This window comes from Bacillus sp. AFS023182 (assembly GCF_002560575.1).
In the GTDB taxonomy this organism is placed as follows: domain Bacteria; phylum Bacillota; class Bacilli; order Bacillales; family Bacillaceae_G; genus Bacillus_A; species Bacillus_A arachidis.
Window position 1 is genome coordinate 1 of record NZ_NTRO01000056.1, and the last position, 55953, is coordinate 55953.

The following is a 55953-nucleotide window of genomic DNA, read 5'->3' on the forward strand; positions in this document are numbered from 1 at the left end:
TCGCTCATTTGCGACTTCCTTATGTTAACACTTTCATATTTCAATGTCAACTAAGTTTTTCAATTTCTTTTTTTCGCTTTCTGCGTTTCTCGCATCAGCGACGGTTATTAATTTACCATATATTAAATCATATCGTCAACACTTTTTAATAAAAAATTCTTTTTCTTACATAACGTGTGCACTCTTCCGCATTTGCTACTCTTCGAAACAAACAAAAGATAATTTTATATCTTTCTTCCATTGTTTTTTTTACGACATCATGTATTCTCTCGTCTGCAAAATCAAATAAAAGCTCATCTAGTTCCCTCTTCAATAAATATTCTATTTCTTTCTGTTCTTCTTTTGTAATCATAATCCCAAACAAACTATCACCTCAACAATTACTCATAACCACTAAAATCGAAACTCATACTATATCGTCCATTATATCCATTTCCTATAATGTTAATCTTTCAGTTCTCTTTTCAACTTTTTAAGCATATAAGTAACTGAAAAGGATTGGACAAAGGGGCGGAGTATTATGTTTTTCTTTTTTATAACAAGTAAACGTAAATTTAAGCACATTAGTTTAATTATTGTACTATCCTTATTTACAGCATGGCTTCTCTTTTTAAAGACATATTCTCATCAGTCTGCTTTTTCAACTGCTACTGGTCCAAAAGTCATTTACAAAGGTGATACCGCCAAAAAACAGGTTGCGTTAACATTCGATATTAGTTGGGGAGATAAAAAGGCAATTCCTATTCTTGATACTTTAAAAGAAAGAAACATTAAAAATGCGACTTTCTTCCTCTCTGCAGCATGGGCAGAAAGACATCCCGATATTGTTGAACGAATTATACAGGATGGTCACGAAATTGGAAGTATGGGATATAACTATACCTCTTATACTTCTTTGGAAGCGAACGAGATACGAAGAGATCTTTTACGCTCACAAGGTGTTTTTGCAAAACTTGGAATAAAACAAATCAAGCTCTTGCGTCCTCCTAGCGGGGAATTTAATAAAACAGTTCTCAAAGTAGCAGATTCTCTTGGATATACTGTTGTACACTGGAGTAATAATTCAAACGACTGGAAAAATCCTGGTGTAAATAAAATTGTATCTACGGTTTCTAACAATTTACGAGGTGGAGATATCATTTTATTACATGCTTCGGATTCGGCACTTCAAACAAATAGATCTCTACCGCTGCTCCTGCAGAAATTAAAAAGTGATGGCTATGGGCAAGTATCTGTATCACAACTTATTTCTAACACAAACGCAAAAAGTAAAGACATAAAATAAAATCTCTATCTTCTACTTTCTTTCGTTTCCCTAAATTTCGAATCAGATTCTTATTGCTTACAAATAACGAAATAAACATCCCCCCTATCAAAAATGGTACAACACCTCACTCAAAAGATGTTGTACCATTTTTCACGCTTATCCTCTTAACTAGCTGACTTACTTCTTTGTCCTATTAAACGATGTAATATGAGTAACTGATATGCATTACACAGTAAAAGTGGGATAACCATTAAATATAACCAATCAGTATCATTAATACGAAGCGCCGGTACCCATTCAAGAATTGTTACGACGACCATAAAGAATAAAGCAGGTATAAACGCTTTTTTATTCGTCTCTTTACTCTTTATATAAGCTACAATCGCTCCGAATATAAATAATATTCCAGCTACCAGAATATTATTCCCTAACGAAACATCCCCATTTGCGACGAGTACTGATCTTAAGTACACAAAATCAAACAGTACAAATGCAATAAAAATGAGCTGAACTGCATTCCAAAGAGAAGATGATCGGAACATTCCTAGTCCAAAACGATGAACCGTTAAATACGCAAAAAACCCCATTTGACTAATTACACTAAAAATAAAACCTACACCAAGTAACCAAAAAGAAATCATTAAAATTTCTTTAACGTCAAAATTTTGAAAAAATTTTGCGTACTTGTCCCATCCTAGAATAAAACCAATCAGGATTGTACTGATTCCTCCAAGCAGCAACGTCGTTAAAAATAGTCGTACCCATTTTCGGCTATTCACAACCCATCCCCCATTATTGATATATTTCTACTTAAATTGTATCAATGACAATTTCAAAAAGCTAGCCATGAACATGTATAAATTCCTCTAAGATATTTATATTAAAAAAGAGAACTGTGTTGAAAGGAGCTCCAGCTAATGAAACGGATGCTGCTCGTTTTAGTTTCTTCCCTTCTTTTTACTGTACTTGTTGCATGTGCACAAGGAAAAGAAGCGAAATCTGAATTAGATTACGACCAAACCAAAAAAATGATTGTCGATATTTTAAAAACCGATCAAGGGAAGAAAGCAATTCAAGATGTATTAACAGATGAGAAAATGAAACAAGCACTTATATTAGATGAAACTGTGGTCAAAAAAACGATTGAAGATGCAATGGTATCCGAAAAAGGGCAACAGCTTTGGGAAAAGCTATTTAAAGATCCTGAGTTTTCATCAAAATTTGCTAAAGGCATTGAAAAAGAACAAACAGCCTTAATGAAGACCCTATTAAAAGACCCAGAATACCAAGCAGGCGTTATAGAAATTATGAAAAACCCCGAAGTAGAGAAAATGATGCTACAAACAATGAAAAGCAAAGAGTATCGTCAATATTTGCAACAAGTATTAACAGAAACTGCTGAAAGCCCACTCTTCCAAGCTAAGATGATTGACATCATTAGTAAAGGCATTGAAAAAGCCGAAAAAGGTGGAGGAGCCGAGAAAAAAGAAGGTGGTGGAGAAGGCGGAAAAGGCGGATCAAAAGAACAAAAATAAAACAAATCTCTACACATAATAATTTCCCCACCTCTATATTTGGCGGGGAAATTCTCTACTCGTAGAGGTTTATTTTTGTTTAACTGATGTTCTATCAATAACTTGCTCAGCTATCGTCCGATAGATGACACCTGTTTTATGTGTGTCCTCGTATACAGATGGTGCAAAATCTTCTTTATTCCAATCTGGTTGTTGAAGTGGAATTCGTCCTAATACATCTGTTTGTAATTCTGCGGCTAATTTATCTCCTCCGCCTTTTCCAAACACATACTCTTTCTCACCGGTTGCTTTACTTTCGAAGTAAGCCATATTTTCAACAACCCCAAGAATACTATGTTCCGTACGGAGCGCCATAGCACCTGCACGAGCTGCTACAAAGGCCGCTGTTGGATGAGGCGTTGTTACAATAATTTCTTTACAAGATGGTAGCATTGAATGAACATCTAAAGCTACATCCCCTGTACCTGGTGGCAAATCTAACACTAAATAGTCTAAGTCGCCCCATTCCACCTCTGTGAAAAAATGATTTAACATTTTACCAAGCATTGGTCCTCTCCAAATAACAGGAGCATTGTCTTCTACAAAGAAGCCCATCGAAATTACTTTTACCCCTAAACGCTCCACAGGAATAATTTTATCCCCTCTTACGATTGGACGTTTTTCGATTCCCATCATATCAGGCACACTAAAGCCATATATATCAGCGTCAATAATACCAACTTTCTTTCCTAAACGAGCTAATGAAATGGCCAAGTTTACAGAAACTGTGGATTTACCAACTCCACCTTTTCCACTTGCAACTGCTAAAAATGTCGTTTTAGAATGCGGTGATAATAAAGATTGGCTTTCTTGCTCTTCCACTGGCGGCGCAAACTGTGCCAATTCGTCCTCTGTAAATTCGGCAAAACGTAAGCCAACCGTTGCTGCTCCAAGCTCTTTCACAAGCTTCACAATAGTAGCCTGCAATTGCATTTGTTCAGCAGTTCCTGTTTTTACAATTGCAATTTTAACACTGACATGCTCTTTCTCAGGCTTTACAGTTACCTCTTTAATTGCATTTGTTTCTTTTAACGTTTTATGTAGAAATGGATCCGCAATCCCTTCAAGCGCCTCCACTACCTGCTCTTTCGTTACCATAATCAGCCCAGCCCCCTGTATGAAAAAATAAAGTAATGTTACATAAATTGGGTTTGTTTATTTTCATTTTCAAAATAAATGCGTTTACATTTCCAGTATAACATATTTTCCGAAAACTTCGTTAACAAGAGCGATTCAAAAAATCCTCCTTATTCAGGAGGATTTCCTTTTTCCGTAAAATAACGTAGTATTCCACGGTATATTGCAGCTGCCACTTTTTGCTGATATTTCTCCGAATTCAACATATATCTTTCATTCACATTTGATAAAAATCCAGCCTCAATTAAAGCTCCCGGTGTTTTCGCATACTTAAGCAAATAAACATGAGAAATTGTTTTAGCTGAACGGTTTGTATTTTCTAGACTCGTTCTTAATTCAGCCTGTATAAACTTCGCTGCTCGTTCATTTTCAATTAAAGAGCGATAGTAAAACGTTTGTGCACCTTTTGACCCGCTACTCGGCAAAGCATTTAAATGAACGCTCGCAAAAAAGTCAACATCGGGCTTATTAATAATTTCTACACGTTTTTTGAGATCCTCTGCTTTGCGCCTACTATATGACTTTGTATCTTTGTCAGCTAAATCATAATCTCCCTCTCGCGTTAAAATAACTAATGCACCTTGTTCTTGTAAATAATCTTGTACCATTTTTGTAATTTCAAGCGTAATGTCTTTTTCTACAATATCTTTTCCACCAACCGCCCCTCCATCTGGTCCACCATGCCCGGCATCCAATACAATTACTTTCCCAGATAGGGGTAAGTTCCAAGCTCGCCATGATTTTGTAATTTGAAATTCTTGTTTCACCAAGAAAAACAGTACAACTGCAGCAAGCATAAAAGAGATAATTCGAATTCTCTTCATACCTTTCCTCCTCCAGCTAGTCCCTCTAATTACTTATATGGGACAAGAGGAAAATTTATGCTTCTCTTCTTAATGCAGCTTTAAACGATATCTTCTTTCACCCTTTTCGTAGCCTTCACGCCACCATGAACTAATAAATTGTTCACAGGATTCATACAGCGAATCCTCAGCGTTCGATTCTATCTCCCGCATGGTCATGCTTGTTAAAAATTGAAACAACATTTCCGTTAATTGCTGCTCTTCTTCTAAAGCTCTATATTTCACATCAAAAAAAGATTCACCATAATAGCCAAATTTACTATATCTCGCTCCTAATAAATACGATTCAATTCCAAGTTCAATACAATAATCCTCATACTGCCTGTGCAACTCTTTCATATCGAAGGCATCACGAATATTGGACCTTAGCGTTTTTAATGATAATTCACGAAGCATCTTCCGTTCATATTTCAACTGCTTTTCTTTTTGTTTTTCTTGTAAGCTAACAATGACATTCATAGTACTTATAAACCTCCCTAATACGTATTAGTCTAAACTTCTAAAGATGAAGCATACGTAGGAAGGTAGCACTAAAATATTCCAAGATATAATACATTAAAAAACCGGTATAAAACCTTTCCTTTCAAGTGAGAGAGCGCGTCCAGCTATGCATAGAAGCGATCAGATCCTCCCTCTGCCCCATGCCGAATTAAAACAAAGCGAAAAAACAAGTGCAAGTTATCTTTTGTTCTTCGTAGCAGCGCCTTATATGTTGAAAACTCAAAATGGATTGATATAGCTCCATTAAACATAATAAAAAACCCCAGCCAAAAAGCAGTCTGGTCTATGCTAATGATTTTCCCCCATATCCCCCTCCTTTAACTACTCTTAACTCCTTAATTAATGTCCATTTACTTATTGGACAAACACATATTTTCTTATCTCTTACACGTTTCTAGAATATTTGCCGTTTCAGCTTGATTGCAGAATGAATAAAGTAAATTAGCGATTTTAAATTGCAAAAAATATGAAAGGAATGTTCTGTAATTGGGAAATATTAAATCAAATTCTATTATGGGAAGTAAAGTATACCTCCCCACACCAGGTGTACAATCTTTTTTACCACGGCAGAAAACACCGCCTTTTCCAAAAAAGGTTATACAGAATGACGATGTCACAGCTCCAAGTATCATAAAACAGTTTAAAGGAGTAGATTATAACGGGTGGTTTCCGCCGGATACAATGGGCGCAGTTGGTCTTAATCATGTTGTAAATGTTGTAAATGGAGGAATATCGATCAACCAAAAGGAGGATGGTGCTGTTCTTACCACTACCACTTTAGATGATTTTTGGACCCCAACTGGAGTCATTACAGAAGGTACTTTTGCTTTTGACCCAAAAATCCTTTATGACAATTTATCCAATCGGTTCTTCATCATTTCGCTCGCGGGGGAAAGCTCTCCTAATTCCTGGCTGCTCGTGGGCGTGTCGAATCCTGAAGACCCATTTAACTGGGTATTCCGAGCAATTGATGCAGATATATTTAATAATATGCAGTTAGATACTTGGGCTGACTATCCAAGTTTAGGACTGGACAATACTCATGTCTACGTAACTGCCAACATGTTCAACAATGAGGGAAGTTATCAGGCAACTAAAATCTGGGTGTTCGAGAAGAGTCAGCTGTACTCGATGGATAGCATGACCTGGTATGAGTTCTATGAACCGCCTGGTGCATTTTTTACAACACAGCCTACTCAAGTGTTTGATCCAAATGTTTCAGTTCAGTACTTGATCTCACTAGCCAGTCTGGACAGTTTGCAGCTAAACCAAATAACATTTTCTAACGGGATACCTTTTTGGACACAACTTCAACAAATTACTATCGATTCACTTAGCGGCTCTGTCATACCAGGCGCTCTTCAAAAGGACTCCCCTCAATTGATTGACACAGGAGATACTCGCCTTTTGCAAGCTATTTATCGTAATGAAACAATTTGGACAACCCATACTGTACCTAGCCAAGACGGAAGCAGAGCAGAGGTTTCCTGGTATCAAATTGATCCGGAGATAAGCACCCCAATTCAACAAGGGCGAGTTCAACACAGCACACACGCCTATTATTATCCTTCTCTCGCCGTCAACTCCTCCAACCATATGGTAATCGGTTTTAGCGGATCATCCACGGACCTATTTGCAAGTGCCTTCTTCACAGGAAGACGTGCAAGCGATGCACCTGGCACAACAGAACAAGTTACCTTGCTTCAAGCTGGACAAGCTACCTACTTTTTAACGGATGGCATGGGACGGAACCGATGGGGAGATTACAGCGCAACATGCGTTGACCCTTCCAATGATCAGGAATTTTGGACAGTTCAAGAATATGTGGTTAGTCAAGACTTTTGGGGAACATGGTGGGGAGTCGTTAAGTTCCTTGAGTAGGAAGCAAAGGTCTACAATTAAATTTTTCTCTAAAAAGCTGGCGCAGGTATAAAGGAGGTACAAGAGCGATTGGGTCACTCTGATATACAAATGACGTTGAACATCTATACACATGTAACAGATACCCTAAAGGAGACCACAAAAATTCCAAAAATAATTGAACTATGATTTGTGGTGACCAGGAGTGACCCAAAAATATTTTCGTGATCAAAATGTGACCAAAACCCCTTTTCCACATAAAAAAAGACCCCCAAGCAAAAAGCTTGAGAGCCTTTGAAACGTCGATAATTAACGTTTTGAGAACTGAGGTGCACGACGTGCGCCTTTAAGACCGTATTTTTTACGCTCTTTCATACGTGCGTCACGAGTTAATAGACCTGCACGTTTTAATGTTAGACGGTATTCTGGGTCAGCTTTTAATAAAGCGCGAGAAATACCGTGACGAATAGCACCAGCTTGACCAGTGTATCCACCACCATTTACGTTTACAAGTACATCGTAGTTACCTAAAGTTTCTGTTGCAACTAGAGGTTGTTTCACTACTTCACGTAATGCAGCAAATGGGATATAGTTTTCAAAATCACGACCGTTAATGATAACGCGTCCTTCGCCTGGAACTAGGCGTACGCGCGCTACTGAACTCTTACGACGTCCAGTACCATAGTATTGTACCTGTGCCAAAGTAAGCCCTCCTTTAATTAATTATCCGCGAAGTTCGTAAACTTCTGGTTTTTGTGCTTGGTGTGGATGCTCTGCTCCAGCATACACATTTAATTTTTTAGACACTTGACGTCCTAAACGTCCTTTTGGAAGCATGCCTTTAATTGCAAGCTCTAACATTTGTACAGGGTAGTTTGTACGCATTTCTAGAGCTGTTCTTTGTTTAAGACCACCTGGGTGGTTAGTGTGACGGTAGTAAATTTTATCGTTTAATTTATTACCTGTTAAATGAATTTTCTCAGCGTTAATAATAATTACATGATCACCCGTGTCAACGTGTGGTGTAAATGTTGGTTTGTTTTTACCACGTAAAATGGATGCTACTTCACTAGCAAGGCGACCTAAAGTTTGACCTTCAGCGTCAACCACATACCATTTACGCTCAACTTCGTTAGCTTTTGCCATAAAAGTCGTACGCATGTGTTTCCCTCCTCGTTATCTTTTCCATAGAAAAAATCTATTGTTTATCTTAAACACGATTTCCTTCCGGGGCTAATCGTGGTTTTAGAAACAATACCATATGTTATGATATCCTTTTGAGATTCTAATGTCAAGCAAATGTTACACCAGGATTAGTTGTTATAGTTTACCTGCCATAAATAAAGTCCATGCCCTGGCACCATCTTCCCAGCAAAACGACGATCTTGTTTTTTTAAAATCTCTGGAATGCTGTCAGGATCAAGCTTTCCTTGTCCTACGCTAAGTAGCGTACCAACAATAATTCGCACCATATTATATAAAAATCCATTGCCTACAAAACGAAAAATTAATTCATCATCTTGTTCAATTAAATCTATTTCATAAATTGTTCGCACTTTATCTTTTTTGTCAGTTTTTGCCGAACAAAATGAAGTAAAATCATGCGTTCCAATAAAATAAGGAATTGCCTTCTGAATAAATTCTATCTCTAATGGATATGGATACTGATATACATAATTTCTACGGAATACATCAGCTGTTTTAGATAATAATACCCGGTAACGATATTCTTTTCTTTCCACACCATATCGTGCGTGAAAATCTTCTGTTTTTTTCTCTACCTGCAGGACCACAATATCATCTGGCAACATCGTATTTAAAGCATTGATCCATTGCCATTCTTCAAGGGATAATAATGTATCAAAATGAATCACTTGTCCTCTTGCATGAACAGTAGAATCTGTCCGCCCTGATGCCTGAACACGAACAAGCTCTCCTTTATGCAATTTTTGCAGAGCTTTCTCTATTTCTTGTTGAACAGTACGATGCTGCGGTTGAATTTGATAACCGCAAAAATTGATGCCATCATATGCAACTGTACATTTTATTCTTTCCATTTCTCTATTCTCCATTACGATCGCACCCATGCTAGAATACATGCTAAACAAAGTAAACTTACTATCGTTAACGTATCGCTTGTTTTCCAACGTAGCTGCCTAAATTTAGAACGTCCCTCACCACTTTGATACCCACGCGCTTCCATTGCAATCGCTAAGTCCTCAGCACGCTTAAAAGCACTAATAAAAAGCGGTACAAGCAAAGAAATAACCGCCTTTAATCGATCCTTTATCGGCCCACCAGAAAAATCAATACCACGGGATGCTTGTGCTTTCATAATTTTACTCGTTTCATCCATTAATGTTGGAATAAAACGAAGAGAAATAGACATCATCAATGCGATTTCATGAACAGGAACCTTTATACGCTTTAATGGCTTTAATAACGTCTCCATACCATCAGTAATTTCAATCGGTGTTGTCGTTAACGTCAATAAGGTCGTCATTAAAATAATGACGAAAAAGCGTATGGAAATGTATATCCCTTGTTCCAATCCTTTTTCATGTACCGAAAACCAACCAAGCTGAAGCAGTACATCCCCTTCTTTATTTGTAAAAATATGCAGAAAAAATGTAAAAAGAAAAATCCATAAGATTGGTTTTAAGCCCGAAAGTACATAACGAATCGGCACTTTTGCAAAAAATAAAGCAATGAGTGCATATAAAAATAAAAATCCATATGAAATCGCATTATTTGCTAAAAAGACAACAAATACATATAAAAAGACAATCAACAGCTTCGTACGTGGATCAAGTTGATGAATGAGCGACCTGCCTGGAATATATCTCCCAATAATCAACTGCTGCATGATTCATGACCACCTTTTCGTAACACCTGTACAACTTCATGAGTAAGATCCTCTAAAGATAAGGTAGCCTTTGGAATCGTAATACCAAATTTCTCTTCAATTGCACGTTTATACTTTAAAGACATTGGAAGATCCACACCGATTTGTTCTAATTCATCAGCATGTGAAAATACTTCCTCTGCTGTTCCTTGCAAAAAGACCGTTCCTTTATGCATAACTACAATTTGCTCTGCATACTTAGCGGCATCCTCCATATTATGGGTAACAAGGATTACTGTGAGCCCTTGCTCTTTATGAAGCTTATAAAACATTTCCATCAACTCTTGCTGTCCTTTTGGATCAAGTCCTGCTGTCGGTTCATCTAATACAAGAACTTCCGGTTCCATAGCAAGTACACCTGCTATCGCAACACGTCTCATTTGTCCACCACTTAACTCAAACGGAGAACGAGTTAATAATTCTGGATTCAATCCAACAAGCTCGATCGCATCTCTCGCTCTTTGCTTCGCCTTCTCTTCAGATACACCAAAATTTGAGGGCCCAAAACAAATATCCTTCTCAACTGTTTCTTCAAATAACTGATGCTCTGGAAATTGAAAGACAACCCCTACTTTTTTTCGTAGTGGTTTTAATTTCTTCTCTTTTTTTTGCGAGGAAATTAAATGCTCTCCAATTTGGACTGTACCACTTGTCGGCTGCAATAAACCATTTAAATGTTGAATCATCGTTGATTTGCCCGAACCAGTATGACCGATAATGGCATAATACCCTCCACTTGGAAACGACACGTTTACATCATAAAGCGCGCGTCTTTCAAATGGAGTTTTATATTGATAACGATGCTCTACTGTTTGGAATGTAATCTCCAAAGTTCGTTCACCAAGCTTTCCATTGTAAGATGCGTATTTTGCAGTGGAATTTTATTTCTTTTTAATAATTCTGCTATTTTTACTGAGAATGGTACATCTAGCCCGATTTCTCTAAGCATACGAGAGGATTTAAAGATTTGCTCTGGTGTACCTTCCTCTAATATTTCTCCCTGATTCAAAATGATAATACGGTCTGACTGTGCAGCCTCTTCCAAATCATGGGTAATTGATAGCACGGTAATACCTTTTTCATCAACAAGCTTCCTAACCGTTTCAATTACTTCACGCCGTCCTTGAGGATCTAACATTGATGTCGCTTCATCCAATATTAAAATGGACGGTTGTAATGCTAGCACACCTGCAATCGCCACACGCTGCTTTTGCCCACCGGATAATGAATGAGGTTCTTCGTTCAGAAACTCTTCCATTCGGACCATTTCTAGCGCTTGATTCATCCGTTCTACCATTTGCTCTCGAGGCATTCCGATATTCTCAAGACCAAATACAACATCATCTTGCACTGTTGTTCCAACAAATTGATTGTCTGGATTTTGAAATACCATACCAATTTGTTTTCGAATATCCCATACCGTTTCTTCGGATAAAATCATTGTATCATTTACAACAATCGTTCCTGATTCCGGCAAAAATAATCCATTTAATAATTTTGCAAGTGTAGACTTTCCTGAACCATTTTGTCCAATTACAGAAACCCATTCTCCCTCATATAAAGAGAATGATACGTCTTTTAATGCATAAAAAGTTGCCCCGGGATATTGAAATGATATATTTTGCGTGCGAAGTTTCTCTTTTTTCAATGCAAGGCACCCTCTCTCATTACTTTACCAAGTTAGCCCATTTTCTATATTTAAAAAAAAAGGGCCATGACCAGTTACTTGAAAAGAACTGTCCTGCCCTTTTAATCATCATTATACTAACTCGATAATTACCATTGGTGCTGCGTCTCCGCGACGTGGACCAATTTTTGCAATACGAGTGTATCCGCCTTGACGCTCAGCATAGCGTGGAGCTACATCAGCGAATAATTTTTGAAGTGCATCTTGACCAGTCTCAGCATTAGCAACTTCATTGCGGATGAAAGATGCAGCTTGACGGCGAGCATGAAGATCTCCGCGTTTACCTAAAGTGATCATTTTTTCCACTACAGAACGAAGTTCTTTTGCACGAGTTTCTGTCGTTTGGATGCGCTCGTTGATAATTAAATCAGTAGCTAAGTCACGTAACATAGCTTTACGTTGCGCACTTGTACGGCCTAATTTTCTGTATGCCATTCGTAGTTCCCTCCTTTGTTGATGAGTTTAAATCCTCAGTCGTCTTTACGTAAGCCTAAACCTAATTCCTCAAGCTTATGCTTAACTTCTTCTAAGGATTTACGTCCTAAGTTACGAACTTTCATCATATCTTCTTCTGTTTTGTTCGCAAGCTCTTGTACAGTATTAATTCCTGCACGTTTTAAGCAATTATAAGAACGAACAGAAAGATCAAGTTCTTCAATAGTCATCTCTAGAACTTTTTCTTTTTGATCTTCTTCCTTCTCGACCATAATCTCAGCATTTTGCGCTTCATCAGTTAAACCAACGAAGATGTTTAAATGCTCAGTTAAGATTTTGGCACCTAAAGAGATAGCTTCTTTTGGCCCGATGCTTCCATCCGTCCATACATCAAGCGTAAGCTTATCATAATTTGCCACTTGTCCGACACGTGTCTTTTCCACTTGGTAAGTCACACGTGATACTGGAGTATAAATAGAATCAATAGGAATAACTCCTATTGGTTGATCTTCGCTTTTATTTGCATCAGCTGGCGTATACCCACGGCCACGCTTTGCAGTTAAACGCACGCGGAAATGCGCATCCTTTGCTAACGTCGCAATGTATAAATCTGGATTTAAGATTTCAACATCACTATCGTGAGTAATATCAGCAGCTGTGACAATACCTTCGCCCTGTACATCGATTTCCAACGTCTTCTCTTCTTCAGAGTAGATTTTAAGAGCTAACTTTTTCAAGTTTAAGATGATCGTTGTAACGTCTTCTACTACGCCCTCAACTGTTGAAAATTCGTGTAATACGCCATCAATTTGGATAGCAGTTACAGCGGCACCAGGGAGTGAGGATAAAAGAATACGACGAAGGGAGTTACCCAAAGTAGTACCATATCCACGCTCAAGCGGTTCAATCACGAATTTACCATACTTAGCATCTTCGTTAAGTTCAACCGTTTCGATTTTCGGTTTTTCAATTTCAATCATTAACTAAACCCTCCTTCAAAACGTCGAAACCCCGGCTAAACAAAGGAAAAACCTCTGTCTAACCGAAAGTCCCCCTTAGGCAGTTCCCGATTGTGCACAACAAGCGATGTTTCTGTACGAAATTTCTCGATAATGCATCATATCCATTATAGACAAAAGGGAAAATTCTATACAGAAAAATTAAACACGACGACGTTTTGGCGGACGACATCCATTATGAGGAACTGGAGTAACATCTCTGATTGCTGTTACTTCTAGACCTGCAGCTTGAAGAGCACGAATTGCAGCTTCACGACCAGCACCAGGACCTTTTACAGTAACCTCTAAAGTTTTTAAACCGTGCTCCATTGCAACTTTAGCAGCAGTTTCAGCAGCCATTTGCGCAGCGAATGGAGTAGATTTACGAGATCCACGGAAACCAAGTGCACCAGCACTAGACCAAGAAAGCGCGTTACCGTGAGTATCTGTAAGTGTTACGATTGTGTTGTTGAAAGTAGAACGAATATGAGCTACACCAGCTTCAATATTCTTTTTCACACGTTTTTTACGAGTGTTTGTTTTACGTGCCATTGTTAGTTCAACCTCCTTTACTTATTATTTCTTTTTATTTGCTACTGTACGACGTGGACCTTTACGTGTACGAGCATTGTTTTTAGAGTTTTGACCACGAACTGGTAAACCACGACGGTGACGAAGACCACGGTAAGAACCGATCTCCATTAGACGTTTAATGTTAAGTGATACTTCACGACGAAGGTCTCCCTCAACTTTAATACGATCGATGATATCACGGATACGTCCTAATTCGTCTTCCGTTAAATCACGAACTCGTGTTTCTTCAGAAACACCAGCTTCAGCAAGAATTTTTTCAGCAGTTGTGCGACCAATGCCGAATACGTAAGTTAAAGAAATAACAACGCGTTTGTCACGAGGAATATCTACACCTGCGATACGTGCCATTCCGAATGCACCTCCTTCTGATTAACCTTGTTTTTGTTTATGTTTAGGGTTTTCACAAATAACCATTACTTTTCCACGTCTACGAATAACTTTACATTTTTCGCAGATTGGTTTAACTGACGGTCTTACTTTCATGTCTCGAACCTCCTTAAAGATTACGGAGTGCTATATTATTTAAAACGGTACGTAATACGACCACGATTTAAATCGTACGGAGATAATTCTACCGTAACTTTGTCTCCTGGTAAAATACGAATGAAGTTCATACGGATTTTACCAGAAACGTGAGCCAATACGACATGCCCATTCTCTAATTCTACTTTGAACATAGCATTTGGCAACGTTTCAAGAACGGTACCTTCGACTTCAATTACATCATCTTTAGCCATTCAATAGTTCTCCCTTCTTCAAATCAGTAACATTTTACACTGCTCTGAAATCCCGGAGAGCCAGCTACTTATAAAGTGGTAAGGATTTCGTATCCTGCTTCTGTAAGAGCAATCGTGTGCTCAAAATGGGCACACCATTTACCATCTACCGTTACCACTGTCCAGTCATCAGATAGTGTTTTTACATATCGTCTTCCTTGGTTCACCATCGGCTCAACACAGATGACCATGCCCGGCTTTAATCTAGGACCTTTATTTGGTGGACCATAGTGCGGGATTTGAGGGTCTTCATGTAAGTCTTGCCCGATTCCGTGACCAACATACTCCCTAACGATCGAGAATCCATTATCTTCAACATACGTTTGAATCGCATGTGAGACATTTGATAATCTCTCGCCTGGTTTTATTTGTTCTAGACCAAGATACAACGATTTTTCTGTGACATCAAGTAGCTTTTGAACAGATTCAGAAATGTTTCCTACTGGATACGTCCATGCAGAATCTCCATGGTACCCATTGTATTTCGCACCAATATCGATACTGATGATATCGCCCTCTTGGAGCTTGCGCCTTCCTGGAATCCCATGTACAAGCTCTTCATTTACAGAAGCACAGATGCTTCCCGGAAATCCATTGTATCCTTTAAAAGATGGCGTAGCACCATATTTTCGAATCGTCTTTTCCGCTATTTGATCGAGCTCTTTCGTTGTAATTCCTGGAGTAATATGCTTTTTCAACTCTTGATGAGTTAAAGCAACGATCCTGCCAGCTTCTCGCATGATTTCTATCTCGCGAGGAGTTTTGCAAATGATCATTACGCTAAGCCTCCGATGAGAACATCGATATCAGCAAATACTTTATTGATATCTTGCTCACCATTAATGCTTTGTAAGTAACCAAGCTCTTCATAGAAATCAAGCAAAGGTTGTGTTTGCTTAATATTTACCTCTAAACGATTCGCTACAGTTTCTTCGTTGTCATCAGAGCGTTGATATAATTCGCCACCACATTTATCGCACACATCAGCTTTTGCTGGTGGATTGAATTCTAAGTGGTAAGTCGCACCGCACTCTTTACAAATGCGACGGCCTGTAAGACGTTTTAATAGCAATCCTGAATCCACATTAATGTTTAAAACATAGTCGATTTTTTTGCCAAGATCTTTCATAATCTCTTCAAGAGCAGATGCTTGTGCAACTGTTCGTGGAAAACCGTCTAATAAGAAGCCTTTCACGCAGTCTTCTTGGCTTAAACGTTCACGAACGATTCCAATTGTAACCTCATCTGGTACAAGCGCACCTTTATCAATAAAAGATTTTGCTTGTAAACCAAGTTCAGTTTCAGCTTTCATAGCTGCACGGAACATATCTCCTGTTGAGATGTGAGGGATGTTATACTTGGCAACAATCTGTTCGGCTTGTGTACCTTTACCAGCACCAGGAAGCCCCATTAAAATTAAGTTCATCTTTGTTCCCCCTCATAATGAGCATGTAGGGAAGACACATCTTCCCACTTACTCACTGCTTGATAAACCCTTTGTAATGGCGTTTTACCAGTTGGCTTTCTAGCTGCTTCATTGTTTCTAAAGCAACGCCGACAACGATTAACATACTCGTTCCACCGATCTGTGCAGATGGAGGAAGATTTCCCAGCTTCGTAAAGATAACTGGTAGAATTGCAATCGCTGCTAGGAAAATAGATCCTACAAAGGTCAAACGATACAAGATTTTTGTTAGATATTGCTCTGTATTCTTACCCGGACGAATACCAGGAACATATCCACCTTGTTTGTTTAGATTCTCTGACATTTGTTCTGGATTAACCTGAACAAATGCATAGAAATATGTGAAGGCTACAATGAGCGCAACATATATAATCATTCCCACTGGATGAGAATAGTTAAAGTTTTGGATAATCCACTGCGATATATCATGTTTCGGGAAGAACTGTGCAATAGTTGGAGGTGTAATCAAGAATGAAACAGCAAAAATTACTGGAATAACACCCGCACTATTTACCTTAAGAGGTAAATGTGTGTTTTGTGCTCCAGTATAACTACCATTTCCTCCTGTTACACGCTTCGCATATTGAATTGGAATCTTTCTAACAGCCTGTTGAATGAAGATAACTCCAACAACAACTGCTAGCACAGCTAGTAATATCAATACAACTTTAACGATACTCATGAACAGTTGATCTCCGACATTTTGAAACTGTTGTTGATACACTTGAGATATTACACTTGGGATAGCTGCGGCAATACCAGCAAAGATGAGGATGGAAATACCATTCCCTACACCTTTAGCTGTAATCTGTTCACCTAACCACATTAAAAATGCAGTACCAGCAGTCAGTACCGTAGCAATGTATAAATAAGTGCTCCAACCTGGATTCAAAATTAACTGCCCACCTACCATACCGTTAAAACCGATTGACATACCAAACCCCTGAATAAACGCAAGAACAATTGTAAAGTAACGCGTGAATTGTGTTAATTTACGACGGCCCATTTCGCCTTGCTTCGACCATTCCGAAAATTTAGGAACAACATCCATCTGCAATAATTGCACGATGATGGATGCTGTAATATACGGCATGATTCCCATCGCAAAGATGGAGAAGTTTTTCAAAGCGCCACCGCCAAATGTATTAAGGATTCCTAATGCATTTAACTGATCTTGTGCTTTCAGTACGTCTCCATTTGTAAATGGCACTGGGATAAACGTGCCAATCCTGAATACGATTAACATCGCTAAAGTGAATAATATTTTACGTCTTATCTCAGCAACGCGCATAAAGTTGGAGATTGTACGAAACATTAGATCACCTCAACTGTTCCGCCAGCTGCTTCAATTGCTTCTTTAGCACTTGAAGAGAACTTGTGCGCTTTAACAGTTAGTTTTTTCTCAACTGCTCCGCTTGCAAGAACTTTAACACCGTCGTTTAATTTGCTGATAACGCCAGTTTCCAGCAATAATTCAGGTGTTACTTCTGTACCATCTTCAAAACGATTTAACGTCGCTAAGTTTACGATAGCAAACTCTTTGCGGTTAATGTTTGTGAAGCCGCGTTTTGGTAAACGACGGAATAATGGAGTTTGACCACCTTCAAAGCCAAGACGAACACCGCCGCCAGAACGTGCGTTTTGTCCTTTATGACCTTTACCAGCAGTTTTACCGTTACCAGAACCGATACCGCGACCGACACGGTTACGTACTTTACGAGAACCTTCTGCAGGTTTTAATTCATGAAGTTTCATTCCCAGGCACCTCCTTATATTAATGAGTTATCCTTAAGCTTCTTTTACAGTTACAAGGTGAGAAACTTTGTTGATCATACCAAGAATAGCAGGAGTTTCTTCCTTAACTACAGTTGAATTCAACTTTTTAAGACCTAAAGCTTCTACAGTCGCACGTTGATCTTGCGGACGACCAATTACACTACGAGTGAGGGTAATTTCTAACTTTTTCGCCATTTGTTTTCCCTCCTTCTTAACCTAGTAGCTCTTCTACAGATTTACCGCGTAATTTTGCAACATCTTCAGCACGCTTAAGTTCGCTTAATCCGTTCACAGTAGCGCGAATCATGTTAATTGGTGTGTTAGAACCAAGAGATTTCGAAAGAATATCTTGTACACCAGCTAATTCAAGAACCGCACGAACAGGTCCACCAGCGATTACTCCAGTACCTTCAGCAGCAGGTTTTAGGAATACTTCACCAGCTCCGAAATGTCCGATGATTTCGTGTGGAATTGATGTACCAACTAATGGTACTTCGATTAAGTTTTTCTTAGCATCTTCGATAGCTTTGCGAATAGCATCAGGTACCTCTTGAGCTTTACCAGTACCGAATCCAACATGACCGTTTTTATCACCAACTACAACTAGTGCAGCAAAGCGGAAACGACGACCACCCTTAACAACTTTCGCAACACGGTTTATCGTAACTACACGTTCTTCAAGTTCTAATTTACTTGGGTCAATGCGACGCATCAATTTTCCCTCCTTTGACCATTAAAATTGTAATCCAGCCTCACGAGCAGCTTCAGCTAGAGCTTTAACACGGCCATGGTATAAATAACCACCGCGATCAAATACTACTTCTTTAACACCCTTCTCTACAGCACGCTTAGCAACTAATTCGCCAACTTTCGTAGCAGCTTCAGTGTTGCCTGTACCGTTAAGAGCAAGGTCTTTATCAAGAGTAGATGCACTTACTAATGTTACACCATTCACATCATCAATAACTTGAGCGTAAATGTGTTGATTAGAACGGAATACGTTTAAACGTGGACGTTCTGCAGTACCAGTAAGTTTAGCACGTACACGTGCATGTCTTTTCTTACGAGTCGCATTTTTATCAGCTTTAGTGATCATTCTTGTCACTCCTTTCTTTCACCTAACGGGCTTACTTAGCAGTTTTACCTTCTTTACGACGAACAACTTCGCCTTCGTAACGAATTCCTTTACCTTTGTAAGGTTCTGGAGCACGTACAGCACGAACGTTAGCAGCGAATTCGCCAACACGTTGCTTGTCGATACCTTTAATCACGATCTTAGTTGGAGCAGGAACTTCAACTTCAAGACCCGCTTCAGGAGTCATTTCAACTGGATGAGAGTAACCTACGCTTAATACAAGTTTGTTACCTTGTTTTTGAGCACGGTAACCAACCCCGATTAATTCAAGTCCACGAGTGAAACCTGTAGTTACACCTTCAACCATGTTTCCTAGTAAAGCACGAGTTGTACCATGTAATGCACGGTGTTCCTTCTGTTCAGATGGACGCTCTACTGTTAGGATGTTTTCTTCAATTTTGATAGACATATCAGCATTGAATGTACGAGTTAATTCACCTTTAGGTCCTTTTACTGTTACAGTATTGTTTTCTGTTACTGTGATAGTAACACCTGCAGGGATTTCAAGAATCTTTTTACCAATACGAGACATGTTGTCACACCTCCGTTCGTTTCAATATTAATTACCAAACGTATGCTACTACTTCTCCACCTGTTTGTAACTGACGAGCGTCTTTGTCCGTCATTACTCCCTTAGATGTAGAAACAAGAGCGATACCTAATCCGTTAAGTACACGTGGTACTTCGTCAGCTTTAGCGTAAACGCGTAAGCCAGGCTTACTGATACGTTTTAATCCAGTGATTACACGTTCATTGTTTGCACCATATTTCAGGAAAATACGAAGGATACCTTGTTTGTTATCCTCGATGTATTCTACATCACGAATGAAACCTTCACGTTTTAAAAGTTCAGCGATCTCTTTTTTGATTTTAGAAGCAGGAACCTCTAATTTCTCATGACGTACCATGTTCGCATTACGGATGCGAGTAAGCATATCTGCAATTGGATCTGTCATCACCATGTGTTTTACCTCCTTCCCATTTGTGGGTTTTACCAACTAGCTTTTTTAACACCAGGAATTTGACCTTTATATGCAAGTTCACGGAAACAAATACGGCAAAGTTTAAATTTGCGGTATACAGAATGCGGACGACCGCAGCGCTCGCAACGTGTATACTCTTGTACTTTAAACTTAGGAGTACGCTTTTGTTTCGCAATCATAGATTTTTTAGCCACGTTTTCGCCTCCTCTACTTAGCGTTGGCTTCCATTATTTTTGGAATGGCATACCGAATTGTGTTAAAAGTTCACGAGCTTCTTCGTCAGTGTTCGCTGTAGTAACGATTACGATGTCCATACCGCGGACTTTGCTTACTTTATCATAATCGATCTCAGGGAAAATAAGTTGCTCTTTAACACCTAATGTATAGTTACCACGACCATCGAAAGATTTCTTAGATACACCACGGAAATCACGTACACGTGGTAAAGAAACAGATACTAATTTGTCGAAGAACTCATACATTTGCTCACCGCGTAAAGTAACTTTCGCTCCGATTGGCATACCTTCACGTAGACGGAAACCAGCGATAGATTTCTTAGCACGAGTGATTACAGGCTTTTGACCTGCGATTTGAGTTAATTCTTCTACAGCATTGTCTAATGCTTTAGAGTTTGCTACCGCATCACCAACACCAGTGTTGATAACGATCTTTTCGATCTTCGGTACTTGCATTACAGATTTATAGTTAAACTTGCTCATTAGAGCAGGAGTAATTTCCTTTTGGAACTTCTCTTTAAGGCGATTCAATGAAGTGACCTCCTTTCTTAAGAAAATTATTTATCTAATAATTCACCAGATTTTTTTGCAATACGAACTTTTTTACCATCTTCCACTTTGTAACCTACACGAGTAGGTTCACCTGTTTTCGGATCTAATGGCATAACATTAGACACGTGAATAGGTGCTTCTTTCGTGATGATTCCACCTTGTGGATTTAATTGAGATGGCTTAGAGTGCTTCTTAACGATGTTAACACCCTCAACGATAACACGGTTTTGCTTTGGGAAAGCAACAAGGATAACACCTTGTTTTCCTTTGTCTTTACCAGTGATTACCTGTACTTTATCACCTTTTTTTACATGCATCTTAATTCTGCACCTCCTTAGCAAGGCAATACCTCAAATTATAGAACTTCTGGAGCTAAAGAAACGATCTTCATGAAGTTGCTATCACGTAGTTCACGAGCTACTGGTCCGAAGATACGAGTACCGCGTGGGCTCTTGTCATCTTTAATGATAACAGCTGCGTTTTCATCAAAACGGATGTAAGAACCATCTGGACGACGAGCACCGCTCTTCGTACGTACTACTACTGCTTTAACAACGTCACCTTTTTTAACAACGCCACCTGGTGTTGCTTGTTTTACCGTAGCAACGATAATATCACCGATGTTAGCATATTTACGACCAGAGCCGCCTAATACCTTAATTGTTAAAAGTTCACGTGCACCAGAGTTGTCAGCAACTTTCAAACGAGATTCTTGTTGGATCATGTTATGAAACCTCCCTTCGGACTTAAAATTCCGATTCGTCTATTTAGATAATAACCGCTTCTTCAACGATTTCAACTAAACGGAAACGCTTAGTAGCAGAAAGCGGGCGAGTTTCCATGATTTTAACGATATCGCCAACTTTTGCTTGGTTTTGCTCATCATGGGCTTTGTACTTCTTAGAATACTTAACGCGCTTTCCGTACAAGGAATGAGTTTTGTAAGTTTCAACTAAAACTGTAATCGTTTTGTCCATTTTGTCAGATACAACACGACCAGTATAAACTTTGCGTTGGTTACGTTCGCTCACTTTGCAAACCTCCCCTCAATTTATCGATTAATTCCGATCTCTCTTTCACGAACTACAGTTTTCATACGAGCGATCGCTTTACGCACTTCACGGATGCGTGTTGGATTCTCTAATTGTCCTGTAGCAAGTTGGAAGCGAAGGTTAAACAACTCTTCCTTTAACGCTTTAACTTTTGTTTCGATTTCGGCAGTGGTTAATTCACGAATATCATTAGTTTTCATTAGATTCACCACCATTTTCTTCACGTTTTACGAATTTACATTTCACTGGTAATTTGTGAGCTGCAAGACGTAATGCTTCGCGTGCTACCTCTTCAGATACACCCGCGATTTCAAACATAATTTTCCCAGGTTTTACTACTGCTACCCAGCCTTCTGGTGCCCCTTTACCGGAACCCATACGTACTTCAAGAGGTTTTGCAGTGTAAGGTTTAGAAGGGAAAATTTTAATCCAAACTTTACCGCCACGTTTCATGTAACGAGTCATTGCACGACGAGCAGCTTCGATTTGACGGTTAGTGATCCATGAAGCATCTTGTGCTTGAAGACCGAACTCACCAAATGCGATTTCTGTACCACCTTTAGCACGACCACGCATTTTACCACGATGCTCTCTACGATATTTTACGCGTTTTGGCATTAACATATTATTTTCCTCCTTCCTCAGAAGCTTTCTTTTTTGTAGGAAGGACTTCTCCACGGTAGATCCATACTTTTACGCCTAATTTACCGTATGTTGTATCAGCTTCAGCTGTTGCATAGTCAATATCAGCGCGAAGTGTATGAAGTGGAACAGTTCCTTCACTGTAAGATTCTGCACGAGCGATATCTGCTCCGCCAAGACGACCAGAAACCTGTGTTTTAATACCTTTAGCACCTGCGCGCATAGCACGTTGAATAACTTGCTTTTGTGCACGACGGAAAGATACACGGTTTTCTAATTGACGAGCGATATTTTCCGCTACTAATTTAGCGTCAAGATCAGCTCTCTTAACTTCTAAGATGTTGATGTGTACACGCTTGCCTGTTAATTGGTTAAGAGCTTTACGAAGTGCTTCAACTTCAGTACCACCTTTACCAATTACCATACCAGGTTTTGCAGTGTGAATTGTAACATTTACACGATTTGCTGCACGCTCGATTTCTACTTTAGAAACAGAAGAATCTTTTAAACGAGCTGCGATGTATTCACGAATTTTGATGTCTTCATGAAGAAGTGTAGCGTAATCTTTCTCAGCGAACCAGCGAGATTCCCAATCACGAATAACACCGACACGAAGACCGACTGGATTAACCTTTTGACCCATCGATTATCCCTCCTTCTTTTCTGATACCACAACTGTGATGTGGCTTGTGCGTTTGTTAATTTGGCTTGCACGACCCATTGCACGTGGACGGAAACGTTTTAACGTTGGACCTTCGTCAACGAAAACTTTTTCAACAACTAAGTTGTTTACATCCATTTCGTAGTTATGCTCTGCGTTTGCGATTGCAGATTTTAAAACTTTCTCTACAACTGGAGAAGCAGTTTTTGGTGTGTGGTTAAGGATAGCGATCGCTTCACCCACTTGCTTGCCTCGGATTAAGTCTACTACTAAACGAACTTTACGAGGAGCAATACGAACTGTTCTCGCTACTGCTTTAGCTTGCATTGAAGTGCCTCCTCTCATTATCTTCTAGTTTTCTTATCGTCAGCATCATGACCTTTGTACGTACGAGTTGGTGCGAATTCACCTAACTTGTGGCCAACCATGTCCTCAGTGATGTATACAGGTACGTGTTTGCGACCGTCATATACAGCGATTGTGTGACCAATGAACTGAGGGAAGATTGTTGAACGACGAGACCAAGTTTTAACAACTTGCTTTTGCTCAGTTTCGTTTAACTTTGCAACTTTATTCATTAAGTGATCATCAACAAATGGTCCTTTTTTTAAGCTACGAGCCATTGTGGTGCCTCCCTTCGTGATTGCCGTACGGTTCCAAAAGTGAACCGTACTACAACCCCATTATTTTTTACGACGACGAACGATGAATTTATCAGACGCTTTATTTTTCTTACGAGTCTTGAATCCAAGAGTTGGTTTACCCCATGGAGACATTGGAGACTTACGTCCGATTGGAGAGCGACCTTCACCACCACCGTGTGGGTGATCAACTGGGTTCATTACAGAACCACGAACAGTTGGGCGCTTACCTAACCAGCGAGAGCGACCTGCTTTACCGATTTTGATAAGTTCATGTGATTCGTTACCTACTTGACCTACAGTAGCACGACAAGCAGATAATACTAGGCGTACTTCACCAGAAGTTAAACGTACAAGAACGTATTTACCTTCTTTACCAAGTACTTGTGCAGATGTACCAGCAGAACGAACTAATTGTCCACCACGGCCTGGTTTAAGCTCGATGTTATGAACAACAGTACCTACTGGAATGTTGATTAATGGTAATGCGTTACCGATTTTAATGTCAGCATCAGCGCCAGACATAATTTCCATACCTACTTCTAAGTTTTTAGGAGCAAGAATGTAACGTTTTTCACCGTCAACGTAGTTAATTAATGCGATATTCGCAGAGCGGTTTGGATCGTATTCGATCGTAGCAACGCGTCCTGGAATTCCATCTTTGTTACGCTTAAAGTCGATGATACGGTATTGACGCTTATGTCCGCCACCTTGGTGACGTACAGTAATTTTACCTTGGTTATTACGACCAGCCTTTTTGCTTAAAGGAGCAAGTAAAGACTTTTCCGGTCTGTCAGTCGTGATTTCTGCGAAATCATTCGTAGTCATGTTACGACGACCGTTAGTAGTTGGATTATACTTTTTAATTGCCATCTCAATTTCCCTCCTTCTTTAGTAAGAATTAAACACCTTGGAAGATTTCGATTTCTTTGCTGTCAGCAGTTAGCTTAACGATTGCTTTACGACGACGGCTAGTAAAACCAGCGTGACGACCAACGCGTTTTGCTTTCGGCTTGTAGTTCATGATGTTCACTTTTTCTACTTTAACACCAAAGATCGCTTCTACAGCATCTTTAACTTCTGTTTTATTAGATTTAACGTCCACATCGAACGTGTATTTTTTTTCAGCCATCATTTCCATAGAACGTTCAGTGATAACTGGGCGCTTAATGATATCACGAGGATCTCTCATTATGCAAGCACCTCCTCTACTTTTTCCACTGCCGCTTTTGTCATGATTAGCTTATCATGATGAAGCACGTCTAAAACGTTTACGCCATCAGCAGTGATTACTGTTACTCCAGGAATGTTGCGAGCAGATAACTCTACAGCTTCGTTTGCATCAGCAGTTACGATAAGAGCTTTCTTCTCTACAGCTAATCCTTTAAGTACTGCTACCATGTCTTTTGTTTTCGGTGCATTTAACACTAGGTCTTCAAGAACTACAATGTTGTTCTCAACTACTTTAGTAGCTAATGCAGATTTGATTGCTAAGCGACGAACTTTCTTAGGAAGTTTGTAAGCATAGCTTCTTGGTGTAGGTCCGAATACCGTACCACCACCGCGCCATTGAGGAGAGCGGATAGAACCTTGACGAGCACGTCCAGTTCCTTTTTGACGCCATGGTTTACGACCACCACCACGTACTTCAGAGCGAGTTTTTACTTTGTGTGTACCTTGACGTAAAGATGCACGTTGCATCATTACAGCTTCGAAAAGTACAGCTTCATTTGGTTCGATACCGAAAATAGCTTCTGCTAATTCGATTTCACCAACCTGTGAACCAGTTTGGTTATATACAGTAACTTTTGGCATTGGAATTCCTCCTTCCTATTGTGAATTATTTACTAGCCTTCACAGCGCCTTGAACAACTACAAGAGATTTCTTAGCACCTGGAACGTTACCTTTAACTAATAATAAGTTGCGTTCAACGTCAACTTGAACGATTTCTAAGTTTTGAACCGTAACTTGGTCTCCACCCATACGTCCAGCAAGTTTTTTGCCTTTGAATACACGGTTCGGAGCAACTGGGCCCATTGAACCTGGACGACGGTGATAACGAGAACCGTGAGACATTGGTCCGCGAGATTGTCCGTGGCGTTTAATAGCACCTTGGAAACCTTTACCTTTAGAAATTCCTGTTACGTCTACGATTTCACCTGTAGTGAAAACTTCAACTTTTACCTCTTGACCAACCTCTAATCCGTCCACGTCTGCATCGCGGATTTCGCGAATGAAGCGCTTAGGAGCAGTAGATGCTTTAGCAACGTGACCTTGTTCAGGTTTGTTAGCTAATTTTTCACGTTTGTCGTCGAATCCTAACTGAATTGCGTTATAGCCATCAGTTTCAGTTGTTTTCTTTTGAAGAACAACGTTTGGAGTCGCAGCGATTACTGTTACAGGAATTAGCTCACCGTTTTCAGCAAATACTTGAGTCATACCGATCTTTCTTCCTAAGATTCCTTTGGTCATGAGTTACACCTCCTACATTTTTAAGTTATATAAATTATAGTTTGATTTCGATATCTACACCAGATGGTAAGTCTAAACGCATTAATGAGTCTACTGTTTGTGGAGTAGGGCTCACGATGTCAATTAGACGTTTGTGCGTGCGCATTTCGAATTGCTCACGAGAATCTTTGTACTTATGAACAGCACGAAGAATTGTGTAAACAGTTTTTTCAGTTGGTAATGGGATCGGACCAGAAACTGTTGCCCCAGAACGTTTAGCTGTTTCTACAATTTTCTCAGCTGACTGATCAAGAATACGGTGATCGTAAGCTTTTAAACGGATACGAATTTTTTCTTTTGCCATTATTTTCCCTCCTTCGTTCGCCTATTTCTAAAATAGACCTTCTCCATGGAAATTTCCTCACACCATGCCATGGCAAAGCGGCCGGGTGTGTCAGCAACCTTCCACTTCATCGCAGTCAAAGACCAACATTGTCTATTATACAATGTTATTCGTCTAGATGCAAGCATATTTTTGTTTGCATCTGCTTTTCTCTACTTTTGCTATTATACATGGCACTTTAAAGAATTTCAAGTTTTCATCTGCGGTAAATACTTTTACAGTTTTTGGATTCTTTATTTTCTAATTTATATACTATAGAAGAAACTCGTCAAAAACTAGAAAACACTCTTTCTTCTATTATAAATAATATAAAAAAAACCCAAGGGAGAATCCCTCGGGTTTTTTCGAATCTATTTAAAGATTACTCAGCGATGATTGTAGCAACTACACCAGCACCTACAGTACGTCCGCCTTCACGGATAGAGAACTTAGTTCCCTCTTCAACTGCGATTGGAGCGATAAGTTCAACAGTCATTTCGATGTTGTCGCCAGGCATTACCATTTCAGTACCTTCTGGTAATTGGATGATTCCAGTTACGTCAGTTGTACGGAAGTAGAATTGTGGACGGTAGTTAGCGAAGAATGGAGTGTGACGTCCACCTTCTTCTTTAGATAAAACGTAAACTTCAGCTTTGAATTTAGCGTGAGCTTTTACAGAGCCAGTTTTAGCAAGAACTTGTCCACGTTGGATTTCTTCACGAGCAACCCCACGAAGTAGAGCACCGATGTTGTCACCAGCTTGAGCTTGGTCAAGAAGCTTACGGAACATTTCAACACCAGTTACAGTTGTAGAAGCGTTCTCTTCAGCAAGACCGATGATTTCTACTACGTCACCAACTTTAACTACTCCACGCTCTACACGACCAGTAGCAACTGTACCACGACCTGTGATAGAGAATACGTCCTCGATAGGCATTAAGAATGGTTTGTCAGTGTCACGTTCTGGAGTTGGGATGTAAGCATCAACTTCAGCCATTAACTCAACGATTTTAGCTTCCCACTCAGCTTCTCCTTCAAGAGCTTTAAGAGCAGAACCTTTAACTACAGGGATATCATCGCCTGGGAAGTCGTATTCAGATAATAGATCGCGAACTTCCATTTCTACTAATTCTAATAATTCTTCGTCGTCTACCATGTCGCATTTGTTTAAGAATACAACGATGTAAGGTACACCTACTTGACGAGAAAGAAGGATGTGCTCACGAGTTTGTGGCATTGGACCATCAGCAGCAGATACTACTAAGATACCGCCGTCCATTTGAGCAGCACCAGTGATCATGTTTTTAACATAGTCAGCGTGACCTGGGCAGTCAACGTGTGCATAGTGACGAGTTTCAGTTTCGTACTCAACGTGTGCAGTTGAGATTGTGATACCGCGCTCTCTTTCTTCTGGAGCAGCATCGATTTGATCGTATCCGCGTGCTTCAGCACCACCAGCTTTTGCAAGAACTGTAGTGATTGCAGCAGTTAATGTAGTTTTACCATGGTCAACGTGGCCGATTGTACCGATGTTAACATGGGGTTTAGAACGTTCGAATTTAGCTTTAGCCATTCTAAATTCCTCCTTAGTTTATATAGGTTATTTTATATTTAGACTAGAAAGTGAAACTTACGTCCCACTTTCTAAGCTTACATAAGTAGTTATACTTGAACAATCGATAAAAATCAATTATTCACCTTTATTTTTTTTGATAATTTCTTCTGAAACAGACTTTGGCACTTCTTCATAATGGTCAAATACCATTGAGAATGTTCCACGTCCTTGAGTGTTAGAACGTAATGACGTTGCATAACCGAACATTTCAGAAAGTGGAACCATAGCGCGAACAACTTGTGCGTTACCGCGAGCTTCCATACCTTCTACACGTCCACGACGAGATGTTACGTCACCCATGATGTCTCCCATGTACTCTTCAGGAATTACAACTTCAACTTTCATCATTGGCTCAAGAATTACTGGGCTACATTTAGAAACCGCAGCTTTAAGTGCCATAGATGCAGCGATTTTGAACGCCATCTCAGAGGAGTCAACATCATGGTAAGATCCGTCAACTAATGCAGCTTTAATGTCTACTAGTGGATATCCAGCAAGTACACCATTTTTAAGTGCATCTTCAAGACCTGCTCCTACAGCTGGGATGTATTCACGTGGAACAACACCACCGACGATCTTGTTTTCGAATTCGAATCCTTTACCTTCTTCGTTAGGTTCAAACTCAATCCAAACGTGACCGAATTGTCCACGACCACCAGATTGACGAGCGAACTTACCTTCAACTTTCGCAGCAGCGCGGAAAGTTTCACGGTATGCTACCTGAGGAGCACCAACGTTTGCTTCAACTTTGAATTCACGGCGCATACGGTCAACGATGATATCAAGGTGAAGTTCACCCATACCAGCGATGATTGTTTGGCCAGTTTCTTGGTCAGTGTGAGCACGGAATGTTGGATCTTCTTCAGAAAGCTTAGCTAATGCTGTACCCATTTTATCTTGGTCAGCTTTAGATTTTGGTTCGATAGCTACAGAGATAACTGGCTCTGGGAATTCCATAGACTCAAGGATAACAAGGCTCTTCTCGTCACAAAGAGTATCACCAGTAGTAGTATCTTTTAAACCTACAGCAGCAGCGATGTCACCAGCGTAAACTGTTGAGATCTCTTCACGGCTGTTAGCGTGCATTTGTAGGATACGACCTACACGCTCACGCTTACCTTTAGTTGAGTTTTTCACGTATGATCCAGAGTTTAACACACCAGAGTACACACGGAAGAACGTTAACTTACCAACATAAGGGTCAGTCATGATTTTGAATGCTAGAGCTGCGAATGGTTCTTCATCGCTAGACTTACGTTCTACTTCTTCATCTGTATCCGGAAGAATACCTTTAATAGCAGGTACATCTAATGGAGATGGTAAGTAGTCAATAACTGCGTCTAACAGAATTTGAACACCTTTGTTTTTGAATGCAGAACCACAGATTACTGGGAAGAATTCTACAGAAGTTGTAGCCTTACGGATACCAGCTTTAAGCTCTTCTACAGTGATTTCTTCACCTTCTAGGTACTTCATCATCATTTCTTCATCAAGCTCAGCTACCGCTTCAATAAGTCTTCCGCGGTATTCTTCAGCTAATTCTTTGTGCTCTTCAGGAATTTCAACACGTTGAATGTCTGTTCCTAAATCGTTACCGTACATGTAAGCACACTCTTCAACAAGGTCAATGATACCATTGAACTCATCTTCAGCACCGATTGGTAACTGAATTGGATGTGCGTTTGCTTGTAAACGATCATGGATTGTTCCTACAGAGTATAAGAAATCAGCACCGATTTTATCCATTTTGTTAACGAATACGATACGAGGTACGCCGTAAGTAGTAGCCTGACGCCAAACAGTTTCTGTTTGTGGTTCTACACCAGATTGTGCATCAAGTACTGCTACTGCGCCATCAAGTACGCGTAAAGAACGTTCTACTTCTACTGTGAAGTCTACGTGTCCTGGAGTGTCAATGATGTTTACACGGTGACCTTTCCATTGAGCTGTAGTTGCAGCAGAAGTAATTGTGATACCACGCTCTTGCTCTTGCTCCATCCAGTCCATCTGAGATGCACCTTCGTGAGTTTCACCGATTTTATGAATACGACCTGTGTAGTACAGGATACGTTCAGTTGCTGTTGTTTTACCAGCATCGATGTGAGCCATGATACCAATATTACGAGTGTTTTCTAAAGAGAACTCTCTTCCCATTTGGTGTCTTGCTCCTTCCATATATGGATTGGATTTTTTATTTTAAGTAGCAAAAAAAGCCACTTTATTTTGTTACACATGTCAGTATGTCCAGTGCTCTCATTATGTAAAACGAGCGCCATTGAAAGGGAGAGGCATTCTCCCTCTCCACACTTCCATAAGCGACAAATAAAGCGGTCTATGCTTACATTTATTTTACGTTGAATCCTACCAACGGTAATGAGCAAATGCTTTGTTAGCTTCTGCCATTTTATGAGTGTCTTCACGTTTCTTAACAGATGCACCAGCGTTGTTAGCTGCATCTAAGATTTCGTTAGCAAGACGCTCTTCCATAGTTTTTTCACCACGAAGACGAGCGTAGTTTACTAACCAACGAAGACCTAAAGTTGTACGGCGTTCTGGACGAACCTCAACTGGAACTTGGTAGTTAGCACCACCAACACGACGAGCGCGTACTTCAAGAACAGGCATAATGTTCTTAAGAGCTTGCTCGAATACTTCCATTGGCTCTTTACCAGTACGTTCACTAACGATATCGAACGCATTATAAAGAATTGTTTGAGATTTACCTTTTTTACCGTCAACCATCATTTTGTTGATTAGGCGTGTTACTAGTTTAGAATTGTACATTGGATCTGGTAACACATCACGTTTCGCAACAGGTCCTTTACGAGGCATATTGAGTTCCTCCTTTCATTGTAAATTTATTATTTTTTAGCAGGTTTTGGTCTCTTAGTACCATATTTAGAACGTCCTTGCATACGTTTGTCAACACCAGCTGTGTCAAGCGCACCACGAACGATGTGGTAACGTACCCCCGGTAAATCCTTTACACGACCACCGCGAATTAATACTACGCTATGCTCTTGTAGGTTATGACCGATACCTGGGATGTAAGCAGTAACCTCGATACCGTTTGTTAAACGTACACGAGCGTATTTACGTAACGCTGAGTTCGGTTTCTTTGGAGTCATTGTACCAACACGAGTACATACACCACGTTTTTGAGGTGCAGAGATATCAGTTGATTTTTTCTTTAAAGAGTTGAAACCTTTGTTTAACGCAGGTGATTTAGATTTCCATACTTTATCAGTACGACCATTTCTCACTAATTGGTTAATAGTAGGCATTTGATTTATCCTCCCTTCGCATGTTTGTATGACCACATATCCAGGTGGTTCATTATTAGTTGAAAACAAAGTTTTTGCAAGGGAGAGCAAATGCTCTCTCCTCACAAAAACAGTTTTAACTTATTATTCCTATTGCTGAAGCTCCCACTTGAATCCCCGAAGCTTTACCAAGCTTACGAACCGATTCAACTTTGGTTATGGGCACGTTATGTTGCAGTGCAGTACGAGCGATAACATGGGTTAAACGCATGTCAGCATCTTCTGCAATAACAACTTCTTTAACTGTACCATTTTTAATTGCTTCCAATGTTCGTTTATGACCAACGATTACATTTTCCGCATTTGATACTTTTTGATAAGACATATACATATCCTCCAAAGCATCGTTCAGGAGCAACCTTGCTTATAGTAACATTTTGACTCATACAATGTCAACTAGGATTATCTGTTTTTATACAAAATTTACGACGGAAAATTTTACTGTTCCACGTAAACTTCATCGTTTTCTACATTCATGTCTTCTTGTGTTGTTTTAACAAGATCCACTTTACGATAACGATTCATACCAGTTCCAGCTGGAACAAGTTTACCGATGATAACATTCTCTTTCAATCCTAGAAGTTCATCGCGTTTGCCTTTAATTGCTGCATCTGTTAGAACGCGAGTTGTTTCTTGGAACGACGCTGCAGATAAGAATGAATCTGTTTCAAGTGATGCTTTTGTAATACCAAGAAGTACTGGTCGTGCTGTAGCTGGCTGTTTACCTTCTAACAACACTTTTGCATTCGCATCAGTAAACTGGTGGATATCCAGTAATGTTCCTGGTAATACATCTGTTTCACCCGCATCGATGACACGGACTTTACGAAGCATTTGGCGAACCATTACCTCTACGTGCTTGTCACCAATTTCTACCCCTTGCATACGGTATACTTTTTGAACTTCACGTAATAAGTATTCTTGAACTGCCGTAATGTCCGTTACTTTTAGTAATTCTTTCGGATCAATAGAACCTTCTGTTAACTCTTTTCCGTGAGCAATCGGCTGTCCTGGAGCTACTTTCAGACGAGCACCGTAAGGAATAGCATACGTACGAGCTTCAACTTCACCCTGTACAACTACTTCTTGGCGATCTTTAACATCGTTGATCGCTGCGATAACACCGTCGATTTCACTGATAACTGCCTGACCTTTCGGATTACGAGCTTCGAAGATCTCTTGGATACGAGGTAAACCTTGTGTGATATCATCTCCGGCAACCCCACCTGTATGGAACGTACGCATTGTTAACTGTGTACCTGGCTCACCGATAGATTGAGCTGCGATAATACCTACCGCCTCTCCTACTTCTACGTCTGTACCAGTTGCTAAGTTACGACCGTAACACTTCTTACATACACCGTGGCGAGTATTACACGTAAACGCTGAACGGATGTGTACAGTTTCAACACCCGAATTTTCAACGATATGAGCGATATCTTCAGTAATTAATTGGTTTTCACCAACTAATACTTCACCTGTTTCAGGATGTTTTACAGTTTTTCTTGCAAAACGTCCAACAAGACGATCATATAGTGACTCAATAACTTCATTACCCTCTTTAATCGCACCAATTAATAAACCACGATCTGTTCCACAATCATCTTCACGAACGATTACATCTTGTGCAACGTCTACAAGACGACGTGTTAAGTAACCAGAATCGGCAGTTTTAAGTGCTGTATCGGCAAGACCTTTACGCGCACCATGCGTAGAGATGAAGTACTCAAGTACTGTTAAACCTTCACGGAAACTTGATTTGATCGGAAGCTCAATGATACGACCAGATGGATTGGCCATCAGACCACGCATACCAGCAAGCTGAGTAAAGTTCGATGCGTTACCACGGGCACCGGAATCACTCATCATGAAGATTGGGTTGCGTTTATTCAAGGATTTCATCAGCTTTCCTTGGATAACATCTTTCGCATTACTCCAAATAGAGATAACGCGATCGTAACGTTCTTCTTCCGTGATTAAACCGCGACGGAATTGTTTAATTACATTATCTACTTTTGCTTGTGCTTCATGGAGAATTTCATCTTTTTCGCCTAATACAAGAATGTCTGATACCCCAACTGTAATACCAGCTTTTGTAGAGTATTTAAATCCTAAGTTTTTCATACGGTCAAGCATACGAGATGTTTCCGTAATGTGGAAACGTTTGAACACTTCCGCAATAATATTACCAAGGATTTTCTTACTAAATGGCGCCACTTCTTCGCGACTAGCAATAATTTCTTTAATGTTCGCACCTTTTTCAACGAAATATTTCGCTGGTGTTTCTTTTTCAAGGTTTGAGTTTGTTGGTTCATTAATATAAGGGAACGACTCTGGTAAGATTTCGTTAAATATTAATTTACCAACTGTTGTTAATAGAAGCTTACCTTTTTGCTCTTCAGTAAATGTTACGTTATTTACTGAACTTGCAGCAACTGCAACACGTGTGTGCAGATGTACATATCCATTTTGGTATGCAAGTATTGCTTCGTTTGCATCTTTGAAGACCATACCTTCACCGATTGCACCCTCACGCTCAAGTGTTAAGTAGTAGTTACCTAATACCATATCCTGAGATGGAGTAACAACTGGTTTTCCGTCTTTTGGATTCAAGATGTTTTGTGCCGCTAACATAAGAAGACGAGCTTCCGCTTGTGCTTCTGATGATAACGGAACGTGAACCGCCATTTGGTCACCGTCAAAGTCCGCGTTGTATGCAGTACATACAAGTGGGTGAAGACGGATTGCGCGACCTTCTACTAGTGTAGGTTCAAACGCCTGGATACCAAGACGGTGAAGTGTTGGTGCGCGGTTTAGAAGTACTGGATGCTCTTTGATCACAGATTCTAAAACGTCCCAAACTTCAGGTTGTACACGCTCGATTTTACGTTTAGCACTCTTAATGTTGTGTGCTAATCCTTTTTCCACTAAATCTTTCATAACGAAAGGTTTGAACAATTCAAGTGCCATCTCTTTCGGTAATCCACATTGATACATTTTTAAGTTCGGTCCTACAACGATAACGGAACGACCAGAGTAATCAACACGTTTACCTAATAAGTTTTGACGGAAACGTCCTTGTTTACCTTTTAGCATGTGAGATAGCGATTTTAATGGACGGTTACCCGGACCAGTAACTGGACGGCCACGACGACCATTATCGATTAATGCGTCTACAGCTTCTTGTAACATACGTTTTTCGTTTTGAACGATGATGCTTGGTGCACCTAAGTCCAATAGACGTTTTAAACGGTTGTTACGGTTAATTACACGGCGGTATAAATCATTTAAGTCAGAAGTTGCAAAACGTCCACCATCTAACTGTACCATTGGGCGTAGTTCTGGTGGGATAACTGGCAGAACATCTAAGATCATCCAAGAAGGTTCATTGCCAGAGTTACGGAATGCTTCTAATACTTCTAGACGTTTAATAGCACGAGTACGACGTTGTCCTTGTGCTGTTTTTAATTCTTCTTTTAAGAAGTCTACTTCTTTATCCAAATCGATGTCTTGTAATAGCTTCTTAATCGCTTCTGCACCCATAGCAGCTTGGAATGTGCTGCCATATCGATCACGATATGCACGGTATTCTTTTTCAGAAAGCAATTGCTTCTTATCAAGTGGTGTATCTCCACTTTCTGTTACAACATAAGAAGCGAAATAAATTACTTCTTCAAGCGCGCGAGGGGACATGTCTAAGACAAGTCCCATGCGGCTCGGGATACCTTTGAAATACCAAATATGAGATACAGGAGCAGCCAATTCAATATGACCCATACGTTCACGACGTACTTTCGCACGCGTCACTTCAACGCCACATCGATCACAAACTACACCTTTATAACGTACACGCTTATATTTTCCGCAATGACATTCCCAGTCCTTTTGTGGTCCGAAAATACGCTCACAGAACAAGCCGTCTTTTTCTGGCTTTAACGTACGATAGTTAATTGTTTCTGGTTTCTTAACTTCACCGTATGACCAAGAACGAATCTTGTCAGGTGAAGCAAGTCCAATCTTCATATATTCAAAGTTATTTACATCTATCAAGGGGCCTACCTCCCTTTTAGTCTACAGGTTATCCCAATTATTCCTTAGTTGTCTCAACTTCGATATTCAATTTGTCTGCTGATTGATGATCATCATCATCTTCCGTATCACGCATTTCAATTTCTGTATCGTCACTAGACATCATTTTAACGTCCATACCTAAACTTTGCAGTTCTTTAATCAATACTTTGAATGATTCTGGAACGCCTGGTTCTGGAACATTTTCACCTTTAACAATTGCTTCATATGTCTTAACGCGGCCGACAACATCATCAGACTTCACTGTTAAGATTTCTTGAAGAGTATAAGCAGCACCGTAAGCTTCAAGTGCCCAAACCTCCATCTCACCGAAACGCTGTCCACCGAACTGAGCTTTACCTCCAAGAGGTTGCTGCGTTACAAGTGAGTATGGTCCAGTAGAACGAGCATGAAGTTTATCGTCAACCATGTGCGCAAGTTTAATCATATACATGACACCAACAGATACGCGGTTGTCGAATGGTTCACCAGTACGTCCGTCATACAGGATTGTTTTCGCGTCATTTGCCATACCAGCTTCTTCGATTGTACCCCATACATCTTCCTCACGAGCACCATCGAATACTGGTGTTGCAACGTGGATACCAAGGTATCTTGCTGCCATACCAAGATGAAGCTCTAATACCTGACCGATATTCATACGAGATGGTACCCCTAATGGGTTCAACATGATATCGATTGGTGTACCGTCTGGTAAATATGGCATATCTTCTTCCGGTAAAATACGGGAGATAACACCTTTGTTACCGTGACGGCCGGCCATCTTGTCACCTTCAGAAATCTTACGTTTTTGAACGATATATGCACGTACAAGTTGGTTTACACCTGGTGGCAATTCATCGCCATCTTCACGGTTAAATACTTTTACGTCTAAGATAATACCGCCACCACCGTGTGGTACACGAAGTGATGTATCACGTACTTCACGTGCTTTCTCACCGAAGATTGCATGTAATAAGCGTTCCTCTGCTGTTAATTCTGTTACACCTTTTGGTGTTACTTTACCAACAAGTAGATCTCCGTCTTTTACTTCAGCACCGATGCGAATAATACCACGTTCGTCAAGGTTGCGAAGCGCATCTTCCCCAACGTTCGGGATATCACGTGTAATTTCTTCTGGTCCAAGCTTCGTATCACGAGCTTCTGATTCATATTCTTCAATATGGATCGAAGTGTACACATCGTCTTTTACAAGGCGCTCACTCATAATGATCGCATCCTCGTAGTTATAACCGTCCCATGTCATGAAGCCAACAAGCACGTTACGTCCAAGTGCTAGTTCACCTTTTTCCATAGAAGGACCATCCGCAAGGATTTCACCTTTTACAACTTGATCGCCAACACTTACGATTGGACGTTGGTTATAGCAAGTTCCTTGGTTAGAACGAATGAATTTCAACATTTTGTAGCGATCTAAGTCGCCTTTTACCTTTTGACCGTCAACTTCTACATAACGGCGTACCCAAACTTCACGTGCTTCTACGCGTTCAACAACACCTGGGTGTTTACAGATTACTGCAGCACCTGAGTCTTTTGCTGATACGTACTCCATACCTGTACCTACAATCGGAGATTCCGGATTCATTAACGGAACCGCCTGACGTTGCATGTTCGCACCCATAAGTGCACGGTTGGAGTCATCGTTTTCTAAGAACGGAATACAAGCTGTCGCTGCCGACACTACTTGTTTTGGAGATACATCCATGTAGTCGATGCGTTCTCTATTTGTGACAATGTTTTCACCACGGAAACGAGCTACGATATCTTCATCAAGGAATTCCCCTTCTTCAGATAATTTCATATTCGCTTGGGCTACAACATAGTTATCTTCTTCGTCTGCTGTTAAGTAATCAACATGACCCGTTACACGACCAGTTTCCGGATCAACACGACGGTATGGAGTTTCAATGAAACCAAACTCATTTACTTTCGCGAATGAAGATAATGAGTTGATCAAACCGATGTTTGGTCCCTCTGGTGTTTCAATTGGACACATACGACCATAGTGAGAGTAGTGAACGTCACGTACTTCAAAGCCTGCACGCTCACGTGTTAAACCACCAGGTCCTAATGCTGATAGTCTTCGTTTGTGCGTTAACTCTGCTAATGGGTTTGTTTGGTCCATGAACTGAGATAACTGAGAACTTCCGAAGAACTCTTTAATAGATGCAATAACTGGACGAATGTTAATTAACGCCTGCGGTGTAATTGCATTTGTATCTTGAATCGACATTCTCTCACGAACAACACGTTCCATACGAGAAAGACCGATACGGAATTGGTTTTGTAATAACTCCCCTACAGAACGCAGACGACGATTTCCTAAATGGTCAATATCATCTGTATCTCCTACTTTGTATAGTAGGTTAAAGAAGTAGCTAATAGAAGCAAGGATATCACCTGGTGTGATATGTTTTACGTCACGAGTGATATTTGCATTTCCAATTACGTTGATAGAACGTTCGCCATCTGACTCTGGAGCATAAATCTTAATAGATTGCAGCTCAACATCGCCTTCTACCACTCCACCCATTGGTTTCGCTGTTTTGAATCCAATGTTTTTCTCTAAGTAAGGTAAAATGCGATCTAATGTACGACGATCTAAGATTGTTCCTTCAGCCGCTAAAATTTCACCAGTTTCTGGATCCACTAATGTTTCAGCTAAACGTTGGTTAAACAATCTATTTTTAATGTGTAACTTTTTGTTGATCTTGTAGCGGCCTACATTTGCTAAATCGTAGCGCTTTGGATCAAAGAAGCGAGAAACAAGCAAGCTTTTCGCATTTTCTACTGTCGGTGGTTCACCTGGACGTAGACGCTCATAAATTTCAAGCAATGCTTTTTCTGTGCTATCTGTGTTGTCTTTTTCTAGCGTATTGCTTAAGTATTCGTTATCACCTAAAAGCTCGGTGATTTCTTGATCAGAGCCAAACCCTAATGCGCGTAACAAAACAGTTACAGGAAGTTTACGCGTACGGTCAATACGTACATATACAACATCCTTAGCATCTGTTTCATACTCTAACCAAGCTCCGCGGTTTGGAATTACAGTAGCAGTAAAACCACGTTTTCCGTTTTTATCCACTTTGCCACTATAGTATACGCTTGGAGAGCGAACTAACTGGGAAACGATAACACGTTCTGCACCGTTAATTACGAATGTTCCTGTCTCTGTCATGAGTGGGAAATCTCCCATGAACACATCCTGTTCTTTTACTTCACCAGTTTCCTTATTGATTAGACGAACTTTCACACGAAGTGGTGCTGCATACGTCACATCACGCTCTTTACACTCTTCTACAGAGTATTTAGGTTCACCTAAGCTGTAGTCGATAAATTCAAGCGATAGATTTCCCGTAAAGTCTTCAATCGGAGAAATGTCTTGGAACATTTCTCGCAAACCCTCATCAAGAAACCACTGATAAGAAGAGGTTTGAATTTCGATAAGATTTGGTAACTCTAATACTTCACTAATACGGGCATAACTTCTTCGTTGGCGGTGGCGTCCGTATTGAACTAGTTGACCTGTCAACTGCTTCACCCCTCAAATCATGAGTATTATAAATGCACAAAAAAATTTGTGCAAAATCACAAATAAATACAGCTAACGCCATTAGCGTAGCTTTTTCTCTCAAAGATAGATACGTTGAGTCTTTCTACCTGCTCAAAAAAGAAAAATGGCTTCTATAAGAAAACCATCATTCTGTTTCATAATCTGCTGATTTTACTATCTTTTCCAAGAGAAACAAAAATATACATTTTTCTCAACGCAGAAAATCATATATTGGCATTGTATAATGTTAACATAGCCAAAAATAACCGTCAACGTTTTTTTGATTTTATGATATAATATCCTTTTTTCTTTTCTACAACCTCAACTTCAGAAAATGATTCTTCTAGTTTTTTTAGCGCAGATGGTGCTCCTTGTTTCTTTTGAATAACAATCCAAAGCTCCCCACCTGGTACTAGATGATCCACAGCTTTTTCTAAAATTTCATGCACGATATGCTTACCAGCACGAATCGGAGGATTAGATAGAATAGCAGCATACTGTCCGTTCACATTTTCATAGACGCTACTTTGGAAAATATGAACATTTTCAATTTTGTTATTAGCGGCGTTTTCTTCCGCAAGCCCAAGCGCCCTTTCATTCACATCCACCATATGAACGTTACGACCTTGCCACTCTTTCGCTAATGATAAACCGATTGGACCGTATCCACACCCAACATCCAACACATCACCTTGAACATCTGGCATTTGAAACGCTTCAATTAAAAGACGAGAACCAAAGTCTACCTCGTTTTTCGAAAACACCCCATGGTCAGATAAAAAAACAAATCGAGATCCTCGCAATGTATATTCCCATCGTTTACGATCACTTTTGCTCGAAGGGTCGTTAGAAAAATAATGGTCTGCCATATGGCCACCTCTTTTCTTTACAGTTAAAAAAAAAGCCCGCATAAGAGCGAGCTTTTTTTAAGCTTCAAAAGTTAATTACTTAACTTCTACAGCAGCGCCAACTTCTTCAAGTTTAGCTTTCATTTCTTCAGCTTCTTCTTTAGAAGCGCCTTCTTTGATTGCTTTTGGAGTGTTGTCAACTAATTCTTTAGCTTCTTTTAAGCCAAGACCAGTGATTTCACGAACAACTTTGATAACTTTGATTTTTTGAGCTCCAGCACTTTCAAGTACTACGTCAAATTCAGTTTTCTCAGCAGCAGCTTCACCAGCGCCACCAACAACAGCTACAGGAGCAGCAGCAGTTACGCCGAATTCTTCCTCGATAGCTTTTACTAAGTCGTTAAGTTCTAATACAGTCATAGATTTAACTGCTTCAATGATTTGTTCTTTAGTCATTGTAAATATCCTCCCTTAAATAGGTTTGTATTGTTTTATCGATAACACGTAATTATCTTTTAAAAAATTAAGCGCCTTGCTCTTCCTTTTGATCTGCAACTGCTTTAGTAGCAAGTGCAAGGTTACGGATTGGAGCTTGAAGAACGCTAAGAAGCATAGAAAGTAAGCCTTCACGTGATGGAAGAGTAGCGATAGCTTTAACCTCATCAAGTGATACAAGTTTACCTTCGATTACACCCGCTTTAATTTCTAAAGCTTCATGATCTTTAGCGAAGTCGTTTAATACTTTTGCAGGAGCAACTACATCCTCGTTACTGAACGCGATTGCGTTTGGTCCTGTTAAGAATTCGTTTAACTCAGCCATTTCAACAGATTCTGCAGCACGACGAGTTAAAGAGTTTTTGTAAACTTTGAACTCAACGCCAGCTTCACGTAAGTTTTTACGTAATTCAGTTGCTTCAGCTACTGTTAAACCACGGTAGTCAACAACGATTGTAGATTTACTTTCGCGAAGTTTATCAGCGATTTCAGTTACAACTTGTTGTTTAGTTTCGATTGCTTTGCTCATGTTATTACACCTCCTGTAGATTATATAGAAGATGTACCGAAAGTGCACTAAAAACCTCCATGCCCAGTTGTAGACATGGAGGCATATAGTCACAGAAAAAAATTCCGTTTCGTATATTAACACCTAGGTAGGAAATTAAGCCAAATTGGCACCTACTGTCTACGGTACACTATTTAAATTCACAACATAAATGATTATATTAAAACTTCTTTATGAAGTCAACTTCCAATTTTTACGCGATTGTAGAAACGTCTACACGTACGCCAGGTCCCATTGTAGAAGCAACAGTTGCATTCTTCATGTAAGTACCTTTTGCAGCAGCTGGTTTAGCTTTTACTAGCGTATCAGCAATTGTTTTGAAGTTTTCTACTAATTTAGCATCTTCGAAAGATACTTTACCGATTGGAACGTGGATGTTACCAGCTTTATCAACGCGGTATTCAACTTTACCAGCTTTGATTTCGTTAACAGCTTTAGTTACATCGAAAGTAACTGTTCCAGTTTTAGGGTTTGGCATTAAACCTTTAGGTCCTAATACGCGACCAAGTTTACCAACTTCACCCATCATGTCAGGAGTTGCTACTACTACATCGAAATCGAACCAACCTTGTTGGATTTTACCGATGTAATCAGTATCGCCTACGAAGTCAGCGCCAGCAGCTTCAGCTTCTTTTGCTTTTTCGCCTTTAGCGAATACTAATACACGTTGTACTTTACCAGTACCGTGTGGAAGAACAACTGCGCCACGGATTTGTTGGTCAGCTTTCTTAGGGTCAACACCTAAACGGAATGCAGCTTCTACAGTTGCATCAAATTTAGCTGTGTTTGTTTTCTTTACTAATTCTACTGCTTCTGTTGCAGAGTAAGCAGTTGCACGATCAACAAGCTTTGCAGCTTCTACGTACTTTTTACCTCTTTTAGCCATGTTTATTTCCTCCTTGAATGTGGTTTTAGCGGAATAACCTCCCACGTTTACGCCTTCGTTTCGGGAATCCCCTGAGGATGTGCGCCCATCCATTTATTTAAAAACGATACTCATTTACGATAATAAAGGTTGCGAATTGGAATTCCAGACCCGCAACCTTTTTTACAAAAAAACAAATCGAATTAGTCTTCGATAACGATACCCATACTGCGTGCAGTACCTTCAACCATACGCATTGCAGCTTCTACGCTAGCAGCGTTTAAGTCAGGCATTTTAGTTTCAGCGATTTCGCGTACTTTATCACGCTTAACAGTTGCCACTTTATTACGGTTTGGTTCACCAGAACCAGACTCAATACCAGCTACTTTCTTAAGAAGAACAGCAGCAGGAGGAGTTTTAGTAATGAAAGTGAATGAACGGTCTTCGAATACCGTAATTTCAACAGGAATGATAAGACCAGCTTGATCTGCTGTACGAGCGTTGAACTCTTTACAGAAGCCCATGATGTTAACACCCGCTTGTCCTAATGCTGGACCAACTGGTGGAGCTGGGTTAGCTTTACCTGCAGGAATTTGAAGTTTTACCATTTTAATTACCTTTTTAGCCACGAGACACACCTCCTTAAGTCCGTGATGTGGTCAATTGGGCAGTGATTTGCCCTCCCACTTCTATTTTATCTGTAACGATAAAATCTTTTCAAAAAACGTCTCCGTTGCCGAAGACGTACTGACTTAAAAGATATTATCACTTTTTACAGTTCATTTCAAGTTTCATTTTATAATTTTTCAATTTGATGGAAATCGAGCTCGACCGGTGTTTCACGACCAAACATATCTACAAGCACTCTCACTTTTTGTTTTTCCATATCAATCTCTTCGATTGCACCTGTATAATTCGCGAATGGTCCTTCATTAACCCGTACTGTTTCATGAAGTTCAAAGTCGAAATCAACCACTTCATTGTCCATTCCCATATGCTTCATAATGGTAACAACTTCCTCTTCTAACAAAGGAGATGGTTTTGAACCTGATCCAGAAGATCCAACAAAACCTGTTACACCTGGCGTATTACGAACAACATACCAAGAATCATCAGTCATAATTAGTTCAACTAATACATAACCCGGGAATACTTTTCGTTTTGTTAATTTTTCTTTTCCGTTTTTCATTTCTACTTCTACTTCTTCCGGAACAACAACACGGAAAATTTTATCCTGCATTCCCATTGATTCTACACGTTTTTCTAGGTTTGCTTTTACTTTATTTTCATATCCAGAATAAGTATGGACAACATACCAACTTTTTTCCATTCATTTAGGACGAGCGTCCTTCCCTCCCTGACGTACATTTTTTTGCGCAAATGAAAAAACCCGTTCATCGGGCTTTTACACAGTTCGTATAAATAACATTATATCATGGATAAGTGCTTCTTATTCAAGAATTAACCGAATTAAAGAAGAAATACCCATGTCAACTACTGCGAAGAAAACTGCAAAAAAGACAACTGTCGCAATAACAGTAGCTGTTGAACGGAGTAATTCATCTTTCTTAGGCCAACTTACTTTTTTCATTTCGCGACCTACATCGCCGAAAAAGTTCGTCAAACGCATTTACGGGACCTCCAGTTTATTATTTCGATTATTTATTTTGTTTCCTTATGAACTGTATGCATATTGCATGTTTTACAAAATTTCTTTATCTCAAGCCGCTCTACTGAGCTCGTATCTTTCATTGTAGAGTAGTTTCGGTTCTTACACTCTTCACATGAGAGTACAACTTTTTTCCTCATTTGTTACACCAACCTTGTAACATTATGTCCCTAAAAATGTATCATACAATAAAAGACAATGTCAATGACATGCCGCTTACTACCTCACAAAAAGAAAGCAGGAGAATGATTTTACTCCTGCAACATACACTACGAATTTAGAGTTGTATTTTCTCTCATCTCCATATATCGTTCAAGTTTTCTTTTCACGCGCTGTAGAGCATTATCAATAGACTTTACATGCCTATTTAACTGCTCTGAAATTTCCTGATAAGAACGACCATCTAAGTATAAAGAAAGAACTTTTCTTTCTAAATCGCTTAATAATTCAGATATTTTCAGTTCTATGTCGGTATATTCTTCCTGACTAATAATCATCTCTTCAGGATCAGTCACCTTTGCTTCTGAAATAACATCTAATAGCGTACGATCAGATTCCTCATCGTAAATCGGTTTATCCAAAGAAACATACGAATTTAAAGGAATATGCTTTTGTCTCGTTGCTGTCTTAATAGCAGTAATAATTTGACGAGTAATACATAATTCAGCAAATGCTTTAAAAGAAGATAGCTTGTCCTCTTTGTAATCACGAATAGCTTTAAATAAACCGATCATACCTTCTTGAACAATATCTTCCCGATCGGCACCTACTAAAAAATAAGATCTTGATTTTGCACGAACAAAGTTCTTGTACTTGTGAATTAAATACTCAAGAGCATCAATATTACCTTTTCGAACTAACTCAACTATTGCCTCATCCTCTAAATCGCGAAACGTAACGTTGTTGGTACTTACGAAGCCTGTTTCCACTCTGATCCCTCCGACCGCTATTTATTTAGAAATATTATACAGTAAGCGTTTGAAGAGCGTCAATGCTTCAACGCTCTCCTCGCCTTAATTTTTCTAACTTTTCTGTAATATCCTTACTAAATATCGTTCGCATAGCTGGTTGTTTCTCTTTTACCTTTTGCGTTTGATGGCGCACTTGTTGTTCCATCATCTTTACTTCTAACTCCAGCTCACGCGCTGATTTCCGCAGTGCACCTTGTCCAAAAATAACCCACTGCTCTGTATAATCAGAAGTCGCAACATAAATTTGTGTATTAATATTGCGAAGTTCAATCGCAAGCTGTTCGATTTTTTCATCCGCGGTTTGATTTTTTCTTGTGAAAATGACTTCAACACGTGATTGCTTCATCTTCTTCTCAATACCTTGAACCGTATAAGCATCAAATACGATCATCACTCTTGTTCCTGTATACCCCTGATAGTCTGCCATCTTATCGATAAGCGCGTCTCTTGATGCTTGCAAATCTACATCCCGTAATTGTTTTAAATCTCCCCAAGCCCCAATAATGTTGTATCCATCGACGATTAAAATCTCGTTCATTTTTACTCACCAATTTGGTGACGTTTGCGATATACCTCGTACATTAACAGACTAGCAGCTACTGAAGCATTTAAGGATGTAACTTTACCAACCATCGGCAAGTTGATTAAGAAATCACATTTCTCACCAATAATACGGCTCATCCCTTTTCCTTCACTACCAATTACCAATCCAATCGGCATATTACCATCTAAATTACGATAATCCGTTTTCCCTCTTGCATCTGTACCCGCAATCCAAAGACCGCGCTCTTTTAAATCATCAATTGTTCGAGATAAGTTTGTCACGCGAGCAACAGGAATATATTCAATTGCTCCTGTTGAAGCTTTCGCAACTGATGCTGTAAGCCCAACAGCTCTTCTTTTCGGAATAATAATGCCGTGAGCACCTGTTGCATCTGCCGTACGCATAATAGAACCTAAATTATGCGGATCTTCAATTTCATCTAGGATTAAGAAGAACGGATCTTCATTACGCTTAGCAGCTGCTTCAAATAAATCCTCTAATTCTGCATATTGATATGCCGCTACTTGTGCAATTACTCCCTGATGATTCCCTTCAACAAGTTGGTCTAACTTTTTCTTTGGTGCATGTTGCAAAATAATTTTATTTTCTTTCGCTAATGCTAATACAATTTGCACTTGTCCTTTAGCTGCACCTTCTGCAATCCAAATCTTATTAATATCTCTTCCTGATCGTAACGCTTCAATTACAGGGTTACGTCCGATAATATATTCACTACTCATATTGATGCGCCCCCTTCCTTCGCTTCTAAAACATCAATTGCTTTATATACAAGTTCTTCTAATCTTTCGCTATTGTTCAATAAGTAATGGTATCCAAGCAATGCCTCAAAAGCAGTGCTATAGCGATATGTTTGCACATCTGTATTTTTAGGAACAGAACCCGAATTTGCATTACGTCCTCTTCTTAAGACCGCTTCTTCTTCATCTGTCAAAAATGCTGTTTCTAGTAAATGATAAACAACTTTCGCTTGTGCTTTCGCCGAAACAAAGCTTGTCCCTAAACGATGTAATTGGTTAGGACGAACCGTTCCTTTTTGAAGGAGGTGATAGCGGATATATTGTTCATATACCGCATCACCCATATATGCTAACGCTAAGCTGTTTAATTGCTTTGCATCAATCATGTTTATCCTCTTTTCCATCTTGTACCTTGAGCGGTATCTTCTAAAATAATATTACGCTCTTTTAAATCATCACGAATTTGATCAGACAGTGCAAAATCGCGGTTTTGACGAGCCTCAATACGTTTTTGAATTAATGCTTCAATCTCTTCATCAAGCAATTCTTCTTTTGTTAACTCTAATCCTAAAATACCAAATAACGTTTCGAACTGTTTTACATACGCCTCAATTACAGCTTTTGATGTATGTTCTTCCAATAGATATTGATTTGCATGATTTGCTAAATTATACAATTCAGTTATTGCATTTGCTGTATTAAAATCATCTTTCATTGCTTCTTCAAACGTTAACTGGAATTTCTCTATTTCAACTAACCATTTTTCATTATGGTCTGTTAAATCTGTGCTACTTTCCATACGGTGCTTTAAGTTACCATATGCTGTTTTAATTCGCTCTAATCCATTATTTGTACTGTGTAATAACTCTTCACTAAAGTTGATTGGATGACGATAATGTACAGATAGCATAAAGAAACGAATTAACTGCGGGTCGTATTGCTTAATAATGTCATGAACTAAAATGAAGTTCCCTAATGATTTAGACATTTTTTCATTGTTAATATTAATATATCCATTATGCATCCAGTAACGTGCAAATGTTTTTCCCGTCAACGCTTCTGATTGTGCAATCTCATTTTCATGGTGTGGGAACGCTAAATCTTGACCACCAGCATGAATATCGATTGTATCACCTAAATATTTTCTTGCCATCGCAGAGCATTCAATGTGCCATCCCGGACGACCTTTCCCCCAAGGGCTCTCCCAGAAGATTTCTCCTTCTTTCGCAGCTTTCCATAATGCAAAGTCAAGTGGATCTTGTTTCTTTTCTCCAACTTCAATACGTGCACCATGACGTAAATCTGCAATTGGTTGATGAGACAATTTGCCGTAACCTTCAAATTCTTTCGTTTTGTAATAAACATCGCCTTCAGATTCATATGCATATCCTTTTTTCACAAGTTCCTCAATAAATTCAATAATGATATCCATATTTTCTGTTACACGAGGATGAACCGTAGCATGTTTGCAACCTAATGCAGTTACATCTTCAAAGTACGCTTCAACAAAGCGATCTGCAATTGTTGGAACGTCCTCTCCTAGTTCATTTGCTGCTTTAATTAATTTATCATCTACATCTGTAAAGTTAGAAACATATTGTACATCATACCCTTTGTACTCTAAGTAGCGGCGCACTGTATCAAATACCATAGGTGGTCTTGCATTTCCAATATGAATATAGTTGTATACTGTCGGTCCGCATACATACATCTTCACTTTATTTTCTTCTAAAGGAACAAACTCTTCTTTCTCACGCGTTAACGTATTATAAATGTGAATAGTCATTTTCATCCTTCCTTTCCACTTTCACTTCAAGTTGCTTTTTTAATTTCTCGAGTTCAGCTTCCATTACTTTCAATTTATCGAAAATCGGATCCGGAAGATCTGAATGATTTAATTCCTGGCCTATCTTTACTCCATTCTGAATTACGACACGACCAGGTATACCTACAACTGTCGAATGTGCAGGAACTTCTTTCAATACAACAGACCCTGCACCAATTTTAGAATTCTCTCCAACTGTAATAGATCCGAGTACTTTTGCACCAGTTGCAATCAGTACATTATCTTGAATTGTTGGATGCCTTTTTCCTTTTTCTTTCCCTGTACCCCCTAATGTAACTCCTTGATAAATTGTTACATTGTCTCCAATTTCACATGTCTCCCCAATTACAACTCCCATACCGTGATCAATGAAAAAGCGGCGACCAATTGTGGCTCCTGGATGAATCTCAATCCCAGTAAAAAAACGACTAACTTGTGAAATCCAACGTGCAAGGAAGAAAAAATTCCGCTTATAAAAAGCATGTGCAATTCGGTGTGCCCAAACTGCATGTAATCCAGAGTAAGTTAAAATGACTTCGAAATAACTTCGTGCCGCTGGATCTTGTTCAAAAACGACTTCAATATCTTCTCGAAGCCTCTTAAACATCGATGTCCCCTCCCCTTTATGGGCTACTTTTCCGAGTGAACCGATTTACCACGAATTCCCTTACTTGTTATCTAGTCTTTATCCATCTCTACAAAAACTTATACCATACCTATTTACATGGTATAAAAAAGACGCCTCTGTCAAATTGACAGAGACGCCTTATAAGCGCGGTTCCACTCTGTTTAGGCTAAAATATAACCTCAAACTCATCCATGATAACGGTTTATACCGCTCCTGCTTACTTACGTTTCCCGAAACTATTCGTTGTTCAGCAGAAGACTCGAAGGGGCATTTCAAAAATCCGCTTATAAACCACTTCCAGCCAAAAGGTGGTTCTCTCTGTAAAAAGCCTGATTGTCTACTTCTCCTTCTCGTCGCTTTTCCATATTAGGTTTTAATGTATTCTTATTATATTTCTAAATTCGTCAAATGTTAACCAATTACTTTAAGAATACGGTTTAAAACTTTTTCTTTCCCAAGAAGTGCAATTGCATTTGGAAGTTCTGGACCATGTGTTTGACCAGTAGTCGCAACACGAATTGGCATAAATAAGTTTTTACCTTTATGTCCTGTTTCTTTTTGGACCGCTTTAATAGCCTTCTTAATCGCCGCTGGCTCCATTTCATCTAAAGCTTCTAATTCCGCAGCGAAAGCACGAAGTACTTCAGGCACTTGTTCGCCTTTCAACACTTCTTGTCCTTCTTCCTCATAATCTACATGATCTTTAAAGAACATCTCAGACAGCTCTACAATTTCAGCACCAAAACTCATTTGCTCATGATATAAAGCAATTACATCACGAATCCAAGCTTGCTCTTGCTCACTTAAGTTTTCACTTACGCGACCAGCTTTTACTAAATGAGGTAAACTTAATGCAACAACAGTATCTAAATCTTGCTTTTTCATGTACTGGTTGTTCATCCATTTTAGTTTCTGAGAATCAAATAATGCAGGTGATTTTGATAAACGAGCTGCATCAAACATTTCAATAAATTCATCTTTAGAGAAGATTTCCTCTTCACCAACTGGTGACCAACCTAACAATGCGATAAAGTTAAAGATTGCTTCTGGAAGATATCCCAGCTCTTTATATTGCTCAATAAATTGAATAATAGATTCATCGCGTTTACTTAACTTTTTACGACTTTCATTTACAATTAAAGTCATATGACCGAACTGAGGGACATCCCAACCGAAAGCTTCATAGATCATCATTTGCTTTGGTGTGTTAGAAATATGGTCATCACCACGAAGTACGTGTGTAATCTCCATTAAATGATCGTCTACTGCTACCGCAAAATTATAAGTTGGAATTCCATCTTTTTTCACGATAACGAAATCACCAAAGTCATTTGAGTGGAAAGCAACTTCATCTTTTACGATATCCTTAAATGTGTAGTCGCGGTCAGCTGGTACACGGAAACGAATACTTGGAATACGACCTTCTGCTTCAAATTGTTTAATTTGTTCTTCTGTTAAATCACGGTGATTACCTGCATAACGAGGTGTTTCACCACGAGCAATTTGTCCTTCACGCTCTGCTTCCAATTCTTCTTCTGTCATATAGCATTTATAAGCCAAACCACGCTCTAGTAAATCTTCATATAACTTTTTATAAATATCTAAACGTTCTGTTTGACGATATGGTCCATATTCACCACCAACATCAACACCTTCATCCCAGTCCATACCGAGCCATTTCAAGTATTTTAATTGGCTTTCTTCACCGCCAGCAACATTACGTTTTACATCAGTATCCTCAATACGAATGATAAACTTGCCATCTTGATGACGAGCAAATAAATAATTAAATAATGCCGTACGCGCATTTCCGATATGTAAGTGTCCTGTTGGACTTGGCGCATAGCGCACTCTCACTTGCTTTTCCATAATTGGTACACCTTCCATTCCTAATGTCAACACATTCTATAATTGTACACCAAAAAAATATGATTATCCATCTTACGAATTAAAAACAACTATTTTTTCTGTAATAGTACAACTGCTTGAGAAGCAATCCCTTCTTCTCTTCCTGTGAATCCTAATTTTTCAGTTGTTGTCGCCTTCACATTAACATTGTCTATAGAAGTTTCTAACAATTCACTAATACGCTTCCGCATACTTTCAATATATGGTGCCATTTTTGGCTTCTGAGCGATAATTGTACAATCTAAATTACCTAATTCATACCCTTGCTCACGCACAAACTCCCAAACCTTTTGCAATAACACAGCTGAATCTGCATCTTTAAAAGCAGGATCTGTATCTGGGAAATGTTTCCCAATATCACCTGCAGCAATTGCTCCTAAACATGCATCAGCAATTGTATGTAAAAGTACATCTGCATCTGAGTGACCTAATAATCCTTTTTCATGAGGAATCGTAATTCCACCGATAATTAACGGTCTACCTTCTGCAAATTCGTGTACATCAAAGCCTTGTCCAATTCGAAACATTTTACATCCTCCTCAAACTAAACTACTGAAATTCATGACCATATGTCGATGAATCTATTAAGAAAAGCCCGGTAGCTACCGAGCTTTTCTTAATATTATACCATCACTATCGTTCCTTCTGAACACGCAAGAAACTTTCAGCAATTAATAAATCTTCTGGAGTTGTCACTTTAATATTGTAATAACTCCCCTCTACTACGCCTACTTCTTTTCCTATGCGTTCTACAAGACTTGCATCGTCGGTACCAAGAAAACATCCTTGCTTTGCACTTTGATGCGCTTCTAGTAAAAGTGGAACAGCAAATCCTTGTGGTGTTTGAACTGCTCTAAGCTGAGAACGGTCAACCGTTTCAACAACGCTATCTTGTTCTACTCTCTTTACTGTATCCTTAACAGGCACTGCACAAATGGAAGCACCTTTCTCTTTTGCCTCAGTCAATACATCATGAATCATTTGTTCTGTTACAAACGGACGTGCTCCATCATGAACAAGAACATATTTGACCTCTTCTACATATTGAAGTGCATTATACACACTATCTTGTCTTTCAGCCCCGCCTTGAATAAACTGTACGCGTTTCTGAATCGGATATCTCTGCATTAGCTCTTCAAAATAAGGGCGTTCTTCTTTATTAATTGCCATAATAATATTTTTACATGCCTCATCTTTTTCAAAGGCACGTAATGTATGCACAATAATAGGCACTTCATTAATAAGCAAAAATAATTTATTTTTACCAGCACCCATTCGCTTTCCTTGGCCCGCAGCCGGAATAATTAATGTATACATGCTAATAATCCTCTACTTATAATGCTTTTTCTAATAACTTACGCTTTGCAAAAATCATTCGACCAGCAGATGTTTGTAGTACACTCGTAACGAGTACATCAAGTTGTGAACCAACATATTCTCGTCCATCTTCTACTACAATCATTGTACCATCATCTAAATAAGCAACACCTTGATTTTGTTCTTTTCCATCTTTAACAACATAAACGCTTAGTTCTTCACCTGGAAGTACAACCGGTTTGATTGCATTTGCTAAATCATTAATGTTCAGAACGGTTACTCCTTGTAGTTCAGAAACTTTATTTAAATTAAAATCATTTGTGACAACAGTACCACCAGTTATCTTCGCTAATTTCACAAGTTTGCTATCCACTTCTTGAATGTCTTCGAAATCACCTTCATAAATCTCTACTGGAATTGGCATCTCTTTTTGAATACGATTTAAGATATCTAATCCTCTACGTCCTCGATTACGCTTTAATGCATCAGAAGAATCGGCAATATGTTGTAACTCTTCTAATACAAATTGAGGAATCACAATTGTTCCTTCTAGAAACTTTGTTTGACAAATATCCGCAATACGTCCATCGATAATTACACTTGTATCAAGAATTTTCCAATGAGAAGAAGATTCTTCGACTCCTGTTTCTGCTTCAGCCTCTTCATTCCCACTATTGTTATTTTTCTTCTTACCACCGCGCTGTGGTAATGTAAATAACCCTAACAATTCATTTCTCTTTTTAAATCCTACTTGGAATCCTAAGTAACCAAGTAAAAGTGTAAAGAAGATTTGTAATACAGTGCTAATGACCGGGATTGTAAATTCCCGAATTGGTATCAAAATTAAATATGCAACAATAAGACCCGAAATTAATCCAAGCGTACCAAATAAAACATCTGTTACAGGCGCCTTTACAAGGGCTTCTTCAATATGTTTAATAAGCTGAACAATATAATCTACGAGCCAAAATGTTGTTAAAAATAAAATAATTGCACCAATAATTGCACGAACATATGAACCTTCAAGCAAAGGTACTGCACCAATGTCCAATACATTAATAACTTTCGGGATTAAATAAATCCCGAGCGCCCCTCCAATTACTAAAAAGAAGAGCTGTACGATCCGTCTTAACATCCAACCACCTCCTACTCATTATTAACCATTGTTTTGCTAATCAAAACGCCGAATGCAAAAGCGGACGTGTCTTTTCATAAATTGTTTTATTTACCAATATAACATATCATATACCAAAAATGTGTTAGTGTCGTTATATTATGAAATCAATGTAATATTCTTAATTGTGTCTACTCATATACAAATGCTCTTGTATTCGTTTTAAACCTTCTCGTATTTTTTTCGCCCGAACTTCTCCAATTCCTTCTACATCATCTAACTCATTAATACTCGCACGACAAACACCTTGCAATGTTTTAAATCGATTGATCAAGTTTTCAATAATAAGAGGTGGTACCCTAGAAATTTTACTTGTAATCCTATATCCTCTCGGTGTAACACTTTCCTCTAAACTCATTTGCCCCGGGTAACCAAGTAATTTCACTAAATCACTATCTTCTAAAAGCTGCGCGTTTGCAAGTTCCTGTAATTTTTTTAAAATTTGATAGTGATCCTGCGTCTTTTCTTGATAATAGTCTTTAATTAATAGTGCTGCTTCTGCTTCTAAATCTGCCAATAGCTCCGTAAGCTGCAAACGAATAAGTCTGCCTTCTGTTCCTAATTCATGAATATAACTTAGAATTTCATTCTTAATACGGAGTACCATCTCAACGCTATGTAGGACATGGACTACTTCAGACATTGTAACAACTTCCTCAAATTCTAGAATACCCAAGTTCGTAATACCATCATTCCATACTGCCTTATATTTTTCTAAAGTTTGAATAGCCTGATTTGCCTTTGTTAAAATAACACCTATATCTTTTAATGTATAACGTAAACTTCCCTGATATAGCGTAATTACGTTACGTCTTTGTGAAATAGCAACTACAAGACTTCCTGTTTGCTTCGCTACGCGCTCTGCTGTACGATGGCGCATCCCTGTTTCAATAGAATCAATAGATGACTCGGGAACCAGTTGTGCATTTGCAATCAAAATTTTACTTCCTGTCTCATTTAAAATAAGAGCTCCATCCATTTTTGCTAATTCGTATAAACTAGCGGGAGAGAATGCACAATTAATGTGAAATCCTCCATCAACAATGCTTTTAATCTGATCATTATATCCAAGGACAATTAAACCACCTGTTTGCGCGCGAAGTACATTATCAATACCTTCTCGCAAAGGTGTCCCTGGTGCAACAAGCTGTAAAATATTAATCATACTTTTTTTGACACGTTGCTTGTTTTCTTCCATAGCCTAGCCTCCTAATGTCAAACGAAGCGCCTCTCCTAAATTAGAAACACCAACTACTTCAATCCCATCCGGAATTGTCCAACCCCCTAAATTTTTTCGTGGGATAATGGCACGTTGAAACCCTAGTTTAGCCGCTTCTTGTACTCGTTGTTCAATTCTCGATACCCTTCTTATTTCGCCAGTTAACCCAACTTCTCCTATTACCGCATCGGTTGGTGCAGTTGACTTATCTCGAAAACTCGATGCAATACTTAAAGCGACCGCCAAATCAATTGCTGGTTCATCCAATCTCAACCCTCCAGCAACCTTTAAATACGCATCTTGGTTTTGTAATAATAAACCTACTCTTTTTTCTAGTACCGCCATAATAAGCGATACACGATTATGATCAATCCCTGTAGCCATTCTTCTTGGATTTCCAAAACTAGTAGGAGAAATTAATGCTTGTATTTCTACTAAAACTGGCCTTGTCCCTTCCATGGAAGCAACAACTGTAGAACCAGCAACTCCAACTGGTCTTTCTTCTAGAAAAATTTCTGAAGGATTTAATACTTCTGCAAGACCTAATTCCTTCATTTCAAATATACCCATCTCATTTGTAGAACCAAAACGATTTTTAACCGCCCGCAATATACGATATGTGTGATGACGGTCTCCTTCAAAATAAAGAACCGCATCCACCATATGTTCTAACATACGTGGTCCTGCAATCGCGCCTTCTTTGGTCACATGCCCTACGATAAAAATCGGGATTCCTTTCGTTTTTGCAAGTTTCATCAGTTCTGCTGTACATTCACGTACTTGTGAAACACTTCCTGGCGCTGAAGTTACTTCTGGTAAATAAATAGTTTGAATGGAATCAATGACAACAAAGGAAGGATTCATTTCGTCGATATGTGCTGCAATTCTCTGTAAATCTGTTTCTGAAACAACAAATAAGTTATTTCCATTTACATGTAGACGGTCTGCACGAAGTTTAATTTGTTTTGCTGATTCTTCACCAGATATATACAATACATCATACGCAGAATCTGCTAATTGCGATGATATTTGTAGTAATAAAGTTGATTTCCCAATTCCAGGGTCTCCTCCAATAAGTACGAGAGAACCATCAACAATTCCTCCACCGAGCACACGATTAAATTCTTGAAATTTCGTTTCAATGCGTGCCTCTGACTTTGTTTCTACCTCTGTAAGACGCCTTGGCTTCGTTACTTCCGTTTGAATCGCATTTGCATAGTTGATACGACGGGAGGATACAACTTGTTCCATCTCTTCAACAAGCGTATTCCATTGCCCACATCCAGGACACTTCCCCATATATTTTGGTGACTGATAACCACATTCTTGACATATAAATTTCGTTTTCTTTTTAGCCATCTTGTTTTTTACTTCACTTCACTTTCATATGTAAACATATATCCTTCTTGTACAAGAAAGAGGGCTATTATTTAGCCCTCTTCGTTTGTCTATACTTATTTTACCTTTTCTGCACTACGAATGACAAATGATTCTCCTTCAGCATCGAAGACAACTTTTTGACCTTTCTCAATTGCTCCTTTTAGAAGCTCTTCTGATAATCGATCTTCCACATGTTTTTGAATTGCTCGGCGTAGTGGCCGAGCACCATACTCACGATCAAATCCTTGATCAGCAATCGCTTCAATCGCTGCGCTTGTTAACTCTAATTCAATTTCTTGTTCTTTTAAACGGCTCACTAATTGATTCACCATGAGCGTTACAATTTCCTGAATATGTTTTTTCTCAAGCATATGGAACACAATGATTTCATCGATACGGTTTAAGAATTCTGGACGAAATGCTTTTTTCAATTCATCCATTACTTTACCCTTCATATCCGAATAATCACGGCTCTCATCTTGTACGTTAAAACCAAGATGTTTATTACGTTTTAATGCCTCAGCACCAACGTTAGAAGTCATAATAACAATTGTATTACGGAAATCCACTGTGCGTCCTTTAGAATCTGTTAAACGGCCATCTTCTAACACCTGCAGTAAGATGTTAAAT

72 protein-coding genes, 1 pseudogene and 2 other annotated features (1 of these 75 only partly in view) are annotated in these 55953 nt (G+C 39.2%); of the genes and pseudogenes, 4 read left to right on the top strand and 69 right to left on the bottom strand.

Going from position 1 to position 55953, the window contains the following annotated elements; translation table 11 throughout:
- Positions 1–145 precede the first annotated feature (145 nt).
- The gene (locus CN288_RS21105; RefSeq protein WP_090694416.1) at positions 146–364 is read right to left on the bottom strand and encodes a hypothetical protein; all 219 of its coding nucleotides are present in this window, start codon (positions 362–364) and stop codon (positions 146–148) included.
- Positions 365–520: 156 nt separating this feature from the next.
- On the opposite strand from CN288_RS21105, the gene pdaB reads away from it, so the two are divergent.
- Positions 521–1285, top strand: a complete 765-nt coding sequence (pdaB, locus tag CN288_RS21110; protein ID WP_026593392.1) for a polysaccharide deacetylase family sporulation protein PdaB — start codon at positions 521–523, stop codon at positions 1283–1285.
- A gap of 146 nt (positions 1286–1431) precedes the next feature.
- On the opposite strand, the gene CN288_RS21115 is transcribed toward pdaB, so the two are convergent.
- On the bottom strand, positions 1432–2046 hold the full coding sequence (locus tag CN288_RS21115; protein WP_026593393.1) for a KinB-signaling pathway activation protein: 615 nt from the start codon (positions 2044–2046) through the stop codon (positions 1432–1434).
- Positions 2047–2184: 138 nt separating this feature from the next.
- On the opposite strand from CN288_RS21115, the gene gerD reads away from it, so the two are divergent.
- Positions 2185–2802 (top strand): spore germination lipoprotein GerD, encoded by a 618-nt coding sequence (gene gerD, locus CN288_RS21120; RefSeq protein WP_026593394.1) that lies wholly within the window; start codon positions 2185–2187, stop codon positions 2800–2802.
- 69 nt (positions 2803–2871) lie between these two features.
- Here gerD and CN288_RS21125 read toward each other — a convergent pair whose 3' ends face one another.
- From CN288_RS21125 to CN288_RS21135, 3 genes are all read right to left on the bottom strand, one after another.
- Positions 2872–3939, bottom strand: a complete 1068-nt coding sequence (locus CN288_RS21125; protein ID WP_090694419.1) for an Mrp/NBP35 family ATP-binding protein — start codon at positions 3937–3939, stop codon at positions 2872–2874.
- Positions 3940–4088: 149 nt separating this feature from the next.
- Positions 4089–4802 (bottom strand): N-acetylmuramoyl-L-alanine amidase CwlD, encoded by a 714-nt coding sequence (gene cwlD / locus CN288_RS21130; RefSeq protein ID WP_026593396.1) that lies wholly within the window; start codon positions 4800–4802, stop codon positions 4089–4091.
- A gap of 69 nt (positions 4803–4871) precedes the next feature.
- Positions 4872–5300, bottom strand: coding sequence for a DUF2521 family protein (locus CN288_RS21135; RefSeq protein WP_026593397.1), 429 nt, complete (start codon positions 5298–5300; stop codon positions 4872–4874).
- 528 nt (positions 5301–5828) lie between these two features.
- Between CN288_RS21135 and CN288_RS21140 the strand changes: the two genes are divergently transcribed.
- A complete protein-coding gene (locus CN288_RS21140) occupies positions 5829–7223 on the top strand; it encodes a hypothetical protein (protein WP_098303056.1) in 1395 nt (464 codons plus the stop codon).
- Between the two features lie 33 nt (positions 7224–7256).
- A pseudogene (locus CN288_RS21145) lies at positions 7257–7391 on the top strand (tyrosine-type recombinase/integrase); the annotation flags it as partial.
- Between the two features lie 120 nt (positions 7392–7511).
- On the opposite strand, the gene rpsI reads toward CN288_RS21145, so the two are convergent.
- From rpsI to clpC, 64 genes are all read right to left on the bottom strand, one after another.
- A complete protein-coding gene (rpsI, locus tag CN288_RS21150; protein WP_000079986.1) occupies positions 7512–7904 on the bottom strand; it encodes a 30S ribosomal protein S9 in 393 nt (130 codons plus the stop codon).
- A gap of 21 nt (positions 7905–7925) precedes the next feature.
- Positions 7926–8363, bottom strand: coding sequence for a 50S ribosomal protein L13 (gene rplM, locus CN288_RS21155; RefSeq protein WP_001260793.1), 438 nt, complete (start codon positions 8361–8363; stop codon positions 7926–7928).
- Positions 8364–8515: 152 nt separating this feature from the next.
- A complete protein-coding gene (truA, locus tag CN288_RS21160) occupies positions 8516–9259 on the bottom strand; it encodes a tRNA pseudouridine(38-40) synthase TruA (RefSeq protein WP_090694449.1) in 744 nt (247 codons plus the stop codon).
- 14 nt (positions 9260–9273) lie between these two features.
- Positions 9274–10068, bottom strand: coding sequence for an energy-coupling factor transporter transmembrane component T family protein (locus CN288_RS21165; RefSeq protein ID WP_090694430.1), 795 nt, complete (start codon positions 10066–10068; stop codon positions 9274–9276).
- A complete protein-coding gene (locus CN288_RS21170) occupies positions 10056–10937 on the bottom strand; it encodes an energy-coupling factor ABC transporter ATP-binding protein (RefSeq protein ID WP_026593401.1) in 882 nt (293 codons plus the stop codon). The genes CN288_RS21165 and CN288_RS21170 overlap by 13 nt, the downstream gene beginning before the upstream one ends.
- Positions 10913–11755, bottom strand: coding sequence for an energy-coupling factor ABC transporter ATP-binding protein (locus CN288_RS21175; RefSeq protein WP_026593402.1), 843 nt, complete (start codon positions 11753–11755; stop codon positions 10913–10915). Before CN288_RS21175 ends, CN288_RS21170 begins: the two co-directional genes overlap by 25 nt.
- Before the next feature lie 111 nt (positions 11756–11866).
- A complete protein-coding gene (rplQ, locus tag CN288_RS21180) occupies positions 11867–12229 on the bottom strand; it encodes a 50S ribosomal protein L17 (RefSeq protein WP_000331491.1) in 363 nt (120 codons plus the stop codon).
- A 35-nt stretch (positions 12230–12264) separates the two neighbouring features.
- Entirely contained in the window at positions 12265–13209 is a 945-nt protein-coding gene (locus tag CN288_RS21185) for a DNA-directed RNA polymerase subunit alpha (protein WP_000569645.1), read from the bottom strand.
- 180 nt (positions 13210–13389) lie between these two features.
- The gene (gene rpsK / locus CN288_RS21190; protein WP_000101801.1) at positions 13390–13779 is read right to left on the bottom strand and encodes a 30S ribosomal protein S11; all 390 of its coding nucleotides are present in this window, start codon (positions 13777–13779) and stop codon (positions 13390–13392) included.
- 24 nt (positions 13780–13803) lie between these two features.
- Positions 13804–14169: a 30S ribosomal protein S13 gene (gene rpsM / locus CN288_RS21195; RefSeq protein WP_000090789.1), complete on the bottom strand. Its 366-nt coding sequence runs from the start codon at positions 14167–14169 to the stop codon at positions 13804–13806.
- 21 nt (positions 14170–14190) lie between these two features.
- Positions 14191–14304: a 50S ribosomal protein L36 gene (rpmJ, locus tag CN288_RS21200; protein ID WP_000868344.1), complete on the bottom strand. Its 114-nt coding sequence runs from the start codon at positions 14302–14304 to the stop codon at positions 14191–14193.
- A 35-nt stretch (positions 14305–14339) separates the two neighbouring features.
- Positions 14340–14558, bottom strand: a complete 219-nt coding sequence (gene infA, locus CN288_RS21205) for a translation initiation factor IF-1 (RefSeq protein ID WP_001029884.1) — start codon at positions 14556–14558, stop codon at positions 14340–14342.
- A 68-nt stretch (positions 14559–14626) separates the two neighbouring features.
- Positions 14627–15373: a type I methionyl aminopeptidase gene (gene map, locus CN288_RS21210; RefSeq protein WP_026593174.1), complete on the bottom strand. Its 747-nt coding sequence runs from the start codon at positions 15371–15373 to the stop codon at positions 14627–14629.
- Positions 15373–16023, bottom strand: a complete 651-nt coding sequence (locus tag CN288_RS21215) for an adenylate kinase (RefSeq protein ID WP_026593173.1) — start codon at positions 16021–16023, stop codon at positions 15373–15375. Before CN288_RS21215 ends, map begins: the two co-directional genes overlap by 1 nt.
- 52 nt (positions 16024–16075) lie before the next feature.
- Positions 16076–17377 (bottom strand): preprotein translocase subunit SecY, encoded by a 1302-nt coding sequence (gene secY, locus CN288_RS21220; protein WP_026593172.1) that lies wholly within the window; start codon positions 17375–17377, stop codon positions 16076–16078.
- Positions 17377–17817, bottom strand: a complete 441-nt coding sequence (gene rplO / locus CN288_RS21225; protein ID WP_017150138.1) for a 50S ribosomal protein L15 — start codon at positions 17815–17817, stop codon at positions 17377–17379. The genes secY and rplO overlap by 1 nt, the downstream gene beginning before the upstream one ends.
- Before the next feature lie 33 nt (positions 17818–17850).
- On the bottom strand, positions 17851–18033 hold the full coding sequence (gene rpmD / locus CN288_RS21230) for a 50S ribosomal protein L30 (RefSeq protein ID WP_001085234.1): 183 nt from the start codon (positions 18031–18033) through the stop codon (positions 17851–17853).
- A 16-nt stretch (positions 18034–18049) separates the two neighbouring features.
- Complete coding sequence (gene rpsE, locus CN288_RS21235; RefSeq protein ID WP_017150137.1) at positions 18050–18550, bottom strand: 30S ribosomal protein S5; 501 nt, start codon at positions 18548–18550, stop codon at positions 18050–18052.
- 21 nt (positions 18551–18571) lie between these two features.
- Entirely contained in the window at positions 18572–18934 is a 363-nt protein-coding gene (rplR, locus tag CN288_RS21240; protein ID WP_017150136.1) for a 50S ribosomal protein L18, read from the bottom strand.
- A 31-nt stretch (positions 18935–18965) separates the two neighbouring features.
- Entirely contained in the window at positions 18966–19505 is a 540-nt protein-coding gene (gene rplF, locus CN288_RS21245; RefSeq protein WP_026593171.1) for a 50S ribosomal protein L6, read from the bottom strand.
- Between the two features lie 31 nt (positions 19506–19536).
- Complete coding sequence (gene rpsH, locus CN288_RS21250; RefSeq protein ID WP_000245511.1) at positions 19537–19935, bottom strand: 30S ribosomal protein S8; 399 nt, start codon at positions 19933–19935, stop codon at positions 19537–19539.
- 29 nt (positions 19936–19964) lie between these two features.
- Positions 19965–20150: a 30S ribosomal protein S14 gene (gene rpsN, locus CN288_RS21255; RefSeq protein ID WP_001085700.1), complete on the bottom strand. Its 186-nt coding sequence runs from the start codon at positions 20148–20150 to the stop codon at positions 19965–19967.
- Positions 20151–20183: 33 nt separating this feature from the next.
- On the bottom strand, positions 20184–20723 hold the full coding sequence (gene rplE / locus CN288_RS21260; protein WP_017150134.1) for a 50S ribosomal protein L5: 540 nt from the start codon (positions 20721–20723) through the stop codon (positions 20184–20186).
- Between the two features lie 26 nt (positions 20724–20749).
- Positions 20750–21061, bottom strand: a complete 312-nt coding sequence (rplX, locus tag CN288_RS21265; protein ID WP_026593170.1) for a 50S ribosomal protein L24 — start codon at positions 21059–21061, stop codon at positions 20750–20752.
- A 38-nt stretch (positions 21062–21099) separates the two neighbouring features.
- The gene (rplN, locus tag CN288_RS21270; protein WP_011983254.1) at positions 21100–21468 is read right to left on the bottom strand and encodes a 50S ribosomal protein L14; all 369 of its coding nucleotides are present in this window, start codon (positions 21466–21468) and stop codon (positions 21100–21102) included.
- A gap of 43 nt (positions 21469–21511) precedes the next feature.
- Complete coding sequence (gene rpsQ / locus CN288_RS21275) at positions 21512–21775, bottom strand: 30S ribosomal protein S17 (protein WP_011983253.1); 264 nt, start codon at positions 21773–21775, stop codon at positions 21512–21514.
- A 20-nt stretch (positions 21776–21795) separates the two neighbouring features.
- Positions 21796–21996 carry a 50S ribosomal protein L29 gene (gene rpmC, locus CN288_RS21280; protein WP_000855718.1) on the bottom strand — a complete coding sequence of 67 codons (201 nt, stop codon included), beginning with the start codon at positions 21994–21996 and terminating at the stop codon, positions 21796–21798.
- On the bottom strand, positions 21986–22420 hold the full coding sequence (rplP, locus tag CN288_RS21285) for a 50S ribosomal protein L16 (RefSeq protein WP_026593169.1): 435 nt from the start codon (positions 22418–22420) through the stop codon (positions 21986–21988). The genes rpmC and rplP overlap by 11 nt, the downstream gene beginning before the upstream one ends.
- A 1-nt stretch (position 22421) precedes the next feature.
- Positions 22422–23081 carry a 30S ribosomal protein S3 gene (rpsC, locus tag CN288_RS21290; protein ID WP_017150132.1) on the bottom strand — a complete coding sequence of 220 codons (660 nt, stop codon included), beginning with the start codon at positions 23079–23081 and terminating at the stop codon, positions 22422–22424.
- 3 nt (positions 23082–23084) lie between these two features.
- Entirely contained in the window at positions 23085–23426 is a 342-nt protein-coding gene (gene rplV / locus CN288_RS21295; protein WP_011983250.1) for a 50S ribosomal protein L22, read from the bottom strand.
- 17 nt (positions 23427–23443) lie between these two features.
- The gene (rpsS, locus tag CN288_RS21300; RefSeq protein WP_017150130.1) at positions 23444–23722 is read right to left on the bottom strand and encodes a 30S ribosomal protein S19; all 279 of its coding nucleotides are present in this window, start codon (positions 23720–23722) and stop codon (positions 23444–23446) included.
- A 60-nt stretch (positions 23723–23782) separates the two neighbouring features.
- Positions 23783–24613: a 50S ribosomal protein L2 gene (gene rplB / locus CN288_RS21305; RefSeq protein WP_026593168.1), complete on the bottom strand. Its 831-nt coding sequence runs from the start codon at positions 24611–24613 to the stop codon at positions 23783–23785.
- 28 nt (positions 24614–24641) lie between these two features.
- Positions 24642–24932, bottom strand: a complete 291-nt coding sequence (gene rplW / locus CN288_RS21310; RefSeq protein ID WP_026593167.1) for a 50S ribosomal protein L23 — start codon at positions 24930–24932, stop codon at positions 24642–24644.
- Positions 24932–25555 (bottom strand): 50S ribosomal protein L4, encoded by a 624-nt coding sequence (gene rplD / locus CN288_RS21315; RefSeq protein WP_026593166.1) that lies wholly within the window; start codon positions 25553–25555, stop codon positions 24932–24934. Before rplD ends, rplW begins: the two co-directional genes overlap by 1 nt.
- Before the next feature lie 25 nt (positions 25556–25580).
- On the bottom strand, positions 25581–26213 hold the full coding sequence (gene rplC, locus CN288_RS21320; protein ID WP_026593165.1) for a 50S ribosomal protein L3: 633 nt from the start codon (positions 26211–26213) through the stop codon (positions 25581–25583).
- A 34-nt stretch (positions 26214–26247) separates the two neighbouring features.
- Positions 26248–26556, bottom strand: coding sequence for a 30S ribosomal protein S10 (gene rpsJ, locus CN288_RS21325; protein ID WP_001040596.1), 309 nt, complete (start codon positions 26554–26556; stop codon positions 26248–26250).
- A gap of 400 nt (positions 26557–26956) precedes the next feature.
- Complete coding sequence (tuf, locus tag CN288_RS21335) at positions 26957–28147, bottom strand: elongation factor Tu (protein ID WP_026593164.1); 1191 nt, start codon at positions 28145–28147, stop codon at positions 26957–26959.
- 117 nt (positions 28148–28264) lie between these two features.
- A complete protein-coding gene (gene fusA, locus CN288_RS21340; RefSeq protein WP_026593163.1) occupies positions 28265–30343 on the bottom strand; it encodes an elongation factor G in 2079 nt (692 codons plus the stop codon).
- A gap of 207 nt (positions 30344–30550) precedes the next feature.
- Positions 30551–31021, bottom strand: coding sequence for a 30S ribosomal protein S7 (gene rpsG, locus CN288_RS21345; RefSeq protein WP_001137493.1), 471 nt, complete (start codon positions 31019–31021; stop codon positions 30551–30553).
- 29 nt (positions 31022–31050) lie between these two features.
- Positions 31051–31473, bottom strand: a complete 423-nt coding sequence (rpsL, locus tag CN288_RS21350; protein WP_001142341.1) for a 30S ribosomal protein S12 — start codon at positions 31471–31473, stop codon at positions 31051–31053.
- A gap of 115 nt (positions 31474–31588) precedes the next feature.
- On the bottom strand, positions 31589–31837 hold the full coding sequence (locus CN288_RS21355; protein WP_026593162.1) for a ribosomal L7Ae/L30e/S12e/Gadd45 family protein: 249 nt from the start codon (positions 31835–31837) through the stop codon (positions 31589–31591).
- A 113-nt stretch (positions 31838–31950) separates the two neighbouring features.
- On the bottom strand, positions 31951–35562 hold the full coding sequence (rpoC, locus tag CN288_RS21360; protein ID WP_098303058.1) for a DNA-directed RNA polymerase subunit beta': 3612 nt from the start codon (positions 35560–35562) through the stop codon (positions 31951–31953).
- Between the two features lie 37 nt (positions 35563–35599).
- A complete protein-coding gene (gene rpoB, locus CN288_RS21365) occupies positions 35600–39133 on the bottom strand; it encodes a DNA-directed RNA polymerase subunit beta (RefSeq protein WP_026593160.1) in 3534 nt (1177 codons plus the stop codon).
- A 290-nt stretch (positions 39134–39423) separates the two neighbouring features.
- Positions 39424–40023 carry a class I SAM-dependent methyltransferase gene (locus tag CN288_RS21370; protein WP_090694438.1) on the bottom strand — a complete coding sequence of 200 codons (600 nt, stop codon included), beginning with the start codon at positions 40021–40023 and terminating at the stop codon, positions 39424–39426.
- Between the two features lie 75 nt (positions 40024–40098).
- Entirely contained in the window at positions 40099–40458 is a 360-nt protein-coding gene (rplL, locus tag CN288_RS21375) for a 50S ribosomal protein L7/L12 (RefSeq protein ID WP_006093113.1), read from the bottom strand.
- Between the two features lie 67 nt (positions 40459–40525).
- A complete protein-coding gene (rplJ, locus tag CN288_RS21380) occupies positions 40526–41026 on the bottom strand; it encodes a 50S ribosomal protein L10 (RefSeq protein WP_026593158.1) in 501 nt (166 codons plus the stop codon).
- 39 nt (positions 41027–41065) lie between these two features.
- Positions 41066–41209 (bottom strand) — a sequence feature (ribosomal protein L10 leader region).
- 49 nt (positions 41210–41258) lie between these two features.
- Positions 41259–41951 carry a 50S ribosomal protein L1 gene (gene rplA / locus CN288_RS21385; protein ID WP_026593157.1) on the bottom strand — a complete coding sequence of 231 codons (693 nt, stop codon included), beginning with the start codon at positions 41949–41951 and terminating at the stop codon, positions 41259–41261.
- 182 nt (positions 41952–42133) lie between these two features.
- On the bottom strand, positions 42134–42559 hold the full coding sequence (gene rplK, locus CN288_RS21390) for a 50S ribosomal protein L11 (protein WP_001085872.1): 426 nt from the start codon (positions 42557–42559) through the stop codon (positions 42134–42136).
- A 167-nt stretch (positions 42560–42726) separates the two neighbouring features.
- Positions 42727–43260 (bottom strand): transcription termination/antitermination protein NusG, encoded by a 534-nt coding sequence (gene nusG / locus CN288_RS21395; protein WP_000415795.1) that lies wholly within the window; start codon positions 43258–43260, stop codon positions 42727–42729.
- 120 nt (positions 43261–43380) lie between these two features.
- Complete coding sequence (gene secE, locus CN288_RS21400) at positions 43381–43560, bottom strand: preprotein translocase subunit SecE (protein ID WP_026593156.1); 180 nt, start codon at positions 43558–43560, stop codon at positions 43381–43383.
- Between the two features lie 32 nt (positions 43561–43592).
- On the bottom strand, positions 43593–43739 hold the full coding sequence (rpmG, locus tag CN288_RS21405) for a 50S ribosomal protein L33 (RefSeq protein WP_002055487.1): 147 nt from the start codon (positions 43737–43739) through the stop codon (positions 43593–43595).
- Between the two features lie 129 nt (positions 43740–43868).
- Positions 43869–44528 (bottom strand): RNA polymerase sporulation sigma factor SigH, encoded by a 660-nt coding sequence (locus CN288_RS21410; RefSeq protein WP_003194323.1) that lies wholly within the window; start codon positions 44526–44528, stop codon positions 43869–43871.
- A 67-nt stretch (positions 44529–44595) separates the two neighbouring features.
- Entirely contained in the window at positions 44596–45108 is a 513-nt protein-coding gene (locus tag CN288_RS21415) for an NYN domain-containing protein (RefSeq protein ID WP_026593155.1), read from the bottom strand.
- 2 nt (positions 45109–45110) lie between these two features.
- A complete protein-coding gene (gene rlmB, locus CN288_RS21420; protein ID WP_026593154.1) occupies positions 45111–45854 on the bottom strand; it encodes a 23S rRNA (guanosine(2251)-2'-O)-methyltransferase RlmB in 744 nt (247 codons plus the stop codon).
- Positions 45851–46258 (bottom strand): Mini-ribonuclease 3, encoded by a 408-nt coding sequence (locus CN288_RS21425; RefSeq protein ID WP_026593153.1) that lies wholly within the window; start codon positions 46256–46258, stop codon positions 45851–45853. The genes rlmB and CN288_RS21425 overlap by 4 nt, the downstream gene beginning before the upstream one ends.
- 2 nt (positions 46259–46260) lie before the next feature.
- Positions 46261–47658, bottom strand: a complete 1398-nt coding sequence (cysS, locus tag CN288_RS21430; protein WP_098303059.1) for a cysteine--tRNA ligase — start codon at positions 47656–47658, stop codon at positions 46261–46263.
- The gene (cysE, locus tag CN288_RS21435; RefSeq protein WP_026593151.1) at positions 47639–48304 is read right to left on the bottom strand and encodes a serine O-acetyltransferase; all 666 of its coding nucleotides are present in this window, start codon (positions 48302–48304) and stop codon (positions 47639–47641) included. Before cysE ends, cysS begins: the two co-directional genes overlap by 20 nt.
- Positions 48305–48451: 147 nt before the next feature.
- Positions 48452–48688: a binding site (T-box leader), on the bottom strand.
- 48 nt (positions 48689–48736) lie between these two features.
- Complete coding sequence (gene gltX, locus CN288_RS21440; protein ID WP_026593150.1) at positions 48737–50194, bottom strand: glutamate--tRNA ligase; 1458 nt, start codon at positions 50192–50194, stop codon at positions 48737–48739.
- Positions 50195–50283: 89 nt separating this feature from the next.
- Positions 50284–50760, bottom strand: coding sequence for a 2-C-methyl-D-erythritol 2,4-cyclodiphosphate synthase (ispF, locus tag CN288_RS21445; RefSeq protein ID WP_026593149.1), 477 nt, complete (start codon positions 50758–50760; stop codon positions 50284–50286).
- A gap of 106 nt (positions 50761–50866) precedes the next feature.
- Complete coding sequence (gene ispD / locus CN288_RS21450; protein ID WP_098303060.1) at positions 50867–51550, bottom strand: 2-C-methyl-D-erythritol 4-phosphate cytidylyltransferase; 684 nt, start codon at positions 51548–51550, stop codon at positions 50867–50869.
- A gap of 16 nt (positions 51551–51566) precedes the next feature.
- Positions 51567–52685 (bottom strand): PIN/TRAM domain-containing protein, encoded by a 1119-nt coding sequence (locus CN288_RS21455; protein ID WP_090694445.1) that lies wholly within the window; start codon positions 52683–52685, stop codon positions 51567–51569.
- Between the two features lie 160 nt (positions 52686–52845).
- Positions 52846–53922, bottom strand: a complete 1077-nt coding sequence (gene disA, locus CN288_RS21460) for a DNA integrity scanning diadenylate cyclase DisA (RefSeq protein WP_026593146.1) — start codon at positions 53920–53922, stop codon at positions 52846–52848.
- 3 nt (positions 53923–53925) lie between these two features.
- The gene (radA, locus tag CN288_RS21465; RefSeq protein ID WP_098303061.1) at positions 53926–55302 is read right to left on the bottom strand and encodes a DNA repair protein RadA; all 1377 of its coding nucleotides are present in this window, start codon (positions 55300–55302) and stop codon (positions 53926–53928) included.
- 95 nt (positions 55303–55397) lie between these two features.
- Positions 55398–55953: the 3' end of an ATP-dependent protease ATP-binding subunit ClpC gene (gene clpC, locus CN288_RS21470; protein ID WP_026593144.1), read on the bottom strand. 1880 nt of this gene lie beyond the right edge of the window; the window shows 556 of its 2436 coding nt (coding positions 1881–2436); the start codon falls outside the window, past its right edge; the stop codon is at positions 55398–55400.

What these genes read in the sequence shown, in the direction of transcription:
- pdaB (WP_026593392.1), top strand. Translation starts at nt 521, where the DNA reads ATGTTTTTCTTTTTTATAACAAGTAAACGTAAATTTAAGCACATTAGT.
- gerD (WP_026593394.1), top strand. Translation starts at nt 2,185, where the DNA reads ATGAAACGGATGCTGCTCGTTTTAGTTTCTTCCCTTCTTTTTACTGTA.
- CN288_RS21125 (WP_090694419.1), bottom strand. Translation starts at nt 3,939, where the DNA reads ATGGTAACGAAAGAGCAGGTAGTGGAGGCGCTTGAAGGGATTGCGGAT.
- cwlD (WP_026593396.1), bottom strand. Translation starts at nt 4,802, where the DNA reads ATGAAGAGAATTCGAATTATCTCTTTTATGCTTGCTGCAGTTGTACTG.
- CN288_RS21135 (WP_026593397.1), bottom strand. Translation starts at nt 5,300, where the DNA reads ATGAATGTCATTGTTAGCTTACAAGAAAAACAAAAAGAAAAGCAGTTG.
- rplM (WP_001260793.1), bottom strand. Translation starts at nt 8,363, where the DNA reads ATGCGTACGACTTTTATGGCAAAAGCTAACGAAGTTGAGCGTAAATGG.
- truA (WP_090694449.1), bottom strand. Translation starts at nt 9,259, where the DNA reads ATGGAAAGAATAAAATGTACAGTTGCATATGATGGCATCAATTTTTGC.
- CN288_RS21165 (WP_090694430.1), bottom strand. Translation starts at nt 10,068, where the DNA reads ATGCAGCAGTTGATTATTGGGAGATATATTCCAGGCAGGTCGCTCATT.
- rplQ (WP_000331491.1), bottom strand. Translation starts at nt 12,229, where the DNA reads ATGGCATACAGAAAATTAGGCCGTACAAGTGCGCAACGTAAAGCTATG.
- CN288_RS21185 (WP_000569645.1), bottom strand. Translation starts at nt 13,209, where the DNA reads ATGATTGAAATTGAAAAACCGAAAATCGAAACGGTTGAACTTAACGAA.
- rpsK (WP_000101801.1), bottom strand. Translation starts at nt 13,779, where the DNA reads ATGGCACGTAAAACAAACACTCGTAAAAAACGTGTGAAAAAGAATATT.
- rpsM (WP_000090789.1), bottom strand. Translation starts at nt 14,169, where the DNA reads ATGGCACGTATCGCAGGTGTAGATATTCCTCGTGACAAACGCGTTGTT.
- rpmJ (WP_000868344.1), bottom strand. Translation starts at nt 14,304, where the DNA reads ATGAAAGTAAGACCGTCAGTTAAACCAATCTGCGAAAAATGTAAAGTT.
- infA (WP_001029884.1), bottom strand. Translation starts at nt 14,558, where the DNA reads ATGGCTAAAGATGATGTAATTGAAGTCGAAGGTACCGTTCTTGAAACG.
- map (WP_026593174.1), bottom strand. Translation starts at nt 15,373, where the DNA reads ATGATCATTTGCAAAACTCCTCGCGAGATAGAAATCATGCGAGAAGCT.
- CN288_RS21215 (WP_026593173.1), bottom strand. Translation starts at nt 16,023, where the DNA reads ATGAACTTAATTTTAATGGGGCTTCCTGGTGCTGGTAAAGGTACACAA.
- secY (WP_026593172.1), bottom strand. Translation starts at nt 17,377, where the DNA reads ATGTTTCGTACAATCTCCAACTTTATGCGCGTTGCTGAGATAAGACGT.
- rplO (WP_017150138.1), bottom strand. Translation starts at nt 17,817, where the DNA reads ATGAAACTTCATGAATTAAAACCTGCAGAAGGTTCTCGTAAAGTACGT.
- rpmD (WP_001085234.1), bottom strand. Translation starts at nt 18,033, where the DNA reads ATGGCGAAAAAGTTAGAAATTACCCTCACTCGTAGTGTAATTGGTCGT.
- rpsE (WP_017150137.1), bottom strand. Translation starts at nt 18,550, where the DNA reads ATGCGTCGCATTGACCCAAGTAAATTAGAACTTGAAGAACGTGTAGTT.
- rplR (WP_017150136.1), bottom strand. Translation starts at nt 18,934, where the DNA reads ATGATCACTAAAGCTGATAAAAATGCGACTCGTAAGAAAAGACATGCA.
- rplF (WP_026593171.1), bottom strand. Translation starts at nt 19,505, where the DNA reads ATGTCTCGTATTGGTAAAAAGATTCTTGAAATCCCTGCAGGTGTTACT.
- rpsH (WP_000245511.1), bottom strand. Translation starts at nt 19,935, where the DNA reads ATGGTGATGACAGATCCAATTGCAGATATGCTTACTCGCATCCGTAAT.
- rplX (WP_026593170.1), bottom strand. Translation starts at nt 21,061, where the DNA reads ATGCATGTAAAAAAAGGTGATAAAGTACAGGTAATCACTGGTAAAGAC.
- rplN (WP_011983254.1), bottom strand. Translation starts at nt 21,468, where the DNA reads ATGATCCAACAAGAATCTCGTTTGAAAGTTGCTGACAACTCTGGTGCA.
- rpmC (WP_000855718.1), bottom strand. Translation starts at nt 21,996, where the DNA reads ATGAAAACTAATGATATTCGTGAATTAACCACTGCCGAAATCGAAACA.
- rplP (WP_026593169.1), bottom strand. Translation starts at nt 22,420, where the DNA reads ATGTTAATGCCAAAACGCGTAAAATATCGTAGAGAGCATCGTGGTAAA.
- rpsC (WP_017150132.1), bottom strand. Translation starts at nt 23,081, where the DNA reads ATGGGTCAAAAGGTTAATCCAGTCGGTCTTCGTGTCGGTGTTATTCGT.
- rplV (WP_011983250.1), bottom strand. Translation starts at nt 23,426, where the DNA reads ATGCAAGCTAAAGCAGTAGCGAGAACAGTTCGTATTGCTCCTCGTAAA.
- rpsS (WP_017150130.1), bottom strand. Translation starts at nt 23,722, where the DNA reads ATGGCTCGTAGCTTAAAAAAAGGACCATTTGTTGATGATCACTTAATG.
- rplB (WP_026593168.1), bottom strand. Translation starts at nt 24,613, where the DNA reads ATGGCAATTAAAAAGTATAATCCAACTACTAACGGTCGTCGTAACATG.
- rplW (WP_026593167.1), bottom strand. Translation starts at nt 24,932, where the DNA reads ATGAGAGATCCTCGTGATATCATTAAGCGCCCAGTTATCACTGAACGT.
- rplD (WP_026593166.1), bottom strand. Translation starts at nt 25,555, where the DNA reads ATGCCAAAAGTTACTGTATATAACCAAACTGGTTCACAGGTTGGTGAA.
- rplC (WP_026593165.1), bottom strand. Translation starts at nt 26,213, where the DNA reads ATGACCAAAGGAATCTTAGGAAGAAAGATCGGTATGACTCAAGTATTT.
- rpsJ (WP_001040596.1), bottom strand. Translation starts at nt 26,556, where the DNA reads ATGGCAAAAGAAAAAATTCGTATCCGTTTAAAAGCTTACGATCACCGT.
- tuf (WP_026593164.1), bottom strand. Translation starts at nt 28,147, where the DNA reads ATGGCTAAAGCTAAATTCGAACGTTCTAAACCCCATGTTAACATCGGT.
- fusA (WP_026593163.1), bottom strand. Translation starts at nt 30,343, where the DNA reads ATGGGAAGAGAGTTCTCTTTAGAAAACACTCGTAATATTGGTATCATG.
- rpsG (WP_001137493.1), bottom strand. Translation starts at nt 31,021, where the DNA reads ATGCCTCGTAAAGGACCTGTTGCGAAACGTGATGTGTTACCAGATCCA.
- rpsL (WP_001142341.1), bottom strand. Translation starts at nt 31,473, where the DNA reads ATGCCTACTATTAACCAATTAGTGAGAAATGGTCGTACTGATAAAGTA.
- CN288_RS21355 (WP_026593162.1), bottom strand. Translation starts at nt 31,837, where the DNA reads ATGTCTTATCAAAAAGTATCAAATGCGGAAAATGTAATCGTTGGTCAT.
- CN288_RS21370 (WP_090694438.1), bottom strand. Translation starts at nt 40,023, where the DNA reads ATGGCAGACCATTATTTTTCTAACGACCCTTCGAGCAAAAGTGATCGT.
- rplL (WP_006093113.1), bottom strand. Translation starts at nt 40,458, where the DNA reads ATGACTAAAGAACAAATCATTGAAGCAGTTAAATCTATGACTGTATTA.
- rplJ (WP_026593158.1), bottom strand. Translation starts at nt 41,026, where the DNA reads ATGAGCAAAGCAATCGAAACTAAACAACAAGTTGTAACTGAAATCGCT.
- rplA (WP_026593157.1), bottom strand. Translation starts at nt 41,951, where the DNA reads ATGGCTAAAAGAGGTAAAAAGTACGTAGAAGCTGCAAAGCTTGTTGAT.
- nusG (WP_000415795.1), bottom strand. Translation starts at nt 43,260, where the DNA reads ATGGAAAAAAGTTGGTATGTTGTCCATACTTATTCTGGATATGAAAAT.
- secE (WP_026593156.1), bottom strand. Translation starts at nt 43,560, where the DNA reads ATGCGTTTGACGAACTTTTTCGGCGATGTAGGTCGCGAAATGAAAAAA.
- rpmG (WP_002055487.1), bottom strand. Translation starts at nt 43,739, where the DNA reads ATGAGGAAAAAAGTTGTACTCTCATGTGAAGAGTGTAAGAACCGAAAC.
- CN288_RS21415 (WP_026593155.1), bottom strand. Translation starts at nt 45,108, where the DNA reads ATGAACGAGATTTTAATCGTCGATGGATACAACATTATTGGGGCTTGG.
- rlmB (WP_026593154.1), bottom strand. Translation starts at nt 45,854, where the DNA reads ATGAGTAGTGAATATATTATCGGACGTAACCCTGTAATTGAAGCGTTA.
- CN288_RS21425 (WP_026593153.1), bottom strand. Translation starts at nt 46,258, where the DNA reads ATGATTGATGCAAAGCAATTAAACAGCTTAGCGTTAGCATATATGGGT.
- cysS (WP_098303059.1), bottom strand. Translation starts at nt 47,658, where the DNA reads ATGACTATTCACATTTATAATACGTTAACGCGTGAGAAAGAAGAGTTT.
- cysE (WP_026593151.1), bottom strand. Translation starts at nt 48,304, where the DNA reads ATGTTTAAGAGGCTTCGAGAAGATATTGAAGTCGTTTTTGAACAAGAT.
- gltX (WP_026593150.1), bottom strand. Translation starts at nt 50,194, where the DNA reads ATGGAAAAGCAAGTGAGAGTGCGCTATGCGCCAAGTCCAACAGGACAC.
- ispF (WP_026593149.1), bottom strand. Translation starts at nt 50,760, where the DNA reads ATGTTTCGAATTGGACAAGGCTTTGATGTACACGAATTTGCAGAAGGT.
- ispD (WP_098303060.1), bottom strand. Translation starts at nt 51,550, where the DNA reads ATGTATACATTAATTATTCCGGCTGCGGGCCAAGGAAAGCGAATGGGT.
- CN288_RS21455 (WP_090694445.1), bottom strand. Translation starts at nt 52,685, where the DNA reads ATGTTAAGACGGATCGTACAGCTCTTCTTTTTAGTAATTGGAGGGGCG.
- disA (WP_026593146.1), bottom strand. Translation starts at nt 53,922, where the DNA reads ATGGAAGAAAACAAGCAACGTGTCAAAAAAAGTATGATTAATATTTTA.
- radA (WP_098303061.1), bottom strand. Translation starts at nt 55,302, where the DNA reads ATGGCTAAAAAGAAAACGAAATTTATATGTCAAGAATGTGGTTATCAG.